This window comes from Aestuariibaculum marinum (genome assembly GCF_014596975.1).
GTDB classification, from domain to species: Bacteria; Bacteroidota; Bacteroidia; order Flavobacteriales; family Flavobacteriaceae; genus Aestuariibaculum; species Aestuariibaculum marinum.
Map to the genome: position 1 here is coordinate 230,686 of NZ_JACVXD010000003.1, position 57,671 is coordinate 288,356.

The 57,671-nt window shown below is 34.8% G+C and carries 48 protein-coding genes (2 of these 48 only partly in view); 23 read left to right on the plus strand and 25 right to left on the minus strand.

Features of this window, described 5'->3' with window-relative positions; translation table 11 throughout:
- The 3 genes from prfA to ICJ85_RS08260 form a co-directional block, all read left to right on the plus strand.
- Positions 1-398 carry the end of a peptide chain release factor 1 gene (gene prfA / locus ICJ85_RS08250; RefSeq protein WP_188223318.1) on the plus strand. Its footprint begins 679 nt before the window's first position, so only the last 398 of its 1,077 coding nucleotides appear in the window; its start codon lies off the left edge, out of view; its stop codon occupies positions 396-398.
- A gap of 34 nt (positions 399-432) precedes the next feature.
- Positions 433-1,248 (plus strand): orotidine-5'-phosphate decarboxylase, encoded by an 816-nt coding sequence (pyrF, locus tag ICJ85_RS08255; RefSeq protein ID WP_188223319.1) that lies wholly within the window; start codon positions 433-435, stop codon positions 1,246-1,248.
- Positions 1,249-1,317: 69 nt separating this feature from the next.
- Positions 1,318-2,091 (plus strand): ABC transporter substrate-binding protein, encoded by a 774-nt coding sequence (locus ICJ85_RS08260; RefSeq protein ID WP_241739515.1) that lies wholly within the window; start codon positions 1,318-1,320, stop codon positions 2,089-2,091.
- Positions 2,092-2,269: 178 nt separating this feature from the next.
- On the opposite strand, the gene ICJ85_RS08265 is transcribed toward ICJ85_RS08260, so the two are convergent.
- From ICJ85_RS08265 to purU, 3 genes are all read right to left on the minus strand, one after another.
- Positions 2,270-2,467, minus strand: coding sequence for a Lacal_2735 family protein (locus ICJ85_RS08265; RefSeq protein WP_188223321.1), 198 nt, complete (start codon positions 2,465-2,467; stop codon positions 2,270-2,272).
- A gap of 109 nt (positions 2,468-2,576) precedes the next feature.
- Positions 2,577-3,284: a DUF4197 domain-containing protein gene (locus tag ICJ85_RS08270; RefSeq protein WP_188223322.1), complete on the minus strand. Its 708-nt coding sequence runs from the start codon at positions 3,282-3,284 to the stop codon at positions 2,577-2,579.
- Between the two features lie 77 nt (positions 3,285-3,361).
- Positions 3,362-4,216 carry a formyltetrahydrofolate deformylase gene (purU, locus tag ICJ85_RS08275; protein WP_188223323.1) on the minus strand — a complete coding sequence of 285 codons (855 nt, stop codon included), beginning with the start codon at positions 4,214-4,216 and terminating at the stop codon, positions 3,362-3,364.
- 154 nt (positions 4,217-4,370) lie between these two features.
- Here purU and ICJ85_RS08280 point away from each other — a divergent pair, with 154 nt between their 5' ends.
- Both ICJ85_RS08280 and ICJ85_RS16650 read left to right on the plus strand, forming a co-directional pair.
- Positions 4,371-7,793, plus strand: a complete 3,423-nt coding sequence (locus ICJ85_RS08280; protein WP_188223324.1) for a methylmalonyl-CoA mutase family protein — start codon at positions 4,371-4,373, stop codon at positions 7,791-7,793.
- A 230-nt stretch (positions 7,794-8,023) separates the two neighbouring features.
- Positions 8,024-8,155 (plus strand): hypothetical protein, encoded by a 132-nt coding sequence (locus tag ICJ85_RS16650; RefSeq protein WP_262891400.1) that lies wholly within the window; start codon positions 8,024-8,026, stop codon positions 8,153-8,155.
- Between the two features lie 242 nt (positions 8,156-8,397).
- Here ICJ85_RS16650 and ICJ85_RS08285 read toward each other — a convergent pair whose 3' ends face one another.
- Positions 8,398-8,793, minus strand: coding sequence for a hypothetical protein (locus ICJ85_RS08285; protein WP_188223325.1), 396 nt, complete (start codon positions 8,791-8,793; stop codon positions 8,398-8,400).
- Positions 8,794-8,917: 124 nt separating this feature from the next.
- On the opposite strand from ICJ85_RS08285, the gene ICJ85_RS08290 reads away from it, so the two are divergent.
- The gene (locus tag ICJ85_RS08290) at positions 8,918-9,361 is read left to right on the plus strand and encodes an Lrp/AsnC family transcriptional regulator (RefSeq protein ID WP_188223326.1); all 444 of its coding nucleotides are present in this window, start codon (positions 8,918-8,920) and stop codon (positions 9,359-9,361) included.
- A gap of 213 nt (positions 9,362-9,574) precedes the next feature.
- Here the strand turns inward: ICJ85_RS08290 and ICJ85_RS08295 are convergent, their stop codons facing one another.
- The 4 genes from ICJ85_RS08295 to ICJ85_RS08310 form a co-directional block, all read right to left on the minus strand.
- The gene (locus ICJ85_RS08295) at positions 9,575-10,591 is read right to left on the minus strand and encodes a hypothetical protein (RefSeq protein WP_188223327.1); all 1,017 of its coding nucleotides are present in this window, start codon (positions 10,589-10,591) and stop codon (positions 9,575-9,577) included.
- Between the two features lie 189 nt (positions 10,592-10,780).
- Positions 10,781-11,200, minus strand: a complete 420-nt coding sequence (locus ICJ85_RS08300; protein WP_317173065.1) for a transposase — start codon at positions 11,198-11,200, stop codon at positions 10,781-10,783.
- Between the two features lie 233 nt (positions 11,201-11,433).
- Positions 11,434-12,402: a YpdA family putative bacillithiol disulfide reductase gene (locus ICJ85_RS08305; protein WP_188223328.1), complete on the minus strand. Its 969-nt coding sequence runs from the start codon at positions 12,400-12,402 to the stop codon at positions 11,434-11,436.
- A 67-nt stretch (positions 12,403-12,469) separates the two neighbouring features.
- On the minus strand, positions 12,470-13,684 hold the full coding sequence (locus ICJ85_RS08310; protein ID WP_188223329.1) for an MDR family MFS transporter: 1,215 nt from the start codon (positions 13,682-13,684) through the stop codon (positions 12,470-12,472).
- A gap of 235 nt (positions 13,685-13,919) precedes the next feature.
- Here ICJ85_RS08310 and ICJ85_RS08315 point away from each other — a divergent pair, with 235 nt between their 5' ends.
- On the plus strand, positions 13,920-14,525 hold the full coding sequence (locus ICJ85_RS08315; protein WP_188223330.1) for a DUF1684 domain-containing protein: 606 nt from the start codon (positions 13,920-13,922) through the stop codon (positions 14,523-14,525).
- Here ICJ85_RS08315 and ICJ85_RS08320 read toward each other — a convergent pair.
- Complete coding sequence (locus ICJ85_RS08320) at positions 14,512-15,552, minus strand: SRPBCC family protein (protein ID WP_188223331.1); 1,041 nt, start codon at positions 15,550-15,552, stop codon at positions 14,512-14,514. The two genes, ICJ85_RS08315 and ICJ85_RS08320, sit on opposite strands and share 14 nt — an antisense overlap.
- Before the next feature lie 170 nt (positions 15,553-15,722).
- Between ICJ85_RS08320 and ICJ85_RS08325 the strand changes: the two genes are divergently transcribed.
- Positions 15,723-17,765, plus strand: a complete 2,043-nt coding sequence (locus tag ICJ85_RS08325; RefSeq protein WP_188223332.1) for a dipeptidyl-peptidase 3 family protein — start codon at positions 15,723-15,725, stop codon at positions 17,763-17,765.
- Between the two features lie 515 nt (positions 17,766-18,280).
- The gene (locus tag ICJ85_RS08330) at positions 18,281-18,667 is read left to right on the plus strand and encodes a pyrophosphohydrolase domain-containing protein (RefSeq protein ID WP_188223333.1); all 387 of its coding nucleotides are present in this window, start codon (positions 18,281-18,283) and stop codon (positions 18,665-18,667) included.
- Between the two features lie 53 nt (positions 18,668-18,720).
- Here the strand turns inward: ICJ85_RS08330 and ICJ85_RS08335 are convergent, their stop codons facing one another.
- On the minus strand, positions 18,721-19,788 hold the full coding sequence (locus tag ICJ85_RS08335; RefSeq protein WP_188223334.1) for a branched-chain amino acid aminotransferase: 1,068 nt from the start codon (positions 19,786-19,788) through the stop codon (positions 18,721-18,723).
- Between the two features lie 94 nt (positions 19,789-19,882).
- Between ICJ85_RS08335 and ICJ85_RS08340 the strand changes: the two genes are divergently transcribed.
- The 3 genes from ICJ85_RS08340 to ICJ85_RS08350 all read left to right on the plus strand — a co-directional run bounded on the left by ICJ85_RS08340 (position 19,883) and on the right by ICJ85_RS08350 (position 22,169).
- Positions 19,883-20,347, plus strand: coding sequence for a DUF4920 domain-containing protein (locus ICJ85_RS08340; RefSeq protein ID WP_188223335.1), 465 nt, complete (start codon positions 19,883-19,885; stop codon positions 20,345-20,347).
- 2 nt (positions 20,348-20,349) lie between these two features.
- On the plus strand, positions 20,350-21,069 hold the full coding sequence (gene mnmD / locus ICJ85_RS08345; RefSeq protein ID WP_188223336.1) for a tRNA (5-methylaminomethyl-2-thiouridine)(34)-methyltransferase MnmD: 720 nt from the start codon (positions 20,350-20,352) through the stop codon (positions 21,067-21,069).
- Positions 21,070-21,263: 194 nt separating this feature from the next.
- A complete protein-coding gene (locus ICJ85_RS08350) occupies positions 21,264-22,169 on the plus strand; it encodes a TIGR01777 family oxidoreductase (RefSeq protein ID WP_188223337.1) in 906 nt (301 codons plus the stop codon).
- A 1-nt stretch (position 22,170) separates the two neighbouring features.
- On the opposite strand, the gene ICJ85_RS08355 is transcribed toward ICJ85_RS08350, so the two are convergent.
- Both ICJ85_RS08355 and ICJ85_RS08360 read right to left on the minus strand, forming a co-directional pair.
- Complete coding sequence (locus ICJ85_RS08355; RefSeq protein ID WP_188223338.1) at positions 22,171-24,210, minus strand: amidohydrolase family protein; 2,040 nt, start codon at positions 24,208-24,210, stop codon at positions 22,171-22,173.
- Positions 24,211-24,458: 248 nt separating this feature from the next.
- Complete coding sequence (locus tag ICJ85_RS08360; RefSeq protein WP_188223339.1) at positions 24,459-25,094, minus strand: YceI family protein; 636 nt, start codon at positions 25,092-25,094, stop codon at positions 24,459-24,461.
- 172 nt (positions 25,095-25,266) lie between these two features.
- Between ICJ85_RS08360 and ICJ85_RS08365 the strand changes: the two genes are divergently transcribed.
- The 6 genes from ICJ85_RS08365 (at position 25,267) to ICJ85_RS08390 (ending at position 31,627) form a co-directional block, all read left to right on the plus strand.
- Positions 25,267-25,806 carry a nucleotide exchange factor GrpE gene (locus ICJ85_RS08365; protein ID WP_188223340.1) on the plus strand — a complete coding sequence of 180 codons (540 nt, stop codon included), beginning with the start codon at positions 25,267-25,269 and terminating at the stop codon, positions 25,804-25,806.
- A 9-nt stretch (positions 25,807-25,815) separates the two neighbouring features.
- Positions 25,816-26,931, plus strand: a complete 1,116-nt coding sequence (gene dnaJ, locus ICJ85_RS08370; protein WP_188223341.1) for a molecular chaperone DnaJ — start codon at positions 25,816-25,818, stop codon at positions 26,929-26,931.
- A 320-nt stretch (positions 26,932-27,251) separates the two neighbouring features.
- Positions 27,252-28,181, plus strand: a complete 930-nt coding sequence (locus ICJ85_RS08375) for an ABC transporter ATP-binding protein (protein ID WP_188223342.1) — start codon at positions 27,252-27,254, stop codon at positions 28,179-28,181.
- A gap of 4 nt (positions 28,182-28,185) precedes the next feature.
- Complete coding sequence (locus ICJ85_RS08380; RefSeq protein WP_188223343.1) at positions 28,186-29,493, plus strand: ABC transporter permease; 1,308 nt, start codon at positions 28,186-28,188, stop codon at positions 29,491-29,493.
- 1 nt (position 29,494) lies between these two features.
- Positions 29,495-30,439: a mechanosensitive ion channel family protein gene (locus ICJ85_RS08385; RefSeq protein ID WP_188223344.1), complete on the plus strand. Its 945-nt coding sequence runs from the start codon at positions 29,495-29,497 to the stop codon at positions 30,437-30,439.
- Positions 30,440-30,463: 24 nt separating this feature from the next.
- The gene (locus tag ICJ85_RS08390; protein WP_188223345.1) at positions 30,464-31,627 is read left to right on the plus strand and encodes a sigma-54-dependent transcriptional regulator; all 1,164 of its coding nucleotides are present in this window, start codon (positions 30,464-30,466) and stop codon (positions 31,625-31,627) included.
- 21 nt (positions 31,628-31,648) lie between these two features.
- On the opposite strand, the gene ICJ85_RS08395 is transcribed toward ICJ85_RS08390, so the two are convergent.
- Entirely contained in the window at positions 31,649-32,416 is a 768-nt protein-coding gene (locus ICJ85_RS08395; RefSeq protein ID WP_188223346.1) for a hypothetical protein, read from the minus strand.
- Between the two features lie 148 nt (positions 32,417-32,564).
- On the opposite strand from ICJ85_RS08395, the gene ICJ85_RS08400 reads away from it, so the two are divergent.
- Both ICJ85_RS08400 and ICJ85_RS08405 read left to right on the plus strand, forming a co-directional pair.
- Positions 32,565-33,419, plus strand: coding sequence for a PPK2 family polyphosphate kinase (locus ICJ85_RS08400; RefSeq protein WP_188223347.1), 855 nt, complete (start codon positions 32,565-32,567; stop codon positions 33,417-33,419).
- 68 nt (positions 33,420-33,487) lie between these two features.
- Complete coding sequence (locus ICJ85_RS08405; protein ID WP_188223348.1) at positions 33,488-34,039, plus strand: hypothetical protein; 552 nt, start codon at positions 33,488-33,490, stop codon at positions 34,037-34,039.
- Here the strand turns inward: ICJ85_RS08405 and ICJ85_RS08410 are convergent.
- From ICJ85_RS08410 to lysA, 7 genes are all read right to left on the minus strand, one after another.
- The gene (locus ICJ85_RS08410) at positions 34,036-34,983 is read right to left on the minus strand and encodes a TolB family protein (RefSeq protein WP_188223349.1); all 948 of its coding nucleotides are present in this window, start codon (positions 34,981-34,983) and stop codon (positions 34,036-34,038) included. The two genes, ICJ85_RS08405 and ICJ85_RS08410, sit on opposite strands and share 4 nt — an antisense overlap.
- A gap of 74 nt (positions 34,984-35,057) precedes the next feature.
- Positions 35,058-36,368: an APC family permease gene (locus ICJ85_RS08415; protein ID WP_188223350.1), complete on the minus strand. Its 1,311-nt coding sequence runs from the start codon at positions 36,366-36,368 to the stop codon at positions 35,058-35,060.
- 13 nt (positions 36,369-36,381) lie between these two features.
- Positions 36,382-37,557, minus strand: a complete 1,176-nt coding sequence (locus tag ICJ85_RS08420) for a DUF1624 domain-containing protein (RefSeq protein WP_188223351.1) — start codon at positions 37,555-37,557, stop codon at positions 36,382-36,384.
- Between the two features lie 76 nt (positions 37,558-37,633).
- Positions 37,634-38,491, minus strand: coding sequence for an ester cyclase (locus ICJ85_RS08425; RefSeq protein WP_188223352.1), 858 nt, complete (start codon positions 38,489-38,491; stop codon positions 37,634-37,636).
- A gap of 22 nt (positions 38,492-38,513) precedes the next feature.
- Positions 38,514-39,848 carry an MFS transporter gene (locus tag ICJ85_RS08430; protein ID WP_188223353.1) on the minus strand — a complete coding sequence of 445 codons (1,335 nt, stop codon included), beginning with the start codon at positions 39,846-39,848 and terminating at the stop codon, positions 38,514-38,516.
- 135 nt (positions 39,849-39,983) lie between these two features.
- Positions 39,984-40,715: a hypothetical protein gene (locus ICJ85_RS08435; protein ID WP_188223354.1), complete on the minus strand. Its 732-nt coding sequence runs from the start codon at positions 40,713-40,715 to the stop codon at positions 39,984-39,986.
- A 275-nt stretch (positions 40,716-40,990) separates the two neighbouring features.
- Positions 40,991-42,226: a diaminopimelate decarboxylase gene (gene lysA, locus ICJ85_RS08440; RefSeq protein ID WP_188223355.1), complete on the minus strand. Its 1,236-nt coding sequence runs from the start codon at positions 42,224-42,226 to the stop codon at positions 40,991-40,993.
- A gap of 198 nt (positions 42,227-42,424) precedes the next feature.
- Between lysA and sucC the strand changes: the two genes are divergently transcribed.
- The gene (gene sucC / locus ICJ85_RS08445; protein ID WP_188223356.1) at positions 42,425-43,615 is read left to right on the plus strand and encodes an ADP-forming succinate--CoA ligase subunit beta; all 1,191 of its coding nucleotides are present in this window, start codon (positions 42,425-42,427) and stop codon (positions 43,613-43,615) included.
- A gap of 139 nt (positions 43,616-43,754) precedes the next feature.
- Positions 43,755-44,099 carry a hypothetical protein gene (locus ICJ85_RS08450; RefSeq protein WP_188223357.1) on the plus strand — a complete coding sequence of 115 codons (345 nt, stop codon included), beginning with the start codon at positions 43,755-43,757 and terminating at the stop codon, positions 44,097-44,099.
- 39 nt (positions 44,100-44,138) lie between these two features.
- Here the strand turns inward: ICJ85_RS08450 and ICJ85_RS08455 are convergent, their stop codons facing one another.
- Positions 44,139-44,390, minus strand: coding sequence for a DUF1456 family protein (locus ICJ85_RS08455; RefSeq protein WP_188223358.1), 252 nt, complete (start codon positions 44,388-44,390; stop codon positions 44,139-44,141).
- Between the two features lie 376 nt (positions 44,391-44,766).
- Here ICJ85_RS08455 and ICJ85_RS08460 point away from each other — a divergent pair, with 376 nt between their 5' ends.
- Positions 44,767-45,171: a TerB family tellurite resistance protein gene (locus ICJ85_RS08460; RefSeq protein ID WP_188223359.1), complete on the plus strand. Its 405-nt coding sequence runs from the start codon at positions 44,767-44,769 to the stop codon at positions 45,169-45,171.
- Between the two features lie 40 nt (positions 45,172-45,211).
- Here ICJ85_RS08460 and uvrB read toward each other — a convergent pair whose 3' ends face one another.
- The 4 genes in view from uvrB to ICJ85_RS08480 are tightly spaced (at most 55 nt apart) and all read right to left on the minus strand, a layout consistent with a single transcriptional unit that may run on beyond the window.
- The gene (gene uvrB / locus ICJ85_RS08465; protein WP_188223360.1) at positions 45,212-47,215 is read right to left on the minus strand and encodes an excinuclease ABC subunit UvrB; all 2,004 of its coding nucleotides are present in this window, start codon (positions 47,213-47,215) and stop codon (positions 45,212-45,214) included.
- A 27-nt stretch (positions 47,216-47,242) separates the two neighbouring features.
- Complete coding sequence (locus ICJ85_RS08470) at positions 47,243-50,827, minus strand: T9SS type B sorting domain-containing protein (protein ID WP_188223361.1); 3,585 nt, start codon at positions 50,825-50,827, stop codon at positions 47,243-47,245.
- A gap of 34 nt (positions 50,828-50,861) precedes the next feature.
- Positions 50,862-53,186 (minus strand): T9SS type B sorting domain-containing protein, encoded by a 2,325-nt coding sequence (locus tag ICJ85_RS08475; protein WP_188223362.1) that lies wholly within the window; start codon positions 53,184-53,186, stop codon positions 50,862-50,864.
- A 55-nt stretch (positions 53,187-53,241) separates the two neighbouring features.
- On the minus strand, positions 53,242-57,671 hold the 3' portion of the coding sequence (locus ICJ85_RS08480) for a T9SS type B sorting domain-containing protein (protein ID WP_188223363.1). Its footprint extends 439 nt past the window's final position; the window shows 4,430 of its 4,869 coding nt (coding positions 440-4,869); its start codon lies off the right edge, out of view — the gene reads right to left on this strand; it ends in the stop codon at positions 53,242-53,244.

The following is a 57,671-nucleotide window of genomic DNA, read 5'->3' on the forward strand; positions in this document are numbered from 1 at the left end:
CATCAGGTCCTGGTGGGCAGTCGGTAAACACAACCTATTCAGCGGTGCGTTTAACACACATCCCAACAGGATTAGTGGCGCAGTGTCAGGATCAAAAATCACAGCATAAGAATAAAGAAAAAGCCTTTAAAGTATTACGTTCTCGTTTATACGATTTAGAACTTGCTAAAAAGCAGGAGGAAGATGCTGCGAAACGTGGAAGTATGGTAACATCTGGTGACAGAAGTGCTAAGATTAGAACATATAACTACCCGCAGGGACGAGTAACAGATCATAGAATTGGTTTAACACTTTACGATTTAAGTAATATTGTAAATGGTGATATTCAAAAAATAATTGATGAGTTACAATTGGCCGAAAACACTGAAAAGTTAAAAGCTAACGATAACGTAATTTAAAAATGAATAGCCTCTTTAAGAGGCTTTTTTATATATGACAACAGCACAACTTGTAGAACAGATTAAGAAGAAGCAATCCTTTCTTTGTATTGGATTAGATGTCGATTTAAACAAAATTCCGGAACATCTTTTAAAAGAAGAAGATCCTATCTTTGCTTTTAATAAAGCGATTATCGATGCAACGCATCATTTATGTGTAGCTTACAAGCCGAATACAGCATTTTATGAAGCCTATGGTTTAAAAGGCTGGAAGGCACTAGAAAAAACCATTAATTATTTAAATGAAAATCACCCGGAGATTTTCACAATTGCAGATGCCAAACGTGGTGATATAGGAAATACAAGTACGATGTATGCTAAAGCTTTTTTCGAGGATTTAGCGTTTGATTCTGTTACCGTGGCGCCTTACATGGGTAAAGATTCTGTAGAGCCATTTTTAGCATTTCAGGATAAGCATACCATTATGTTAGGATTAACATCGAATGCTGGAGCATTTGATTTTCAAACGAAATTAGTTGACGGTAAAGAGCTTTACAAAAAGGTTTTAGAAACCTCTAAGACTTGGAAAAATTCACAGAATTTAATGTATGTGGTTGGAGCCACTAAAGCAGAGTATTTAGCTGATATTCGTCAAATTATTCCAGACAGTTTCTTGTTAGTTCCTGGAGTAGGAGCGCAAGGTGGAAATTTACAAGACGTTTGTAAATACGGAATGAATGATTCGGTAGGTTTGCTTATTAATTCTTCAAGAGGGATTATTTACGCATCTAAGGATGAAGATTATGCCCAAGTAGCTGCTGAAAAAGCTAAAGAACTGCAAGCTGAAATGGCTGAGATTCTTTCAGTTTAAATTTCAAAATAATATAAAATACGATAATTCGTTTTGGAGGTTTTAGATCAATTACAAAGAACAATTGAATTGAAAAGCACTCCAAAGCGAATTATTTCTTTAGTGCCCAGCCAAACCGAATTGTTATGCGATTTAGGTTTAGAAGAATCCCTTGTTGGGGTGACTAAGTTTTGTGTGCATCCACATCATATAACAACTAATGTGGCGGTAGTTGGAGGTACTAAGCAGGTTCATATCGATAGGATAAAAGCCTTAGAGCCCGATATCATTCTGTGCAATAAGGAAGAAAATACCAAGGAAATTGTAGAGTCTTGTGAAACCATTTGTCCGGTTCACGTTTCTGATATTTACACGATAGCTGATAGTATCGAACTTATAAAGCAATATGGTAATTTGTTTGATAAGCAAACTCAAGCTGAAGCTATATCTTCAAAAATAGCTGCTGAGGTTAGAGATTTTAAAGTCTTTTTAAAAGATAAGCAAGAATTGAAAGTGGCTTATTTTATCTGGAAATCACCTTGGATGGTGGCTGCAAATCATACTTTTATAAATCATCTTCTGGAATTAAATAAATTCACTAATGCTTTCCTTGAGCTAGAGCGTTATCCAGAAGTGTTTTTAGAAGCGTCGGGAGGATATGACGCTGTTGATTTGGTCTTGTTATCAAGTGAACCCTTTCCGTTTAAGGAAAAGCATAAAGATGAGGTGCAAGCATATTTTCCAAAAGCTAAAATTGTTTTAGCTGATGGAGAACTATTTTCCTGGTACGGTTCTAGGTTACTAAAAGCATTTAAGTATTTTAAAATGCTCCGTTTAAATCTTGAGAATAATCTAGCTTGCTAGTATCATCTACAAAATTTTCAACTTTACGCTCTAATTCTTTTAAGCTGATTAACTTGTTTAGGTTTGGCTTAATTCTTCCGACTTTACAAAATTGTGTACTCATAACTTGTTTTTTTATAAAGTACGTGATTTTGTGTGGTTTAGATGTAAGGTAATCGTTAAATAAATGATAAATACGTTAAACTAAAGTTTTTTGATGCTCTCTAGCTAAATATTTTAAACGATTTAATTTATTAAGAAGTTTGATGGCCATATATTCAGAAATATCACTTTGTGCAGAATCTGTCTGGCGTAAGTTATACGCTTGTTCCATTAAAAGCTTATACTTATTTTTAAGCTTCTCCTGATCGATTCGTATGCGGTCAAGTCTATCCATTGATAACTGAATTTCAGATAGTTAAATATACATTTTTTATCTAATAAAAAAAAAAATCCGATAATTATTTTATTAACCATCGGATTTGTATTGAAAACATTGGTGTTTTTTAATCTTGAAGGGCAAAAACTTGTTTAAGTAAAGTGGTTGTTCTCGAAGAGATGTCGGTACGAATTTCTTTTTCTTCAACTGCAATCATTGTGTATACACCTTCAAGAGCTTCACTGGTTACATAATCGGTTAAATCTGGATTAACATTATTCGTAAAAGGAATACTATTGTATTTGTTAATTAGATTGGTCCAGATTTTATCGGCACCTACTTTGGTAAACGAACTATTAATTACTGGGTGAAATTTGTCGTATAAAGCCGTTTGTGTTTTTCCTGTTAAGTATTGGGTGGCAGCATCATCGTTACCTAATAAAATGTTTTTAGCATCGGTAAACGTGATTTGCTTAACAGCATCCACGAAAATAGGGGTGGCTTCTTTTACAGCATCTTCGGCAGCACGATTTAAAGCTTTTAAGCCTTCGTCTGCTAAACTTCCTAAGCCAATACTTCTAAGACTTTTATCAACCTGTTGTAATTCTTCCGGAAGTAAGATCTTAACTAAATCGTTTTTATAAAACCCATCAGTTTGGGTTAGCTTCGATACTTGTTTCTCTATTCCTAAATTTAAGGCTTCTCTTAATCCTGCGGCTATCTGGTCGTTTCCTATAGTTGTTCCTGTTTGTGGAATCTGATTAATAACTTGTTGTAGGTCGCCACAGGCAGTTAATGCGAAAACCATTAATACTGCGAATATCTTTTTAATCATATTTGGGTGTTTTATATCTTAAGCAAATATAGGTTTTAAGATTTACAATTATAGTCGTAGGTATCATTTCAATTATATCAAGAGAATATTACCGTTTTGTTATTATAAACCATAACTTTTCTATCGGCGTGTAATTTTATAGCATTAGCCAATACAATTTTCTCCAAATCACGTCCTTTTGCAATTAAATCTGGAATAGAATGGGCATGAGTTACACGAGTTACATCCTGTTCTATAATTGGTCCGGCGTCCAATTCTTCGGTAACGTAATGACTAGTGGCTCCAATAATTTTCACACCACGCTTAAATGCAGAATGATAGGGTTTGGCGCCAATAAAAGCCGGTAAAAAGGAATGGTGAATATTAATGATTTTATTTGGGTATTTATCGATAAGCGATTTAGGTATAATTTGCATATAACGCGCTAAAACTATAAAGTTAATATCGTGTTCTTCAAGAATGGCTAATTGCTTATTGGCGGCTTCTTCTTTATTGTCTTTCGTTACCGGAATGTGATGAAACGGAATTTTAAAACTATCGGCAATGGGTTTTAAATCCTTATGATTGCTTATGATAAAAGGAATTTCAAGATTAAGTTCACCCGAATTATAACGCCCTAATAAATCGTAAAGACAGTGATCGTATTTAGAAATGAATAAAGCCATTTTTGGTTTACTTTCCGAGGAGTAAATTCGCCATTTCATTTTAAAAACATCGGCCATTTCTTTTTTAAACGAGGCTTTAAGGTTTTCTGTAGAAAAAGTATCGTTAATAAATTCACTTTCCAGTCGCATGAAAAATTCATTTTGTTCACGATCTACAAACTGATCGATATAAACAATATTTCCTTCGTTATTGGCGATAAAATTGGTTACTGAAGCAATAATATTCGGGCGGTCTTTACAGTGTATAAGTATGGTAATTTTATTCATAATCATATATAAGTCTCTCAAAATTAATCTAAAAATCACTTAAGAAGAAAGTGAGAATATGAAATTTAGATAATCGCTTGTAAATAGTTGAATTTTTTGAATATTTCGTAAATTTGACGCATATATAATAGTTTTATTTAATTATACTGAAAAGATGCGTACAGCTCCTTATAAACCAAAACATAAAGTTAGAATTGTTACAGCGGCCTCGTTATTCGATGGTCATGATGCTGCGATAAATATCATGCGCCGAATTATTCAATCTACCGGTGTTGAAGTCATTCATCTTGGACACGACAGAAGTGTTGAAGAGGTTGTAAATACAGCCATTCAGGAAGATGCCAATGCTATTGCGATGACGTCTTATCAAGGCGGGCATAACGAATATTTTAAGTACATGTACGATTTGTTAAAGGAAAAAGGCGCGTCACACATCAAGATTTTTGGTGGCGGAGGTGGTGTAATCCTTCCTGAGGAAATCAAAGAACTGATGGATTATGGGATTACTCGTATTTATTCGCCGGATGATGGAAGGGAACTTGGGCTGCAAGGTATGATTAACGATTTAGTCGAACAATCCGATTTTGCGGTTGGCGATTCGCTAAATGGAGAAGTGAATGATTTGGAAGCAAAAAATCCAAAATCGATTGCTCGTGTAATCTCGTCGGCTGAAAATTTTCCGGAAGTAGCCAAAGAGACTTTAGAAATTATACATGGTAAAAATAAAACCTGTAATACACCGGTTTTAGGAATTACAGGAACAGGAGGAGCAGGAAAATCCTCTTTGGTTGATGAGTTAGTTCGTCGTTTTTTAATCGATTTTCCAGAGAAAACCATTGGAATTATTTCTGTCGATCCTTCAAAACGTAAAACAGGAGGTGCACTTTTAGGCGATCGTATTCGTATGAATGCCATTAATAATTCCAGAGTGTATATGCGTAGTTTGGCAACGCGCCAATCGAATCTTGCTTTATCGCAGCATGTGAATGAAGCGATTGAAGTGCTAAAGGCAGCCAATTACGATTTAATAGTTTTAGAAACTTCTGGTATTGGGCAATCCGACACCGAAATTATCGAGCACAGTAATGTGTCTTTATATGTCATGACTCCTGAATTTGGTGCTGCTACACAATTAGAGAAAATCGATATGCTTGATTTCGCCGATTTAGTGGCGATAAATAAGTTTGATAAGCGTGGCGCTTTAGATGCCTTGCGCGATGTGAAAAAACAATACATGCGTAATCATGAATTATGGGAAGTGAATCAGGATGACTTGCCAGTATTTGGAACCATTGCTTCACAGTTTAACGATCCGGGTATGAATTCACTCTACAAAGCGGTGATGGATAAGATTGCTGAAAAATCCGGAGTCGATTTACAGTCTACGTTCGAAATTTCGAAAGAAATGAGTGAAAAGGTTTTTGTCATTCCACCAAGCCGAACACGTTATTTGTCGGAAATTGCAGAAACCAATCGCTCTTATGATAAAAAGGTTGTTGAACAGGTTGAAGTGGCTCAAAGGTTATACGGAATCTATAAAACGATTGAATCGGTAGTCGGAGAAGTTCCTGAGTTAGATAAGTCTGGAATTGATAATGAAGCGTTAACAATCACTGAAGATAATTCAGCTTTTGTAAAGTTATTGATAGCGGAATTCGACCGTGTAAAAATGAACCTTGATCCTTATAACTGGGAAGTCATTACTGGGTGGAGTGAGAAAGTTGACAAGTATAAAAATCCGATTTATTCGTTTAAAGTTCGTGATAAGGAAATTAAGATTGAAACACATACTGAATCCTTATCGCATACGCAAATACCAAAAGTGGCTTTGCCAAAGTATCAGGCTTGGGGAGATATTCTTCGTTGGACTTTACAAGAAAATGTACCGGGAGAATTTCCGTATACCTCAGGGTTGTATCCGTTTAAACGTACAGGGGAAGACCCAACACGCATGTTTGCCGGAGAAGGTGGGCCAGAGCGTACAAACCGCCGTTTTCATTATGTGAGTTTAGGTATGCCAGCCAAGCGTTTATCTACGGCTTTTGATAGTGTAACCTTGTATGGTAACGACCCGGATTACCGTCCGGATATTTATGGGAAAATAGGGAATGCAGGGGTGAGTATCTGTTGTTTAGATGATGCTAAAAAGCTGTATTCCGGATTTAATCTTGCTGATGCCATGACTTCAGTGAGTATGACGATTAATGGCCCTGCACCTATGTTACTGGGCTTCTTTATGAATGCAGCTATCGATCAGCAATGTGAATTATATATTAAGGAGCAAGGTCTTGAAAAAGAGGTAGAAGACAAAATTGAAGCGATTTATAAAGAAAAAGGTGTCGAGCGTCCTAAATATAATGGTGAATTGCCTGAAGGTAACGACGGTTTAGGGTTAATGCTGCTGGGTGTTACCGGAGATCAAGTGTTGCCAGGAGCCGTTTATAATGAGATTAAAACTAAAACCATTGCTCAGGTTAGAGGAACGGTACAGGCAGATATTTTAAAAGAAGATCAAGCGCAAAATACCTGTATATTTTCAACGGAATTTGCGTTAAGATTAATGGGAGACGTTCAGGAGTATTTTATTGAAAATAACGTGCGTAATTTTTATTCGGTATCTATTTCTGGATATCATATTGCGGAAGCCGGAGCAAATCCTATTACACAGTTAGCGTTGACCTTATCTAACGGATTTACTTACGTAGAATACTATTTGTCCAGGGGTATGGATATTAATAAGTTTGGGCCAAATTTATCATTTTTCTTTTCTAATGGTATCGATCCAGAATATGCGGTTATAGGTCGCGTGGCTCGAAGAATCTGGGCTAAAGCTTTAAAACAAAAGTATGGTGCTAATCCGCGAGCGCAAATGTTGAAATACCACATTCAAACTTCAGGTAGAAGTTTACATGCTCAGGAAATCGATTTTAACGATATCCGTACTACGCTTCAGGCGTTATATGCTATTTATGATAACTGCAACTCGTTACACACAAATGCTTACGATGAAGCCATTACTACGCCAACTGAAGAATCTGTGCGTCGTGCTATGGCCATTCAATTAATAATTAATAAAGAGTTAGGTTTAGCAAGAAATGAAAACCCTATTCAAGGCTCATTCATAATAGAAGAATTAACCGATTTAGTGGAAGAAGCTGTATTGGCAGAATTCGATCGCATTACGGAACGTGGCGGTGTTTTAGGGGCTATGGAAACCATGTATCAGCGTAGTAAAATTCAAGAAGAAAGCTTGTATTACGAGACGTTGAAACATAATGGTGAATTCCCGATTATTGGTGTGAATACTTTCTTGAGTAGTAAAGGATCGCCAACAATTCAACCAAAAGAAGTGATTCGCGCTACCGAAGATGAAAAGCAATTCCAGATAAAAACATTGGAGAATCTTCATAAAACATATGAAGGTCGTATAGAAAGCATTTTATCTGAAGTGCAGGAAGCAGCTATTCAAAACCAAAATGTATTTGAAGTATTAATGGAAGCTACTAAAGTATGTTCTTTGGGGCAAATTACAGAAGCTTTATTTGAAGTAGGAGGGCAGTATCGTAGAAATATGTAAACGCTAGTTTTTTCCTAATAGATTATGAAATCCTGAACCTGAGTTCGGGATTTTTTTATGCTATATAGTTGAGAAATAGGTGTGTAGTTTATCGTGATTTTTTGTAAAATGTTGCAAATTAAAGATTTAAATGAACTGATTAACTAGAAATTTATGTTTCAGTGTGTTTCTTAGGTATCTTAAATGTTCTCTAAAAGTCAATAATATGTTCAATTTAAAAATACATTATTATGGAAGCAACTTTAAATTACAATTTTAACAGAAGGTCTGAGAATCACATCGACTGGTTATTAAACGTTATTAAATCGGAGAAATACTATGAAATTGATAGTTACATAGTTAAGTTAGATAAAGCAAGTTAAATTTATTTAATACCGGAGATTTATACGTAGAACATTACTTTTATTTTTAACGGGCTAATATTCAAAAGACTTAGAATCTTAGGAATAAGTTATAGCTAAAAAAGACGAACTTTTAAAGCGGTTTAAATAACTGTTTAGAAGGCAGAATTAATCTTAGCAAGTGTTGCTAGTATTAATTCTGCTTTTTTATTTTTTATGAATTGGGATGTTATTAGAAAGAAAAGAGAAAATGACACCTTGGGTTATAATGTTAATAACCAAGTACGCTGTAATTGTTTGAATTTTTTCAATTCACTACGTAAAATAGGTAAAAAGTCTTTACCGTTGCTGTTCGATTTTTCTAAACGATACGAATTTCTGTATAACTTGTTTGTTAAGCGTTTTAAGGCAGCAATATGTTTGTGTCTTTTTTCGGTGTAACGTTCTAATTCTACATTAGCAATTTCTGGAGCTAATGAGATAGATTGCTGAACAATATCCCCTGAAAAATAGATGTTACTATCTTCAGAACCATCTGGTTTAAGGTCTGATAAATCGTGGTTTAAGTACGATGAAATGCTTTGTGATAGTGCGAAAATTTCTATCGCTTTTTTATAAATCGGTAATTCCGATAGGTTTTGTGGGGTATTGCGTGACATAATCTTTTTCTCTTTAGCGTTTTTATCAAAATTACAGACAAGTGTTCATATTCTTCTTTAAGATTTAAAGTAAAATTGTATATTTACTTTAATATTTAATTTTTTAACGTAATTTATCTTTTGAATGGTTTTAGATGCGCTTAACTGGAAGATTTTGAAGTGTTTACAGCAGAATGCAAGACTCTCAAATGCCGAAATAGGACGACAAGTTGGGATAAGTTCGCCTGCAGTTTCCGAACGTATTAAGAAAATGGAAGATGCTGGAATTATTTTAGGATATAAAACTGTAGTTTCACCCTTAGATATGGGATATCAATTAAAAGCAATAATTACTTTGCGCGCTTTTATAGGTAAGTTAAAACCTTTTTTAGAAAAGGTAAAAACTTATGATGAGGTTTTGAATTGTTACCGAATTACAGGAAACGAAAACATTGTTATGGAAGTCGTGCTTAAAAATCAAAAGCATCTAGAAATGTTTATCGATCAGTTGATTATTTATGGGGAAACAAAAACGCAAATTGTATTGTCTCACGTCACAAGATTTAAAGAAATAAAACCGTTAAAGTAGAGTAAGGAATCCTCTACAGACGCTAGATTGCATTAGGTTGTTAAGGGTTGAATTATTCGTAATAATACACTCTTGTGGTTATTCTGTTTTGCTTCTTACTTTTGCTGCCACGATCCTTATGCTCTTACTGGCGGGGTAAATCATGAGTTTTTCTCAAGATCTTTATTATTAAAATTTATTGTTTTAATCAAAGAGAATGATTTATAGAAATAATTAAGCGTATTTATTTTTTTCATATATATGGAGAGTACCATCTATATCATGAACAAACATTTTATCTTCATGAAAGGCAATGCTATTGATATCATAAACACCTATAGGGTGTATCCAAACCCTTTTCCCAGTATTTGGATCAATGGCTCCAACGCAGTGTAGCCCCCCTTCCAACCTAACCGCATGAAATACCAAGCCCTCATGATAAACCGGGTGGTTCATAATGGCAAAATGCGGCTTGTTTTTATGTTCCTCATATTCCATACGTTGAAAGTTAATAACCTCCAGAGTGTCTAAATTTATTTCTATAAAGTGAAAGCCATAGCAACTATAAGCCCTATTTTTATGGATGGACAAGGCCATAAAACCCCATGGTAATTTTTGTTGGGAAATAATTCCCCCCGTTAGAATATCAATCTTAAAAACATATAGTTGGGTTAGCACTGCAATGGTGTCTTTATAGTTATAAACTTCTCTAATTTCTCCAGTTTCTATTGATCCATCTATTTCCTGGTATTCTGCAATTTTAGAGAAATCTTTCTGCCATAAAAGGGAGAATTCTGTTTTGTTATATACAAACAATTGACCTGAATATATACGTACAATGTAATCTTGAATCAATTCAATTAACCCTTCAATTTTTTTTTCTCTGTATATTGTTTTCACTTTACCTTTTAGTAAGTCAAATTTGATAAACCCTAACCTTTTGTTGTTTCCATAAAAGTATCTATCATCACAATTTTTTTTAAAAATTATTAGAGGGTGTTCTAATACATAATTCAAAGAAAAATCAGTTATTTTTCTTGAAATTGTTTTTTCATTGTATACAGTGTATATTACATCGTTTCCTTTTAGTATAAAATTATTTATTTTGTCTTCAAAAGAATCCCATACAGTATTAAACTGGCTATCATACTCAACAAGTTTAAGATACTTTTCTTTTTTCTTTAACCCCATAATTTTATCACGATAAAATTCAGGAACTCCTCCATTTAATTTTAATACCTCTTTATACATTATTCTACAATTTCAAAAATTTTATTAAATATTATGTCATTGGATAAGGCGTCTATCAAATCGTCTGCATCCTCAATTGTTCTTCCAAAGGTTTTAGTTAGCCTTTCAGAAATAATAGGGTTATTAATAAACAAGTTTTCCAACCCTCGCTGCCGCACGATTGTATCGTGTGGTTTTGTTTTATAACTTTTAACCATAGTACTCAAATATCAAAATATTTTTAATCAAACCTTCTTCTCCTGCATAATCAGTAGTACTACTATATACATAATCTTCAGCTTTGTAAACTAAACCAGCCTTAACAGGGTTATTGTGTATATAATCTATCTTTTCTTTGATAACCTTATTGCTTCGTAACTTTTTACTATATGGGGTTATTATTATGTCGCCAGAACAGATAATCCTTGACGTTTGATGATTGGTTTGATACATTTTAAATTTTTCCAATAAAAATTCTTTTCGACTTTCTTTATAGTTTTCTTGTATGGCTTTTACGATGGTTTTACTCGTAAACCTTTTAAAATCCCCTAATAATAGTTCAGGCTTCACGACCTTAATACTCCTAAAAATTAAGTGCATATGGTTACTCATAATACACCAAGCTATAATTTACATCTCCTTGTTGGCTTGGCAAAATGATAGACTGTCTAAAATTATATCTTTGTATTGATTTCTAGTATAAACATCAAACCATGCAACAACAGCAAAGCTTACAAAGTATAGCCCTTCTGGATTATGGAATTTATAGTTTCTACTCATTTTATCTTTAAATCTTGGACCACAAGATACAATCGTGCGGTAACTCGGCAGATGGCTTATGTTGTAAATCCATTTTCCTGATTTTAATTTAAACTTTCAATATGTTCGGCGATAAGCTTGGCGTGAATCCTGGAGTTTTCAATAAACCATTTATGGGTTTCATTGCCGCCACATATCACACCGGCTAAATATAAACCTTCAATATTCGATTCCATGGTTTCGGGATTGTAGCTCGGAATGTTTCTTCCGTCTTCTGATAATTCTATTTGACTTTGTTTTAAAAAATCGAAATCAGGAACATAACCTGTAAGCGCAACCACATAGTCATTTTCTAAAGTAAGATTGCCTTTAGGGGTTTTAATTTCTACGCTTTCTTCATTGATTTTGGTAATTTCAGAATTGAAATATGCTTTTATGCTACCTTCATTAATACGGTTAATAATGTCTGGACGCACCCAGTATTTTACACGTTCGCCAATGGTTTCACCACGCACCACCATAGTTACCTCCCCGCCTTTACGCCAAATTTCTAAAGCCGCATCAACCGATGAGTTACTGGCTCCAACAACAATGACTTTTTGTAGTGAATAGTTATGCGCTTCTTTATAATAGTGCGTGACTTTAGGCAAATCTTCTCCAGGCACACCAATAAGTTTCGGGATGTCGTAAAACCCAGTGGAGATAATTACTTTTTTTGCTAAATACTCAGTTTTAGAAGAAGACACTTTAAAAATATCTTCCATCTTTTCAATATGCTTTACGGTTTCATACAAGTGAATATTTAGTTTGTTTGAAGTCACTACACGTCGATAATATTCTAAAGCTTCATCTCGATTTGGTTTTGGGTTATTACTAATAAACGGAATTTCGTCAATCTCTAATTTTTCAGATGTTGAAAAGAAGGTCATGTTTTTAGGGTAATTGAAAAGGGAGTTGGTTAACGCTCCCTTTTCAACCACTACATAATTCCAGTTTCGTTTTTTACATTCCAAGGCACAGTTAATACCAATTGGGCCTGCACCAATAATTAAAACATCTAATATATTTTTCATTTAAATTTTTATGTCGTTAACCTGCTGTTATTTATTAAAATTATTAGGTCTTTATTTTTGCTTCAACTTACAGCTGTATTTTTTTTAAATTATTCAATCGTCGATTTAAACTAAATAAAAGTACCGCACATATAAAGGCTAAACCGGTAATAATGTACCAAGTGTTTTCGAAGCCTATGCCTGCAGATAGCTGTAAACCTGCATTGTGCCCAAAAATATGAGCTACTGAAAACGAAATGGAATACAAGGCCATATATTCGCCTTGATTCCCTTTTTTAGCACGCTCTATAGCAAAAGCATTCGAGAACGGAAAGGCAACCATCTCACCAAAAGTTACCAGTAGCATACCAATAATCAGAATGCCAGACCAGGATGTAAAGTTTAAAATTAAAAAACTAATTCCTGTTAGTACGGCCCCAAAAAACACTAGCCATAGTTTGGTAAAAGCTGTTCTTTCTAACCATTTAATTAATGGCATTTCAAAGATAAAAATTACAAAACCATTCATGCCTAAAATTAAACCAATTTCAAATTCACTTAACAAATGCACATCTTTATAGTAAATGGTGATTGATGAAAAATATTGTAGAAAAACAATGCCAAATAATACCATGGCTATAAAAAACACCAAAAAAGCGTGGTCTTTATAAACTGAAACTGGATTGTCGTTTTTTAATTCATCTAGTACTTTAGCTTTTTTAGGATTTAAAACTTTAATCATAACCAGTGCAGCAAGGACGCATGTAATACCATCTACCCAAAAAAGACCTGCATAGCCAAGACCAGTAATAATCATACCACCAATAGCGGGACCCGCCGAAAAGCCAAGATTAATAGCTAAACGAATTAAGGTTAATGAACGGATTTTATTTTCAGGTTTACTATAGGTATTAAGCGCCACAAATATGGCAGGACGAAAGGCATCGGCAACCATCATAACAATAAAGATTCCAATACATAGCGAAACGAAAGTGTTTAGAAATTGCAACGCAATGAACAGCACTCCTGTAGCTAATAAACTTCTAACCATAACCTTGTAATAGCCTATTTTATCGGTAAGCTTACCGCCAATCCATGATCCTACAACCGAACCTAAACCAAAGGCACTCATAATCCACCCTACTTGACTAACACTAAAATTTAAATCTTCTTTTAAATAAAGTGATAAAAAGGGAATTACCATGGTTCCGGCACGATTTATAAACGTAATGAGTGCTAGCCACCAGATTTCATCCGACAGCCCCTTAAAGGTGTTTATGTAGTTTTTATAAAGTGTTTTCATTGTTGGTTAGGCGTTAAAAATAAAAAAGTCCGACGTTTAAGTCGGACTTTTAATACATTGTAATATAATTTTATAATAATATCACCACAATATATAGCAAGCCCGACCTCGTTCTCTCACAGAGGTATATTGCTTTTTACAAATTGTGATCATATAGCGCATTGTCTAAATTTTTGAAATACAAACTTATAGAAAATAATTGGAAGTTGTATTTTTGAAATTAAAATTTATTTGAATGAAGTATGTTTTAATGTTATTAGTACTTGTTTTCGGCACTGTAGGTTGTCAAGTTAAAAAGCAGTACCACTTAGGAGAAACTGAATTTCAGCGTGAGTTGAATGCAGAATATAAGGATGCGACAACGTCGCCCTTAAAAGATGAAGATCGAAAGACTTTTGAAGGTTTGGAATTCTTTAAAAATGACTCAACATATGTTGTTAAGGCGACTTTAGAGTTGAAGCCTGATTCAAAATTTGTGCCTATGAAAACCACGACAAGTCGTATTTCAGAAAAACGAGTTTACGGGATTTTACATTTTCACTTAAAAGGACAATCATTCAAATTGAACATTTATCAGGATAAAGAATTAATGACTAAAGAAGGTTATGAAGATTATTTGTTTTTACCTTTTTTTGATGAAACCAGTGGTGAAGACAGTTATGGTGGCGGACGTTACATTGATGCTCGAATTCCTTCAGGAAATACCATGATTATTGATTTCAATAAAGCTTATAATCCATATTGTGCTTATAACGATAAATATTCTTGCCCAATCGTTCCCAGAGAAAACTATATACAAACGCGTATTGAAGCGGGAGTGAAGGCTTTTAAAAAGCATTAACAGGGTCTTCTTTAATGGCAATATAAATTTCCGTAATCCAGTCGGCAGGGTTGGGATTATTGTCGGGGTTTGTAATGTAAACTTCCAACATTGGTCCATCTTCAGCAAATTCTAATCCAGTATCAGGAATATATTTTAAAGCGGTTTCCCAGGCTTCTTTTAAATTACGGTAATCGCCTTTTAAAGTTGTTTTTAAGGCCCTAAAAGGTTCAATGTTGCCAATTAAAATATTACTATTTTTAGGTGTTAGTTCTTCGGTTATGGGCACACAACAAGAGAATTCGGCCGTATTATTCACCTCGTCCCATTGGGAGTAGTTTACAAATGGAGCTCCAGACATAGATATATTATGTTCTTTAGTATAAGACATAATTTGGTTAAACATGTCCTGCATTTTGTCTTCAAACTCACTTATTTCGCAGGTGGTGGAATTATATAAAAAGTGTTCCCCTGCATAACTTGTTATGCCATTAATTTTTATACTATATACTTCCATGCTTGCTAAAACAATGCTGTCTAATTTTTCAAGACTACGTTCGTAATGTGGACCTAATTGCTCTTCCATACTTCCTGTAAAGGCAGTGTAAGCTTTAAACCCGAAAGGTAGGTCGCTGCCATAAATACTCCAGGTTACATTGGTAGAGCCGTCTTTATTTGGATTAAATACCCAGTTTATTTTTGACGCAGGAAAATCTGCAATTTGCATTTCTTGGTTTATGGTAGCGTTTGGTAAAGTTTCAAGCGTGGTTATACTACCTTGACCGCTGTCGTCTTCCCAGGAGTACGAACTATTAATTCCAGAGGTTTGCTCGGGGTAAATAAGCTTCATTTCTGGATTGGCTTCAACCCAAGACGACCAGTCTTTCCAGTTTTTAAAGTCAATCACGTTGTTGTAAATAACCGATGCCGGGGCTTGAATGGTTCGTGTTCTACTAACTTCAAAGGTGTTAGGTTGAATAGCTACATAAATAGACGTGCCAATAACAGCAATTAACAATAAGAATAATATGTATTTAAAAGATTTCATATTGTTCTGTTTTTTAGAGAAGTATTTACACTATCAAAGATAAGGAATTAATATTTCTTGTTGAGAAATTATTACATTTGTAGACTTTAAAATAAAAATTTAATAACGAGAATGAGGTAATTGTCTTTAATTGTTAAATAGCCTCCTTTTCGAACTAAAACTCCAAACAAATGAATTTCAAACAAATACTGGGTGTTGCTTTCGTTTCTGCTACATTGTTTTCTTGTGGTAATGATAAAGCTAAAACAACAGAAGAGGTTACAGAAGTTAAGATTGCAGAAACCCCATTTAATTATAATGTCGAGCAATTTGCAGACATTAAGGTATTGCGATACCAGATTCCGGGATGGGAGAATTTATCGCTTAAAGAACAAAAGTTAGTATATTATTTAACGCAGGCAGGACTTTCTGGACGAGACATTATCTGGGATCAGAATTACAAGCATAATCTTAAAATCCGTGAGGCTCTAGAGCAGGTCTATAACAATTATGAAGGTGATAAAACGACTGACGACTGGAATGCTTTTGTGGTGTATTTGAAACGTGTGTGGTTTAGTAATGGTATCCATCACCATTATTCAAACGATAAATTGAAGCCAGAGTTTTCATCGGAGTATTTAAAGATGCTTTTAGCTGAAACCGATACTGAGTTGGAAGGCGAGGCATTCGACGTTATTTTTAACGATAAAGATGCTAAAAAAGTAAATTTAGCTAAGGGCATAGATAATGTATCTGCATCTGCTGTTAATTTTTATGGCGAGGGTGTTACTAATGCAGATGTTGAAAATTTTTATAAAGCAATGCAATCACCAGACCCGACAAAGCCATTATCATATGGTTTAAACTCGAAGTTGGTAAAAGAAGATGGTGTTTTAAAGGAATTGAAATATAAATCTGGCGGTTTATACGGTAAGGCTATAGATGAAATCATCAAGTGGTTAGAACTAGCTAAAGGTGTTGCAGAAAATGAAGCTCAGGCCAATGCTCTAGGATTATTGATTGAATACTATACTACAGGTGATTTACAAACTTGGGATGATTACAATGTGGCTTGGACAGCGGCCACTGAAGGTAATGTAGATTATATTAATAGTTTTATTGAAGTGTATAATGATCCGTTAGGTTACAGAGGTTCTTACGAAAGTATTATTCAGATTAAAGACTTCGATATGTCTAAAAAAATGGCTGTACTTTCTGAAAACGCGCAGTGGTTTGAAGATAACTCACCGCTTATGGAAGAACACAAAAAGAAAAATGTTGTGGGGGTAACATACAAAGTGGTAAATGTTGCTGGAGAAGCAGGAGACGCATCTCCAAGTACACCTATTGGGGTAAATTTACCAAACGCTAACTGGATTCGTGCAGCTGTAGGAAGTAAATCTGTGTCTTTAGGTAATATTGTACAATCGTACAATAATGCAGGAGGTTCAGAGCGCTTAAAAGAGTTTGTTAATGACGAAGAAGAGTTAGAGTTAGAAGAGGCTTACGGCCAGTTAGGTGATAAATTGCATACGGCTTTACATGAAGTTGTAGGGCATGCTTCAGGACAATTAAATCCAGGAGTAGGAGAAACAAAAGAAACACTTAAAAATTATGCGTCTACTTTAGAAGAAGGACGAGCAGATTTGGTAGCACTTTATTATTTGTATGATCCTAAATTACAGGAGTTAGGTTTAGTTGAAGATTGGCAAAAAGTAGGAAAAGCAACTTACGATGGATATATTAGAAATGGCTTAATGACCCAGTTAATTCGTTTGAATTTAGGTGATGATGTTGAAGAAGCACATATGCGTAACAGACAGTGGGTATCTGCATGGGTTTTCGAAAAAGGTCAAGCCGATAACGTGATTGAAAAAATAACACGAGACGGTAAAACATATTTCAATATTACCGATTATGAAAAACTACATAAGCTTTTCGGTGAATTATTACGTGAAACACAACGCATAAAATCTGAAGGTGATTTTCAGGCTGTTGAAGCTTTAGTTGAAGGTTATGGAGTAAAGGTAGATCAGACACTTCACGCTGAAGTTTTAGAGCGTAACGCTCAGTTTAAATCTGCACCTTATAGTGGGTTTGTAAATCCAGTATTGGTTCCGGTAACCGATAACAATGGAGAAATCACAGCAATTGAGGTAACTCAGCCAGAAACATTTGATGAGCAAATGTTAGATTATAGTAATCGTTACAACTTCTTACCAGAGGTAAACTAGAATATTTCTAGGACTATAAATTAGGAAACAGAATCCTTAAATCAAGACGTTAGTTTTTTAAAGGCTACGTTAAAAAATAAGTAGGTTAAGCTTATGGAAGATTTTAGGGTTCTGTTTTTGTTTTTTTATTGACACTAAAAATTAATAAAAAAACATTGACTAAAAGTAGACAACCAATTATAATTAGTACATCCATAAGTGTTTAGTTTTTGTGTTAGTTACCTATATGATGCATTAAACGCAAAAAGGTTGCGTCTTATTTTAAAAAAAATTTAATCGCCACAATAAAAAGGATAAATCCGATGAAAGCAAATAGCATCCAAATGCTGCCTTTGTAGAATTTTCGGTGTAGTTTTAAATCTTTTCGGTACATGAATCCTATAATGATGGAGAAGACAATAAAAAATATAATTCCGAAAATGATTTGACCTTTACTAAACATATAATTAATTTTAGGCAAAAATAAGTAAAAGTCTAGCTTTTCAATAGACTGGTGATAAATAATATTTGAATATATGAAGAATAAAATTGAAGCTGTAAAGGCATTTCATACAGCATTTAAAATAGGGCATAAAGAAACTCCAACCGCCGATTTAGGTTCAGACAAAAACACCTTGCGTTTTAACTTAATGAAGGAGGAAAACGAAGAGTATTTAGAAGCCGCCAATAATAATGATTTGGTTGAGGTTGCTGATGCCTTAGGTGATATGCTGTATATTTTATGTGGTACTATTATAGAGCATGGCATGCAGTATAAAATAGAAGAGGTTTTTGAGGAAATTCAGCGTAGTAATATGAGTAAATTGGGGGATAATGGTGAGCCTATTTACCGAGAAGATGGTAAAGTGCTAAAAGGTCCAAATTATTTTAAACCAAACATTGCCTCAATTCTAGATAAATAAAAAAAGAGAAGCTACTTTAGCTTCTCTTTTTTTATCAATATTATCAAAAGTAATTAGTCTACTTTGTATCTCCATCCAAATGGGTCTTCAACTTTATTCGTTTGAATATCTGTGATACGTTTCTTTAAGAAGCTAGCAAAAGTGTCCTCTAATTCTGGTAATTCGAAATCTTCGTCTTTATAACCAAATCCGGAAATAGGAGAGATTACAGCAGCTGTTCCAGCTCCAAACATTTCTTTTAATGTTCCGTTTTTAGCAGCATCAACCACTTCGTGAACAGAAAGTTTTCTAACTTCAACATTAATGCCTTCCGCTTTAGCTAATTCAACTATACTTTTACGAGTAATACCATCTAAAATTCTATCACTTGTAGGGGCAGTAATTAGGGTGTCGTTAATGCGAACAAAAATGTTCATAGCTCCAGCTTCCTCAATGTATTCGTGACTAGTGTCGTCAGTCCAGATTACTTGTTGGTAGCCTTTCTCAACAGCTAATTGCGTTGGGTAGAATTGCCCGGCATAGTTACCCCCAGCTTTAGCATAACCAACACCACCATTGGCAGAACGCGAATAGGTTTGTTCGATTAATACTTTTACTTTTCCTGAGAAATAAGAACCAGAAGGTGCCGTACAAATTAAGAATTTATATTCGTTGGCAGGCGATGCGTGAAATCCGCTTCCTGAAGCAAAAATAAAAGGACGTATATATAATGAACTACCGTCTTGCTTAGGGATCCAGTCTTTATCAACTTCCAATAAAGCTTTTAAACCATCCATAAAATAGTTTTCTGGTAATTCAGGCATTGCTAAACGCTTTGCTGAAATATTTAAACGCTTAAAGTTGTCTAACGGACGGAATAAATACACATCTTCATTGGCATCTTTATAAGCTTTCATACCTTCGAAAACCGATTGTCCGTAATGGAAAATCTTTGCAGAAGGATCTAAACTTATTGATTGGTAAGGAACTACCTTTGGCGCTTCCCATTTTTCATCTTTATAATTACACTCTAGCATATGGTCTGAAAAAACACTTCCAAAAGCCAGATTGTTAAAATCTACATCGTTTATTTTTGTAGTTTCTGATTTTATAATCTCTATGTCGTTGATTATTGAGTTCATAAATAGCGTTATTTTTATGCTACAAATTTAAGTAAAAACGTTTTTAAAAAAGCAGTATATTTACAACAAATCAATAAAAATTGAATTTTAGCGTATGAAAAATATATTATTTTCATGGATTTGCCTTTTTATGCTATTTTCTTGCAAAGAAAAGGTGGCTTACGAATCGTTTGGAAAGGAAATTACAGCCATAAATGCAAACAATGTAAAATCGATGACTAAGGCCTATAACGGAATGCAACTAGGAGATAGTACAAATTATAAATTAATAGCTGAGGTTAAAGACGTTTGCAAAGCTAAAGGTTGCTGGATGACTTTAAATTTGGAAGATGGTAAAGAGGTGATGGTGAAATTTAAAGAATATGCTTTTTTTGTGCCAAAGGATATTGAAGGAAAAGAAGTTGTAATTGAAGGTAAAGCGTTTGTAAATGAAGTGCCTGTTGATGAATTGCAGCATTATGCTCAGGATGCTGGTAAATCTGAGGAAGAAATAGCAAAAATTACAGAACCCAAAAGAACACTATCCTTTGAAGCCGAAGGTGTATTAATTAAACAGTAAAATTGGAAAGAGAAGTCGTTATAACTGGAGACGGGTCGTCTACTATACATTTACCGCAATGGAATGAGCAGTACCATTCGAAGCATGGTGCTATTCAGGAAGCATATCATGTGTTTATTAAATATGGACTTCATCATTATTGTTATTCTGAGCTTGATTCAGAATCTCAATTAAAGGTCGTGTCGAATGGAATACAAACAGCTCGCATCAGTATATTAGAAATTGGTTTTGGAACAGGACTGAATGCATTTATTACTTTATTGGAGGCTGAAAAACTGAAATGTTCAATTGATTATTATGGAGTAGAGGGGTATCCCGTTCAAAAGGAGGAAGTAGTCCAGTTAAATTATCCTGAAAAATTAGATGCTGCTAATAAAGAAAACCTCTTTATTAATTTGCACGATGTCTCTTGGGAAGACCGGCATAGTATTACATCAAATTTTTCACTTACAAAACAAAATCGATTCTTCTCAGAAATAAAAGAGAAGGAACAATTTAATATTATTTATTTTGATGCTTTTGGTGCTCGGGTTCAACCAGAATTATGGACAGAAGATATCTTTCAAAAAATGTACGAAGCACTTCAATACAACGGTGTTTTGGTTACCTACGCAGCAAAAGGTAGTGTGCGTAGAGCCATGCAAACTGTAGGATTTAGTGTTGAAAAATTACCTGGTCCACCAGGAAAGCGTGAAATGCTAAGGGCTACAAAAAAGTCCTGAGTATTCGAATTTTTTCAAATGTTGAGAGCAACGAAACATTCAGTGTAAGCTAAATGCTCAGATTACTAAAACAATCCAAAAGTTAATAATCGTTTGTTTGCTTGTTTCTTAATCTTCTATTATGTTAAACCTAACATAAATCTGTAGTTTGTAGTATTTGCATTTCGTAATTTTAGGACAAAGTACTATATAACATGAGGGTTTTAATTACCGGAGCTACAGGGATGATTGGGAGTGAGATAGTAAAGCACTGTTTCAAGAAAGGCATTTATGTAAACTATTTAACGACCAGTAAATCTAAAATAGAACAGAATGAGGATTATCAGGGGTTCTATTGGAATCCTAAAACTCAGGAAATAGATACGCAATGTTTCGAAGGAGTTGATGCTATAATTCACCTTGCCGGAGCCAGCATTTCAAAACGCTGGACACCTTGTTATAAAAAAGAAATCTTATCAAGTAGAAGAGATTCTACACGTTTGTTGGTTAATAGTCTCAAGGGCGAAATGCACTCCATTAAACAGGTTATCTCCGCTAGTGCAATTGGTATTTACCCGGACTCTCTTACCAATTATTACGAAGAAAATTATAAAGTAGAAGATACTTCTTTTTTGAGTAAAGTTACTCAAATTTGGGAGTCAGAAGTCGATGCGTTTTCAGAGCTAGATATCATAGTTTCTAAAATTCGAATAGGGTTGGTATTGTCTGATAAAGGCGGAGCCTTAAAAGAAATGCTTAAACCTGTGAAAATGGGAGTTGGAGCGGCTTTTGGTAAGGGAACGCAATGGCAGTCATGGATTCATATTCATGATTTAGCCGAATTGTTTTTATATGTTTTAAAACATCAATTACCAGGAGTTTACAATGCTGTAGCCCCTAATCCAGTTACCAATAATGAGCTTATTAAAATTATAGCTAACACGGTTGATGCGCCTTTAATAATGCCTAACATACCTAAAGTCTTCATGAAAATGATTTTAGGTGAAATGCATACTATTTTGTTTGACAGTCAGCGCGTAAGTTGTAAAAAAATAGAAGATAAAGGTTTTTATTTTAAATATCATCATTTACAACCTGCATTGGCCGATTTATTGGAATGATTTACTCATTGATTTCTGGTTTTTCAGTGAAGGGTTTAATGCCAAATTCAGGATAAATTTCAGTTGGATAATAAAATGTACCACCTTTGGAAACCAAAGAAATGTTTTTAATGGCTTTTATATCTTTGGTAGGGTCACCAGGTACTAAGAAGAAATCAGCAAGGTTGCCTTCTTCTATACTTCCAAGGTTTTCATCATCAAGATATTTGGCCATATCGTAGGATGCCAGTTTTAATAATTCGGCAGGGCTATAACCTAATTGTTCATAAAGTTCTAATTCTCGATGGTAGAAAAATGATCCTCCCAAATCAGTTCCCGGAACGATAAATATTCCTTTATCTTTCATCATTTTTAAGGTCTCAATAATTTTTGTAAAAGCTTCACGATAGGCAATGTCGTCCTCTGGATTAGAAATGTCGGCCATAGCAACTTTAAGGGAACGCTGAACACTAGGAGGCATATGGTCAATAATATCTTTTGTTCCTGGCCAAATTTCACCATTCCTGGCTAATAATAGCGCTTCGTGTATTGCTAAGGTAGGATCCATAGCTGTTTTGTTTTTTATAAACAATGCCATGGTTTCTTGAACTTTGTCACTGTTTAAATCAACTGAGGGAAGGCGTTTTAATGCGGTTAATCTTAATAGTGTTCGGGTATCTTCTTCAGGTTCTAAAACCCAGCCTAACATGGTTTGATTAATATGTGTCATTTCGTTGAAACCTGCTTTTAGCATATCGTCAGCATTTGAGAATGCTGGTACATGGCCACAAACAAACATACCATAATTATGGGCATGTTTTACAATGGCAGGAGCCCAGTCACCATTCATACTATTATAAAGTTTGATGCCGTAATAACCCATATCGTGATACTTATCAACAGCAGCCAGAGCTTCAGTTTTATTAGAAACGATGACACCGATATTGGCACTGTATGGGCTTTTACCTTCAATAAAACCTAATCTATGAATACTAGGTCCGGCAATGGTTCCGGAATCAATTTTGGTCATTAGTTCGGTTAAAACATCATTGTCATTACCCATATCTCTAAACGAAGTAACTCCGGCTAAAATATTAACCAACGCTTCCTCAACACCAGTATGGGCATGCATATCATACATTCCAGCAATTAAAGAACCGTTATTACCATCAATAATAACTTCATTATCTTTCGTTTCAGTAGGGGAATCTATTGAAATAATTCGATCGTTTTGAACGACAACAGAAGAGAGGTTAGAAAGCGATAAAGTTGTTGGGTTAAAAATATGAACATTGGTAATTCTAACATTTTTATTATAATTATGGGCATAAGTTTCCTGAAGTTTTTCGAAGCGATCTTTAGAATATTTTTCAGATAATGCTCTTAGTTTTTTTTCTTCACTTTCAAATCCTTCACGAACTATAATAAATCTTGGGTTAATAAAGGCAAAAAGGCGTTGTTCATCATCTAAAATAAAATAAGAGGGATTTGTGTCTGCGCCAGATAAGGCATAAGAGGTAACCTGAACATTGGTAGAGTCGTTTGAAACATTTAAAGATTCTATTTCAGTAAGCTTTAAAGTGCCTGCTGGAAGTATTTCTAATGAATAATTAGGTGCTTTTAATAAACTCCTGGCTGTTAATATAGTAGAATAAGGACTGCCCGACTGGTTAATATACCACATTGGTGAATCAACCATAGTGCTATCCGTACCTGTAGCATCTGTCCACATAGCTTTTAAGTTGTTTAAATTATAATGTTCGTCCACAGGATTGCCAAAAGTGCTATTGCCTTTAATATTCCAATTTATAGGAAACCCTTCATCATTGAGTACGATAGTTTCTTTAATTGTAGGGCCTCGACCGTTGTTTTTATAATCATAATCAATGAAAATACTGTCTTGAGAAATATGAGATTTAAGCTCGCCAACTTTCGTACCTGTAAAAATAACACTATAGGTTTCATTACCTTGGTAGGGTGCTAATGAAGATTGTTTTTGTTCTTTTTTACAGGCAGTTAGTGTAATAATTAAAAAAAGAATTACAGAATGAGGAAATTTCATAAAACAGGCTTTTTTAGTGATTAAATGCGCTAAAAAAATGAAAAGGGAGAATAATGACTAATATAGTAATAAAATGTATTTGTTTGATATTAAGTTGGTTAAAATTTAAAATATAAACTAGTAGATAAAGGTTTCTATTTTAAATATCATCATTTACAACCTGCATTAAATGATTTGTTGACCTAAATTCATAAAAAAAAGCTGCTCTTTTGTATAGAACAGCTTTCCTAAAAAAAATATTCTAAAAACTAAGACTTAGTTGCTTTTACTGTAACTTTTAACTCAATATCGTCGTTTATAAATTTGTCTCCTAAATCATCAAAAAATGATTTTGATCCATATTTTACATTCCATTTAGAGCGGTCTATAGTAAACATATCACTTACTAAAGTAAGGGTTTCACCTTCGTGGGTAACCGATACTGGAAAGGTTACATTATTTGTGGTACCTTTTAAGGTTAAATTCCCTGAAAGCATGGTTTTGCCGTTTTCATTTTTTAAACTGGTTATTTCAAACGTTGAGGTAGGGTAGGTTTCCACTTCAAAAAAATCAGCACTTTTTAAATGACCTTCAAGTTTAGCACTACCTTCAGCATCTTTTAAGGACGTCATGTCTATGACAAAACTGCCTCCTGAAATTTTAGAGTCGACTAAACTCAAATCACCTTCCTTAATATCGATGGTGCCATAATGACTTCCTGTAGGTTTATAGCCTTTCCATTCGATAGTCGAAGCTGATAAATTGGTGGTGTAACTTACACCTGAAGGGGTTTCAATTACTTGCTCAGCTTCGGTTGTTGCCGCTTCTTTAGCTTTTTCTTTACATGAAAAAAAGGAGATTGATAAGGTAGAAAGAAATAATACGGTAAATAAATTTTTCTTCATTTTTAAATCTGTTTTGGGTTATAAACTCATAAAGTTAATAATTACAAAATAACTTTAAACTTAGTTTAATGAAATTCATACTAATTTTTTTGTGACATTATGACATTTTTAGAATAATGGCAGTACTTTTGCCAATCAGTTTTAGTATTTGTATAAAAATTTAGATACAGCGATGAGTAAAAAAGAACACGATATAGAAAAGGAGCAAGTAGAAGCCGTAGAAAACGAAACAGTTGAGGTTGAAGAACAAGTTGAAGAAAAGACTGTAGAAGAAAAGCTTCAAGATGAGTTAAAACAAGAGAAAGATAAGTTTTTACGCTTATTTGCCGAGTTTGAAAATTATAAAAAAAGAACTTCTAAAGAGCGTGTCGATTTGTTTAAAACGGCAAGTCAGGACGTGATGGTGGCTTTATTACCTATTTTAGATGATTTTGACAGAGCCTATGTTGAAATTTCTAAAACCGAAGAAAAGGAATTATTAAAAGGTGTTGAACTTATTAGTAATAAATTAAAATCTACCCTTCAACAAAAAGGTTTAGAAGTTATAGAGGCCGCTCAAGGTGATGCTTTTAATGCAGACAACCACGAGGCGATTACGCAAATACCTGCGCCTTCAGAAGATTTAAAAGGAAAAATTATCGATGTTATCGAAAAAGGATATAAACTTGGCGATAAGATAATTCGTTTCCCAAAAGTAGTAATAGGACAATAAAAAAGGAACATGGCTAAAAGAGATTATTACGAAGTATTAGGAGTAAGCAAAGGTGCCAGTGCAGCCGAAATAAAAAAGGCGTACCGCAAAAAGGCAATCGAGTTTCACCCTGATAAAAATCCGGATAATAAAGAAGCAGAGACAAAGTTTAAAGAAGCAGCAGAGGCTTATGAAGTACTAAGCGACGCCGACAAAAAAGCACGTTACGATCAGTTTGGTCATCAAGCATTCGAGAACGGTGGCGGCTTTGGCGGCGGAGGTATGAATATGGATGACATATTCAGCCAGTTTGGAGATATCTTCGGCGGAGGCTTTGGTGGCGGCTTTGGCGGTTTCGGCGGAGGCGGTGGTCCACGTCGTACTAAAGGAAGCAATCTGCGTATTCGTGTGAAGTTAACTTTAGAAGAAGTTGCTAACGGCGTTGATAAAAAGATAAAAGTAAAACGTAAAGTTCAAGCTCCAGGAACAACCTATAAAACCTGTACAACATGTAATGGTTCTGGTCAGGTAACGCGTATTGCCAATACCATTTTAGGTAGAATGCAAACGTCTGCACCTTGTAATGCCTGTGGTGGTTCTGGTCAAACTATCGATCAAAAACCAGCCGATGCAGATGCGCAAGGGTTAAAAGTAGCAGAAGAAACAGTTTCTATTAAAATTCCTGCAGGGGTTGTAGATGGTATGCAACTTAAAGTGTCAGGAAAAGGAAACGAAGCACCAGGAAACGGTATTCCAGGTGATATTATAGTAGTGATTGAAGAAGAACAACACGAAAAATTACAACGTGAAGGCGACAATCTGCACTATGATTTGTATGTAAGTTTCCCTGATGCTGTATTAGGAACGTCGAAAGAAATAGATACCGTAACAGGTAAAGTACGTATTAAAATTGAGCCTGGTGTACAATCGGGTAAGATTTTACGTTTACGCGGCAAAGGTATTCCAAGTATAAATGGTTACGGAAAGGGAGATTTATTAGTTCATGTAAATGTATGGACTCCTAAAACATTAAATAAACAACAACGTGAATTTTTCGAATCTATGCAGGAAGATGAGCATTTCTCACCAAAACCGGAAAGTTCAGATAAATCATTTTTTGAAAAAGTAAAAGATATGTTTTCATAGAAAGTAGCAGTTTTTAGTATTCTAAAACTAACCTGCTGTTTTTTAAAAAGTTCTTAATTCTTTTTATTTGGAATTAAGAATAAAAAAACTATATTTGATTCATCACTAAATTTATTTTAGTGATAATTTTTCTTTTTCATAGCAATTTTTTCCCATCCTTAATCCTTTTTAAGGGTGGGTTTTGTTTTTATAAAAACACCAAAAAGCTATTGGCTTTACAATTAATAAATTAGGCTTTTAAGATTAAATTGTTGAAACCGTTTAGAGGTCTCTTAACATTTAATATCTTTACCAATCATTAGTCAATATAAATTATACCAATGAGCAACTTATTAGAAGTTAATCAGGTTTCTAAACATTTTGGAGACTTCAGGGCGCTTAACAATGTGTCTATATCTATTCCAAAGGGCAGTATATTCGGGCTATTAGGTCCTAACGGTGCCGGAAAAACTACATTAATACGTATTATAAATCAAATTACTATGCCAGATTCTGGTACGGTACGTATAGATAACGAGTTACTTAACGAAAACCATATTAAAGATATTGGGTATCTGCCTGAAGAACGTGGTTTGTACAAATCGATGAAAGTGGGCGACCAGGCTCTATACTTAGCACAATTAAAAGGGTTAAGTAAAGCAGAGGCTAAAGAGCGATTAAAATACTGGTTCGACCGTTTAGAAATTGGCGACTGGTGGAACAAAAAAATTCAGGAACTCTCAAAAGGAATGGCGCAAAAAATTCAGTTTGTGGTTACTGTTTTACATGAACCGAAATTATTAATTTTCGATGAACCGTTTTCAGGGTTCGATCCTATTAATGCGAATTTAATAAAGGATGAAATTTTACGCCTTCGTGAAAATGGTGCAACGGTTATTTTTTCAACCCACCGTATGGAATCGGTTGAAGAGTTATGTGATGATATTGCATTAATAAATAAGTCGAATAAAATCCTTGACGGAAAATTAATTGATATTAAGCGACAATATAAAATTAATACCTTTGAAGTAGGTGTTAAAACAGCTGATAATCTTGCGCTGCAAAATAAATTATCAGATAAATTTACGGTGTCTCCGGCTAGTTTTAAGACTTTAGATGATGAGCTTAAGCTTAACATCAAGCTATCAAACGGAGAAAGTCCTAACGATTTATTGAACTATTTAACTGGACAAGGTGAGGTGTCTCACTTTGTGGAATTAATTCCGAGTGTTAATGATATTTTTATTCAAACCGTAAAGAATAATCAATAGAAAAATGAACCATTTACCACTAATAATAAAGCGAGAGTATTTAACAAAAGTTAGAAACAAATCGTTTATAGTCATGACGTTTTTAAGTCCGCTGGTTATGATTATTCTTGTTTCTGTTGTTGCCTATTTAACACAGTTGAACAATGAAAAAGTTAGAACGATCTCAGTATTGGATGAGTCTGGGGTAGTACAGGACATTTTTAAAAGTAACGACAAAACCACCTACAACATATTAAACGAGATGTCTCTAGGAGACGCAAAAGTGTTCGCTAAAGAGACAGAAGCTTACGGTTTACTTTATATCGGTGATTTTAAAAATGTGAATGAAGCTGAAAATCACATTCAATTTTATTCAGAAGAGTCTCCGTCTTTAACACTTATTTCAGATCTTGAAGGTCAGTTAGAAAAGAAACTTACCAATCTAAAGCTTTTAGATAATGGGGTAGATGTCGATATGATTAACGCTTCAAAAATCAATATAAATATTGCTCAGGAAAGTTTTGAAGGAGAGAAAACTTCAAAAACCGATAGTGTTGTAAAACTTATTTTTGGAGGCGCAGCGGGATATTTACTTTTCATGTTTATCATTATTTATGGAAACATGATTATGCGTAGCGTTATTGAAGAAAAAACCAGCAGAATTATCGAGGTTATAATTTCTTCGGTTAAGCCAGTGCAATTAATGTTTGGTAAGATTGTTGGAACATCATTGGCCGGAATTACACAATTTATTATTTGGTTAATTATTGGTAGTATTCTGTTGACAGTTATTTCTGTATTCTTTGGTATAAATGTTATGGAAACGCAGCAGCAAGAGATGATGAATCAGGCTATGGCAAACCCTGAAATAAATGCGCAGGTTCAAAATTTTGTGACCTCATTCTATAATTTACCATTAACGAATTTAATTTTCGCATTTATTTTATTCTTTATCGGTGGTTACTTATTATATAGTTCATTGTATGCAGCTATTGGTGCAGCCGTCGATAATGAAACAGATACGCAGCAATTTATGTTGCCCATTATAACACCATTAATGTTAGCGGTTTATATTGGGCTTTTTACGGTAATAGAAGATCCGCACGGAACGGTGTCTACCGTGTTTTCATTTATACCATTAACATCGCCGGTAGTTATGCTTATGCGTATTCCTTTTGGTGTTCCACTTTGGCAGCAAATAGTATCTTTTGTAATTTTAATTGGTACTTTTATGTTTACGGTATGGTTTGCAGCCAAAATTTATAGGGTAGGTATTTTAATGTATGGTAAAAAGCCAAGCTATAAAGAACTGATTAAATGGATTAAATATTAACATGACTCAGGAATTAGAAAAAATAGAAAAGGCAGTAACGGAGAGTTCCGTTTGGAGTAAAATTAAAGATTTTTTAAATCTACATGTCGAAATAACCGAGAAGATTCATATTTCGGTTCTCGATGTTATAGCCATTATCACTGCCATTTTTGTTACTACTTTGGTATTGCGAGTGATTTTAAAGCTTATTACCAAAAAGTTACCCGAAGAAGAAAAAGGGAAATTCAATGTGGTTTTCGGGTATTTTAGATGGCTCGTTTATCTCATTATCCTTTTAATTACATTAAATGCTGTAGGGGTCAATGTTACAGCTGTTTTTGCGGCTTCCGCAGCCTTAATGATTGGTATTGGTTTAGCCTTGCAAACGTTGTTTCAGGATATTATTTCTGGAATATTTATATTGGTAGATCAAACGGTTCATGTTGGAGATATTATTGAGTTAGAGGGGAAAATTGGTCGTGTTGAAGAAATAAAATTGCGCACAACAAGAGCTGTAACTATTGATAATAAAGTGCTAATCATTCCAAACCATTTGTATTTAGAAAACAGTTTGTATAACTGGACGCAAAACGGAAGTACTACACGAGAAAGTGTTACGGTTGGCGTGGCCTATGGTAGCGATGTACAGTTGGTAAAAGAACTTTTAATACAAGCGGCTAATTCACATCCGGACGTAATGGCAACTTCAGAAACAGTAGTCCGTTTTGAAGATTTTGGCGATAGTTCGTTAAATTTCAGAGTGATTTTTACATTAAGTGATAGCTTTAATGCCAATATGCCTAAAAGTGATATTCGTTTTGAGATCGATCGGTTATTTAGAGAACACAATATTAGTATTCCGTTCCCACAACGCGATATTCACATTATTCAAAACCCAAATCAAAGTGTCAATCTAAACTTAAAATCTTCTGGTAATACACCGAAGTTAGAAGACCAAAACCAATAAACAGAATTTTAAAAGGAAAATATTATGCCCAAAATTTTAATTATAGAAGATGAAGCTGCTATTCGTCGTGTACTTGTTAAAATTCTTTCAGAAGAAAACGATACTTATGTTGTAGAAGAAGCCGAAGATGGATTGGTGGGTATCGATAAAATTAAAAATGACGATTACGACTTAATTCTTTGCGATATTAAGATGCCTAAAATGGATGGTGTTGAAGTATTGGAGGCTACCAAAAAAATTAAACCCGAAATTCCAATTGTTATGATTTCTGGTCATGGCGATTTAGATACAGCTGTAAACACCATGCGTCTTGGAGCTTTCGATTATATTTCAAAACCGCCGGATTTAAACCGTTTGCTAAACACCGTTCGAAATGCTTTAGATCGTAAAGAACTTGTTGTAGAAAACAAGCTACTAAAGAAGAAAGTCGGTAAAAATTTCCAGATGGTCGGTGAGAGTGATGCGATTTCTCATATTAAAGATATGATTGAAAAAGTGGCACCAACCGATGCTCGTGTTTTGGTAACAGGACCGAATGGAACAGGAAAGGAGTTGGTGGCTCATTGGCTACATCAAAAAAGCGAGCGCAGTAAAGGCCCTATGATTGAGGTGAACTGTGCTGCCATTCCAAGCGAATTGATAGAAAGCGAATTGTTTGGTCACGTTAAAGGCGCTTTTACAAGTGCTGTTAAAGACCGCGCAGGTAAGTTTGAAGCTGCTAATGGCGGAACGATTTTTCTTGATGAGATAGGAGATATGAGTTTGCCAGCACAAGCAAAAGTGTTAAGAGCTCTACAGGAAAGTCGCATTCAGCGTGTAGGGAGCGATAAAGATATTAAAGTGAATGTTCGTGTGGTTGCGGCAACAAATAAAGATTTGAAAAAGGAAATTGCCGATGGTAAATTCCGAGAGGATTTGTATCACCGATTGGCAGTTATTTTAATCCAGGTACCGCCATTAAACGACCGTAGGGATGATATTCCATTATTGGTGAATCACTTTTCAGAAAAAATTGCGAGCGAGCATGGTACTGCTAAAAAAGAGTTTTCAGATAAAGCTTTGGGTTTACTTAAAGATTACGACTGGACCGGAAATATTCGTGAACTTCGAAATGTAGTAGAACGTCTAATAATTTTAGGCGGTAAGCAGGTAAGTGAAGAAGACGTCAAGTTATTTGCAAGTAAATAACCTGACGTTTCTAAATAGATATTATAGATTACACGAATCTAACTCAGCCAAATATTTTGAAGCTAAGCTTTTCAATTGATTGGTGTAATGGGTTTTTAATGCTTCAGTAGACATGTCTGAAGTGTTTACTGAGTTGCTTGATTTAACGATGGTTTGATATCCGCAATTACAGCTTTTTAAAGTTTCGTTGTAGGTCTTAATATTTAAATCAATCATCTTTTCGTAAGATAGCACAAGCTGTTGCTTTTCAAGTAGCAGCTTTTTTTCTTTTTGTTCAGCTAACTGTCTTTTTATTTCAGCTTCTTTACGCTTCAAGGCTTCTTGTTGTGCAAGCAAAACAGCTTGTTCATTTTTCAGACTTGCTAAATCGTTTGTGTCCGTTGCATCAGCTACATATTCTTCTTCAATGTTTTGCATACTATATGAAGACGTGGCGCATTTATCCATTTCAATCACGCTTTGCTTACAGAATTCTTTAGCGCGTTTTACAAAATATCTGCCGTCTTCGTAAGTAGGCTGGTCATCAACTTTAGCTAAAACTTCTAGAGCTTTGTTCGCTTGTTCTAAAGCTTTGCTGCAGTTACAATCTTCTAAGGTTTTCTTTGCGAGATTGATGGATTCTAACGAACGATGGGCAGAGTATTTTAAGTGACTAATATTATTAGCATCATAAGATGATTTTACATGTGAATAAGCACTTACTAAGTAGGCATTGGCATTATCGCATTTGCTTTGTGCATGCATACTTAAAGCGCCAATTAAACAAAATAGATAGTAGAAATTTTTCATATAATTTGGGGTTATAACATAAATAGGTATAACGAAAATACCAAAAACATTGTATTTATTGGTGTTTTTCGTCGAAATTGTAGAAATTACTATCTTTAAAAGATATAATGAAACCCTCGAAACTTAAAACTAAGGTGCCCACTTATTTATGGAAAAATATAAAGTAACTTCAAACATTTCACTAAAGGAATTAGAAACTAAAGTCGTTATAGACGATGCTAAAAAGGAATTAAAAAAGGTTAGAAAGAAGCTTGGTAAAATTCAAGATACAATGTATGCTCATGGGAAATATGCTGTTTTGGTGTGTTTACAGGGGATGGATACCGCCGGAAAGGATAGTTTGATTCGTGAGGTGTTTAAAGATTTTAATACACGAGGTATTATTGTGCATAGTTTTAAGGTACCAACCGACTTAGAATTGAAGCACGATTATTTATGGCGACATTACATTGCATTACCTGCTCGTGGTAAATTCGGGATTTTTAATCGCACACATTACGAAAATGTATTGGTTACAAGGGTACATCCCGAGTATATTTTAGGCGAGAATCTTCCAACGGTCACCAAAGTAGAAGATGTTAATGATGCGTTTTGGGATAAACGTTTCCAGCAGATTAATGAGTTTGAACAGCATATAGCAGAAAACGGAACCATTATTTTTAAGTTCTTTTTAAATCTTTCCAAAAAGGAACAAAAAGAACGATTATTGAGACGTCTTGAAAAACAGGAGAAAAACTGGAAATTCTCTCCGGGAGATTTAAAAGAGCGTAAGGAATGGGACGATTATCAAGTTTGTTATGAAGATGCTATAAACAGAACATCGATGCCACATGCCCCTTGGTATACAATTCCTGCCGATGATAAAGAATCGGCGCGTTATATTGTAGCCAAGATTATGTACGATACTTTAAAAGAGTATAAAGATATTGAAGAACCAGAATTGGATGAGGATATTTTAGAAAATCTACACCTTTATAAAGCCCAATTAGAAAGTGAGGATTAATTTATTTTAGGATTTCTTTTAGAGAATTACCTATGGGAAACATTACTTTTGGTTTAAATTTTTAACTCATGCGATATTTAATAATACTTCTTTTTACTATTCAAAGTTTTGCTCAAGTGTCTAATAAATTACCATATTACGAAATTCCTGAAAGCCCTGAATTCTATACGCCAGCAACGACAGCGGCAAGAATGATTGATGGGTTGGGGTTTAGATATTACTGGGCAACCCAAGGCTTACGAGCAGAAGATTTAGCTTATAAAATAGGAGCGGACTCGAGAACATCCGGAGAAACAGTTGAACATATTTATGGATTAAGTAAGTTTATTAGAAACAGTGTTCTTACAGATAATAAAGATGAAAACAAAGGTGAATTGTCTTTCGAAGCAAAACGAAAACAAACCTTATTGAATTTAAAATTAGTTTCCGAAGCTTTAAAAGCTAATAATGGTAATTTTGGTTTAGCAAGTACCGAAGTACCCTTTTGGAATATCATTAATGGACCCGTTGAAGATGCCGTATGGCACTGCGGTCAGGTAGTCATGTTGAGACGCGCATCAGGAAATCCATTCACATCTAATGTGAGTTTGTTTTCGGGAACAGTGAAAGACAAAAACTAATCCAAAGGTTTTTGGTCTGGGTTTAACGGTTCTTTTAAAAGCACTTTACATATTTGGTAATTTCCTTGTCTAAAACCAGAAATTAATAAATTAATATCGTTTGGTGACCAGCAAGGTAAAATGTCTTCAACGTCGTTATAGGTAATTTGTATTTTGTGTGTGCCATCGTCTCGCATGATAAAAATTTCAGAATGCTGCATGTCATCCACTTTAGCCGAATAAACTATACGTCTACTACTGTTCGTATTAGACCAGTCGGGGTAGGTACTTTCATCTTTTAAATAGGTTAAACGGTTTTTATCCTTGGTAAACAAATGCTGGCTGTAAATAATATTGCTTTCGCCTTGCGTGTTTTTATTTGAAAAATAGATCAAGACATCTCCTCTGGAGGTTAAATTTGGGTAGACATTTTTAAATTTATTACTAACTACTTTTTTTAGGCGTTTCCCTTTTATTGAACAAGCGTAAATATCAAAAATATCGGCTCTTTCGGAGTATGAAAACATAAGCTCTCCGCCATTAGGAGCGAAACTACCGAAGTATTTATTACCGCTAAGCTTAATAGGTAGTTGATTGACTTTACCTGAGTCGAAATCGAAGGTGTAAATTTCATTGGTTCCTGTTCTGTCCGATTCAAAAAGAATCATATTTTTTGAAGGATGCCATTTCGGGCGTCTATCGTTAGAGGTTGTTGTCATCACTCTTTTTTGCGCGCTTCCATCGATATTCATCACATAAATTTGCCAAACCCCATCACGATTAGATTCGAAAATAATCTTTGTTCCTTCTTTGTTATAACTGGCGTATCGGCTATCGCCATTAGAAAAGGTAAGTTGCTCTTCTTTAAAACCGTCTTTAATTTCTTCGTCTTGAGCAAAGCTTGATGCGACGCAAAGCATTGAAAATATAAAAAGGGTTGATTTTAAAATGAGAGATAAACGCATAGTAATGGATTAGTGTTCAGCTAATTTAAAAAAATATACCAAACGAGTAAACTTAGTTTCTACTAAGCCGTTTTTTAATTAATTCGTGTTTTTTTATTCTGAAAAAATTTGATGACTACATAAATAATACTGAGTGAAATGATGATAAGAATGGTACCAATGATTTCGAAAGAAGCCAAGTTGGATAGAAAATAAAAGATAATAAGTATTGATAGAATAGGAACAGTTAAACCTCCTGGGATTTTAAATTCTTGGGCTTTGGTTGTTTTGGTTTGCCTGAGTTTAATAACAGATAGAGCAACCCCGAGGTAAAGCAAAAGCATAGAGCTGGTAGCAATAATTACAGATTGTTTAAAACTTCCGAAAACCGTTAATGTAAAACTAATGGCGACATAAACTAGTATAGCAGTATACGGTGTTGTATAGGATTTGTGAATTTTTGAAAGGAATTTTATGGGTATAACATTATCTCTTGAAAGTGCATAGACGATTCTAGGACTATTAAGAATAGAGCCTGTCATATTTCCAAACATGGAAATTACAGCGCCTACGGTTAAAAGTAAAAAACCGAAAGATCCTAACACAATTTTCGCGGTTTCAGCCAATGGAGCTGCTTCATAGTTCTGGAAGTCATTTCCAAGAATGCCTTGACCAACAGTTTGCAATAATACATAAACAACAAGTACAGTGCTAATGCTTACCAAAACAGCTTTGGGTATGGTACGTTTAGGGTTTACAACCTCACCGCCTACAATAATGCCTGTTTCACACCCTTGAAAGGCAAAAAACAGAATTAAAGACGCTTGACCTAAGGTGTTTAAATCAGGAAGGCTGTCAATAGTTAAATTACTGAGAGTGATATTCGGTAATCCGACAATAATTAAAATAGATAAAGGCAAAAGTTTTAAAATGGTATTTAGTTTTACAAGGCCGATGCCTTGCTTTATGCCAAGAATGTTTATCAATGCAAGTCCCCAAAATAAAATAATTAAAAAGATTAACCGGAAGTAAGTTGCTTCTAAAGCAGGGTAGGCCGCAGTAATAATGTTTACTAACGCATTGGACACGGCGGCATCTGCAAACAGGTTACTGCTTACCGCAAAGCATCCGGCTATGAACCCGGCATAATCGCCGAAGGCGGTTTCAATATAGGTATAAGGTCCACCTGTATTATTCACTTTGCTACCGGCTTCGGCAAAACATAACATCACCAAAGCCATTAATAGTCCGCAAAACAAATAAGCAATAATACTTGCAGACCCCATAAGTACAGCAATGGTCGCCGGTAAGACAAAAATGCCGGAACCAATTATAATGTTTACTATATTGGCAGAAAGCCCTAAAACCCCAACTTCACGTTTTAAATGTTCATTATTTTTTATCATATGTTTAGAGGTTTTACAGGTAGCTTAACCACCATTTATCTTTGTTTTTAGCTTTATAAATCATGTAGGTTTTACAAGGGAAATAGAGAAGGGTAATAATTGAAATCCAAACGAGATAAACTATAAATAAAGAATAGCCGTAATCTTTTAGTGTTGGATTGTTAAATCCAGCTTGTGTTATAATCATGTTTTTCCAATCTCCACCGAAAATTAGTATACCGACTATTGCTAAAACATGGATGACAAAAATGTGAAGGAAATAATAGAACAGAGGTACCCGACCAAAAACAATCATAAAATCGGTTACTTTATTTTTTACAGATTCAATAGCGTATAGAAATAATAATGAAGGTCCTAAGGTGATTAAAAGATAAGATAAGGAAGGCGGGTATTTGGTGACTTTAAAGAAAGACAATATGGTTTTAGTAGTAGTGTCTTGTAAGGTCCAAGGAACAAGATCACCATAAACATTTATACCACGAATGATGAAAAACAGGGCTGTAGTGGATAAACCAATTTTCAATAGCCATTTTTTTCTTAAATCAGTTTTGTAATCAGAAAGATAAAGTTGCCCAAGGCAATAACCGAGAATCATCACCCCGAGCCAAGGTAAAATAGGATATGCAAAAACGACCAATTGTCCTCCTATAGCCGTTCCGTTTTGTTGATGTAAGGCATACCAAAGCAAGGAAGAAAAACTATTACCTTGCATGGTTATTCCGTCTAAGCTATTGTGACCGGCAATTAATATTATTCCAATGATTAATAGAAGTTTGGTATTTAAAAATATTAAAAAGGATAGGATAAGCATAGTTACACCTATAGCCCAGATTACCTGAAGGATGATAACAGAATAAGTGATATCGAATTTCCATAACAGGTTGTTCAAAAATATTTCGAGAAAAATAAGCCAAATGCCGCGACTAAACAGGAATTTAAAAAGTTCATGTTTTGTTTTCTTGCTGCCATATAAAAAAGCGGAAGTCCCGGCTAGTAAAATAAAAACAGGAGCGCAATAATGCGTAATAAATCGGGTGAAAAACAAGATTGGAGTGGTCGTTTCTAAATCGGTTGGATTACTAAAAAAAGCACCGTAATGAAAGTAATCTCTTGTGTGATCTAAAGCCATAATAATCATGACTAACCCTCTTAAAACATCTATAGATTCAATTCGATTGGATTTTATCATAGGCCATGTCTAAATTATAAGGTTTAATTTAGTAATAAAATGTTTATGTTGTTTATTGTGTGTTTCTTATGTTTGGTTATTGTTTACCTAAACCTATGTATTGTTGAAAAGCGGTTACTTTTTCTTCCTTTAATGTCCATAAATGTACTACTGTGGTTTGGTAAGTTTCGCCGGTTTTTTTCAATTTACCATCGTAGTTGAGAGTGGCTAATACTTGGTCATTCCCTAAAGCAGATAATTTTATATTTTCCAATTTGAAATAGTCGTTATCTTCTCCTAATCTTTTGAAAACGCCGTTTAATACGGCATCAGGACTACTGTAAGGGTTACCGTCGGAATAGGAACTTGAACTTGATTCATTCCATATAATGTCTGATGTCATCATGCCTAAAACAGTTGGGATGTCACCTTTTCCAAAAGCTTCGTATATACCATCTATAATAGCTATGTTTTCTTGGTTAGGTAAAAGCCCCAATTGTTGCATAAAAACCATATTGTCCATAAAGTCTTCTTCCTGAGCAATTTTTCCATCTTTCATTTTTACTAGGGTAACACCATTAATATCAACAGATTTCCCTGTGGCGGGTATTCCAAAAAAGTCTCCGGTATGGTTGCCTTTAAAATTCCAGTGCTTTACAATATTGTCGTCTTGACCGAAGACCTGAATGACTGTAAATTTTATGTCTGAAAATCCGGTTATAAAATTTTGATAATAGGCCTTGAAATTATCTATTCCCACTATGTTTTCAGGGCTTGTAACCAAGGTGATATCATCTATAAAGTTAGAAGCGTTGATGAGATGAATATCACCATTGTTTATAATTTCATTCCATGTTTTTTCATACATAGAGATGTTTTTTTCAAGTTTCCCATCGTTACAGGAAACCAGGCTTAAACTTGCTGTTAACAGAAATAATGTGATTAAAGTTTTCATGAGGATTATATTTAGTTGGTTGTTATTCAGTTAAATTTTCTAATGTGGTTAAGTGTTTTTTTATGTTAATGGTTTTGTAAATGAAAAAAGCGAAAAATGGAATGGCTGCACCGCAAAAAAAGACTTGATTCCATTGTAATTTTTCTTGAATCAAACCAAACAGCCATGGGCCTATTATAATTCCCAGATTATTACAAGTCATATATAGAGTGAATTGAGAAGCTGATATTTTGTGCCATGAGATTTTCATCGCCATGGCTAAAAGTGCTACGGTAAGTAGAGTGTTTAATAAATTAAAGAGTATGATAAATCCATAAACAGTAGAGATGTTTTGCCAACTATTTGAAATTAAACCGAATGATAAAATAACAAGAGCTAATAAGGATATAAGAATAAGTGCCATTTTCTTTGTGCCAATAAAATCTATAATAACCCCACCGGCAACCATACTAAAGCCACCACCAACAACCGAAGCTATGGAGTAAACTTGAGAATAATCCGTATTAGTCCAATTTAATTCCTGAACCGTAAAAATAGGAAATAAGACTTCAATAAATCCAGTTGAAGCACCAGTAAAAATCATGCCCAGACTCAGAATTAGACTGGTTGGCAGTATGAGGACTTTTCCCAGGTTTTTAAACAAGCTTTTCCATTCTGTAAGCTGTGCCTTTTTTGAAACTTCAGAGGCTTTACCTTTTGTCCAAGGCATAAGTTTTTCACCTCTGTGTTCTCTAAAGTAAATAGGAACAAGTATAAGAAAAGCTATAATTAAAGATAATGATGTAATAGCATTTGTAAATCCTACAATATTTATAAGAGTTGTTCCTAAAAGTAATGATAAGGACTGACCTATAATTCTAGATCCCCACATAATACCATTAGCCCTTGCTTGTTGGTGTATGGGAATTATATCAACCGCCATGCCATCAATGGCAATATCCTGAGTCGAGCCAAAAAGACTTATTAAAAAACCACAAATCATTAAACCCTGAATATTACCTAAAGGTTCGCTTACAAAACCAAAAGACAGAAAGCTAATGATTAGTCCTATTTGAGCAACAATAATCCAGGGGCGTTTTCTACCCATGGCTATTGGGGTGTATCGATCGATAATAGGGGCTATAAAGAATTTAAAACTCCATGGAATTGAGATGATAGAAACATAAGCAGCAATAGAAACTGCGGAAACCTCATTCATGGCCAACCAAGCTGGGATAGCATAAAAAGTAATACCAATGGGAATACCTTCGCAAACATATAGAGCAGCAAAAACAAGATATCGCAATGTTGCGTTTTCAGATAAATAAACTTTTTGCTTTAAATCGGCCAGTTCATAGCGTATTGCTTTTTGATTCATTGTTTTGGTTTTAGGTTAAAACAAAATGCTATTAATTAATTTGGGTAATATTCTCTAAATGTCAAAAAGGGATAAAAAGCACAATTTTAAATTGTGCTTTTTTTTGTAAGTTGAATAGTTTTTTGAAACTATATTTTAATAAGACAGGTCGTCTATTAAGCTATACATGTAAGACCAATCTTTAGAAACGGCAGTTCTGAATTTTTCTTTAAGGTCTTCGGTTTTGGATTTTCCTTTTTCTTTTTCATAAACTTTCCAAACGCCATCGCGGTCTTCATCAAGCGCGGCAAAATTTTTAAAAGGAACAGTCACAAAGAAATCAGATACATGTGGACCTCCACCTATTACACTATACCAGGTGCCCCTTACGTCGCCTTCAGCTTTTTTAATGGCTGATTCTACTTCTTTAACGGTTTCCATGAAACTATCGTAATTGTCCACTTTTACATTGTACACCCATACGAGTTTGGTGTCTTCAGGTAAGCTAGAACTTGATTTACTGATATCAGGCATACGACGGGCAATATTGTACTCCACACTTTCAACATGAGGAATAATTAAATCAACAACTTTCATTCTACATTTTTTTCCAGCTTCATCATTGCTTTCATCCATTTCAGCCCAATTAGCCATACGACTAGTCATAGTATAGACTGTTCCTTTTCCTTGAACTCGTCTCCACATACTCCATTTGAATTCTCCTTCATTGTCTTTGTAGCATTTTTTCCAGGACATAACCCCTTCTTTAAATTGCGAATTGTGTCCTGGTTTCACAGTGATTTCAGACATGTTTAGTAAATAATTGTCGTTTCCTTGAGATACTCCTAAGAGAGGTAGTACCAATAATAAATACAATAGTGTTCTCATAATTTTGATTTTGGTTAGAATTAATAATGGTTATATAGTTTGGTGGTGTTAAATGTTATTTTAACACGATTAATATTCTAAATAAAATCAACTTGGGACTCTAATATTAGAGGTTAATTATGGAGAGAGGGGTGGGTAATTTATTGGTTTATAAGTAATAGCGTACTTAAATATAGGGAAATTAATTAATAAATCTAATTTTAGTTTATGAAATAAAAAAAAGCCCAACCAAAGGTTGAGCTTTTATAACTAAGATGTATAATTATCGGAATTGGTTATTTTGCCAACTCTTTTTCTTTTTTTTCTGAAAAATCGACTTCTATTTGATTTTTAATGATATCATCAAACGTTTCTCTTTTTCTGATTAAATGCGCTTCATTGTTATACCATAAAACTTCGGCAGGGCGGAATCTTGAGTTGTAATTGCTTGCCATAGAGAAACAGTAAGCCCCTGCATTCTTAAAGCATAACACATCGCCTTCAGAGATTTCTTTAATGCGCCTGTTACTACCAAAAGTATCCGTTTCACAAATGTAACCTACAACGGTGTAGAAACGCTCACTGCCATTAGGATTAGAGATATTAATGATGTCGTGGTGCGATCCGTAGAACATCGGACGGATTAAGTGGTTGAAACCAGAATCTACCTGAGCAAAAACTGTTGAAGTGGTTTGTTTAACTGCATTTACTTTAGTTAAAAAGTAGCCAGACTCACTTACTAAAAACTTACCAGGTTCGAACGCTAAGGTTAAGTCTTTACCATATTCTTTACAGAACGCATTAAACTTAGCCGTTAATTTTTTACCTAATTCTTCAATATTGGTTTCAATATCACCTTCTTTATAAGGTACTTTAAATCCAGAACCGAAATCGATGAAATCTAAGTTTTTGAATTGTTTTGCAGTATCGAATAAAATTTCACTTGCATACAAGAACACCTCAATATCTAAAATATCACTACCGGTATGCATGTGAATACCGTTAATAGTCATTCCTGTATTTTCAACAATACGTAAAATATGAGGAATCTGGTGAATAGAAATTCCGAATTTAGAATCGATGTGACCAACAGAAATATTAGCATTACCTCCAGCCATAATGTGCGGATTAATACGAATACAAACCGGAATATTTGGGTGTTTTGTACCAAACTGTTCTAAAATAGACAGGTTATCGATGTTAATTTCAACACCAAGTTTAGCTGCTTCTTCAATTTCAGCTAAAGACACACCATTAGGAGTGAAAATAATTTGTTGAGGTTTGAATCCTGCTTTTAAACCCAGTTCGATTTCTTGTAAAGACACCGTATCAATACCAGAACCAAGCTTGTTGAATAATTTTAGGATCGATATATTTGATAATGCTTTGACAGCATAATTAAGTTTTAACTTTTTTACACCACTAAAGGCATTAGTTAGTCTGTTGTACTGTGCCTCAATTTTCTCGGCGTCGTAAACATAAACAGGGCTTCCAAAATCTTCTGCAATTTTAAGCAATTGATTCTCCAACATAATTTTCAAATTTTTGGCAAAGATATTTCTTTAAAGACAATAAAAAATAAATAAATAAAAAATTATACAAGTTGAACAGAATGTTAATTATTTAACACAAGGTTATTAGTTTATTATTTATAAAGTTTTCACATTGAAATATTAGGGTAAGTTATTGCGATTATTTACATTTGTGCCTCTTAAACTATTTAGCGAATTATGAATTTACACGAATATCAAGGTAAAGAAATATTAAGCAGTTTTGGTGTACGTATCCAACGTGGTATTGTAGCGCAAAATGCAAAGGAAGCTGTTGCAGCAGCAAAACAATTAACTGAAGAAACAGGAACCGGTTGGCATGTTATTAAAGCACAAGTACATGCAGGTGGTCGTGGAAAAGGTGGTGGAGTAAAGCTTGCCAAAAATTTAGAGCAGGTTGAAGAGATTGCTGGACAAATCATCGGCATGAACTTAGTAACACCTCAAACATCAGCTGAAGGTAAAAAAGTACACCAAGTATTAGTTGCAGAAGATGTTTACTATCCTGGAGATAGTGAAACGAGTGAGTTTTATGTATCTGTTTTATTGAACAGAAGTACAGGACGTAACATGGTTATGTATTCTACCGAAGGAGGTATGGATATTGAAACTGTTGCAGAAGAAACTCCACATTTAATTTTTACTGAAGAAATCGATCCTGCTGTTGGTTTAACGCCATTCCAAGCAAGACGTATTGCTTTCAATTTAGGATTATCAGGAACAGCATTTAAAGAAATGACAAAGTTTGTTACTAATCTTTATACGGCTTATGTAAAATCTGATTCTTCATTATTTGAAATCAACCCGGTATTAAAAACAAGTGATGATAAAATTTTAGCTGTAGATGCTAAAGTAACTATAGATGATAACGCACTTTACAGACATAAAGATTACGTAGATTTACGTGATATTCGCGAAGAAAGTGCTATTGAAGTAGAAGCAGGAGAAAAAGGATTAAACTATGTAGACCTTGATGGTAACGTTGGATGTATGGTTAACGGTGCTGGTTTAGCCATGGCGACTATGGATTTAATCAAGCAAGCAGGTGGTGAGCCAGCTAACTTCTTAGATGTTGGTGGTACTGCTGATGCTGCTCGTGTAGAAGCTGCTTTTAAGATCATTTTAAAAGATCCTGCTGTAAAAGCCATCTTAATTAACATTTTTGGTGGTATTGTTCGTTGTGATCGTGTAGCACAAGGAGTTATTGATGCTTACAAAAACATGGGTAACATTAACGTGCCAATTATTGTACGTTTACAAGGAACCAATGCAGACATTGCTAAAGAATTAATTGACAACTCTGGTTTAGACGTGTTAAGTGCGACTGAATTCCAGGAAGCTGCAGATAAAGTACAAGAAGTATTAGCATAGGCTTAACATAGCCGCAGTATTTGTTAATATTACCATATAGTTTTAATAAGAGTAGTGTAAATCACTACTCTTTTTTTATGTCTAATTTTGACTCGTAAAACAAAAACAGTCAATATTAAAAGCTGTAAAAACTAAAACTATGAAAACAATTAAAGTATTATTAGTATTAGCAATTTTATTATGTTCAAACACCATTTTTGCTAACAATAGCAAAAAGAATGACCTTCCGAAATCGGAAACCATTACTGTAGAAATACAGAAGATCTTAAAAAGTTCTAATTTGGAATTTACAGAAGAAGTTTCTGCTAATGTTTATTTTACTATTAACAATAAAAGCGAAATTGTCGTATTGTCAATTGATTCCGATTCAGATGAATTAGAACAATTTTTAAAGTACAAACTTAATTATTGTAAAATTCAAGCCGATGGTATGGTTCCTGGAAGAAAGTATTTAATACCGGTTAAGCTGGTATCATCTATGTAACACAATTTTTAACCGTATTAAAAAAGCTCTTAATGTAGATTAAGAGCTTTTTTTGTTGTCTTGTTTTTTGGGAGGCATGGGGCCTCGCATATGAATTACCAGACCGTTTAAAAAGTTTCTTAAAATCTGGTCGCCACATTCCATGTATTTCGGGTGGTCTTCTTTTCTAAAAAAAGCACCGAGTTCGCTTTTTGAAATTCTAAAGTCTACCAAAGCTAAAATTTTGACAATATCATCGTCTCTAAGCTTTAAAGCCACTCTTAATTTTTTTAAAATATCATTATTTGTCATGTCTGTAATTTAAGTTTCAAAAGTACTATTCCTTTTTGTGAATTAGATAGTATTAAGAAGTGTTTTCTAGCGTTTTTGCAATTTTTACAAAGATAAATCAAAAGATGGAGATATAATTTTTAGTAATTTATTATTAAGGATTGTTTGTAATGTGTTGGTATTTAACGTGTTGGTGTTTGGTGAAAGCGTATGTGATTTCTATTTAAAGTGTTGAAAATCAGGTGAAAAATGATGTGGTTTTTTTGCGAATTGAGATGAAATAATTAAAATAAACGACCAAATACACCACGGTTTTCGATAACCTACAAATTATCTACGATTATAAAATTAAGGTTGTTCGTATCTTTATAGTGTAATTAATTAATCCCTTAACTATATGATTAATAGAGTCGAAAAATTAAGTCTCTTATCTGAAATGATTGCCTTTGCAAAGCACGATAAAGATATCAAAGATTTAGAATACAATTTTTTGTTAGGTGTTGCAAAACAGCTTGAAATTTCTCGAGAGGATTTCGACTACCTGATAGAACATCCTATTAACTATATTCATTTAAAATCACATAGTGAACGCATTGTACAATTTCATCGTTTGGTATTATTAATGAATATAGATAACGAACAGAGTGATTCTAAAAAAATTGTAAAGCTACATAACTTTGGGCTACGCATGGGGTTAAGCCATGAATCCATTTCTAAGGTGCTGTATTTAATGGAAAGTTTTCCGAATAAAATAGTACCACCAGATGTGTTGATTGATATTTTTAAAACACAGTATAACTAGAAAACAAACTAGATATTTTTGGGAAGAAAAGCTAAGAGGGTTACACTTTTAGCTTTTCTAGTTTTTCCTGGTATCCTTTTATCTCATCTCTAAGTTTTGCAGCTACAATAAAGTCTAATGCTTTAGCTGCTTCCTCCATTAGTTTACGCTTATCTTTTATTTTCTTTTCTAATTCAGGTTTTGTTAGGTACTGACTTTCTGGTTCTGCAGCTTTAGCTGCTTCCAATTCATAACTATAAGTACTAACTGAATTTTTAGCCAAGGCATTATTTAAATTTTTATTTAATGCTTTCGGCGTAATATTGAATTTTGTATTGTAATTGATTTGTTTTTCTCTGCGGTACGTCGTTTCATCAATGGTTTGCTGCATGCTATTCGTAATTTTATCAGCATACATTATAGCCTTACCATTAAGGTTTCTGGCGGCTCTACCGACCGTTTGAGTCAATGAACGTGCCGAACGTAAGAACCCTTCTTTATCGGCGTCTAAAATGGCTACCAGAGATACTTCAGGTAAATCTAATCCCTCACGAAGTAAATTCACCCCAACAAGTACATCAAACAAGCCTTTTCGTAAATCCTGCATGATTTCTACGCGTTCTAAAGTATCGACATCACTGTGAATATAACGACAGCGAATTTGAATGCGATCGAGATATTTGGTTAACTCTTCGGCCATTCGTTTAGTTAAGGTGGTCACCAGAGTGCGTTCATCTTTTTCAACACGCTGCTGAATTTCTTCAATCAAGTCGTCAATTTGATTTAAACTTGGACGCACTTCAATAATCGGATCTAATAATCCGGTTGGTCTGATGATTTGTTCTACGTAAACCCCGTCTGATTTTTTCAATTCGTAATCTGCAGGTGTAGCACTCACATAAATCACCTGATTTTGAATAGCTTCGAATTCTTCAAATTTTAACGGACGGTTATCCATGGCGGCAGGTAAACGGAAACCGTATTCTACTAAGTTTTCTTTTCTACTGCGGTCGCCACCATACATGGCGTGTACTTGCGAAATGGTCACGTGACTTTCATCGACTACCATTAAATAATCATCCGGGAAGTAATCCAGTAAACAGAACGGCCGAGTGCCCGGTTGTCTACCATCGAGATAGCGTGAGTAATTCTCAATACCTGAACAGTAACCTAATTCACGAATCATTTCTAAATCGAATTCTGTACGTTCTTTAAGGCGCTTGGCTTCTAAATGTTTCCCAATATCTTTAAAGTAATCGTGTTGCTTTACTAAATCGTCCTGAATGTCTTTGATTGCATTTTGAAGTACATCAGGCGACGTTACGAACATATTCGCTGGGTAGATATTCAGTCGGTCGTATTTTTCAATCACCTGATTGCTTTGAATATCAAACGCTTCAATTTCTTCAATTTCATCGCCGAAAAAGTGAATCCTAAATGCGTAATCTGCATAACTCGGGAACACATCAACGGTGTCTCCTTTTATTCTGAAATTACCATGGTTAAATTCTGCTTCGGTTCTGGAATATAAACTTTGCACCAGACGGTGAAGCAATTTAGTTCGGGAAATCTCCTGATCGCGTTCTAAAGAAATTACGTTTTTTTGAAATTCGACAGGGTTTCCAATACCATATAAACACGACACGGAAGCCACAACTAGCACGTCTCGTCTGCCTGAAAGGAGTGACGATGTTGCGCTTAAACGCATCTTTTCGATTTCATCGTTAATCGATAAATCTTTTTCTATATAAACACCAGAAACCGGGATATAGGCTTCAGGTTGATAATAGTCGTAGTACGACACGAAATATTCAACCGCATTATTTGGGAAAAACTGTTTGAACTCAGAATATAACTGAGCAGCCAAGGTTTTGTTATGGGCCAGCACCAGAGTAGGACGCTGCACTTCCTGTATAACATTGGCAACCGTAAAAGTCTTTCCTGACCCCGTAACACCAAGTAAGGTTTGATATTTTTCGTCAGCATTAATGCCTGCTACTAATTGTTTAATAGCTTGAGGTTGATCTCCCGTAGGACCGAATTCAGATTCAATTTTAAAACGCATGATGCAAAATTACACAAATTATAACTCTTATCGCTTTAAAGTAAAGTGCCCGGTAAACGATCTGCCATCGGTTAGCTGAACCGTAAACCAATAGTCATCGGTTGCTAATAGTTCACCATTTAAAGTGCCATCCCAGCCATTCCCCAGCGGATTTAGTTGTTTGATTAATTTTCCGTAGCGGTTGTAGATGTATACCAAGCTTGAAGCCTGAGAATCATTTATGCCCTGAATTTTCCATAAATCATTTTGACCATCTCCGTTTGGTGTAAAGAATTTTCTGTAGCCAATAACAAACACATCAATTTCTGCGGTTCCACAAATATCATCTTTTACAAACAGGGTGTAATCGCCGGCTCTCACATTGTTAAATACCGGACTGTCCTGATAAGAAAAAGTGACAGCCCCATCTTTAGATTCTAAAGCAAATTGATAGGTTCCAGAACCTAAACTTTCAGGGTTATTTATAGTGACACTATTATTGTCCGATATGTCTACGATGGTAATGTCGTCTTGGGTTATGCTTGCTAATTCTGAAGCTTTAACAGAAACTGTTTTAGTAGAAGAACAAAGTGTTATAGGGTTAGTTAATGTTACCGAATAGTTTCCTGGAGTGGATACATCTAAAGTTGTGTTGTTTGAAATTTCGGTACCGTTCTCAAATGTCCAGGAATAGTCGAATATTTCTGAAGGATTGGCTTGTATTGGTGTTAAGGTTACAGTAAAAGAAGGATCGGATGTACAGACAATTTCTTCTTCATTTATGGTGAATTCAGGTATGGGATTGACAATTAATTCGATATTAGTTGAAGCCACACAATTTGTATTTAGAGGATTAATAACATCTACAGTTATCGTTTGTGTTCCTGAAATTAATGGATTAGGTAGTGTGGTTGCGTTGATTATTGCAGTACCATTGCTATCGATATAGGAAAAATAGATGTCCATATTGGCTTGATTGCCTAAAATCACATTTGAAAAAGTAGATGTGTCAAAATTATGGAGGCCATCATTTATATCTGTGCCATCAATACCATCATCACAAAATGCTTGTAAGGCAACAGCATTTGCAATAGGTTGCTCGTGAATAATAAATTTAAGTGTCGTTTCATCAAAACAAGCCCCGTCAGGATCTTGTGTAATGTTATTGGTAACTCGAATGGTAATGGTTTGGTTTTCGGTTAAAAACGGATTAGGTAACGGACTTGGTAAAGTATTTCCTTGTTCGTCAAAATAGGAAACAGTAACATTAGCCGGGTTTTGGTTTCCTAAAACAGTAGCTTCAATTTGTGATGTGTCAAAAGGAAAGTTTAAAATAGTGTCAGTCGTATCGTAATCACATTCAGGATTAAGAGAAACAGAATTTGCGATTGGAAGGCTTTCCACAATTAGCAGATTTTGAAATTCTTTTAATCCTAAACAATCATTAGCCAAGCTACTTTTTATGCGCACCCATATATTTTGGCTGTTGGGTGAATTGGTATTTTGATGGGTGTCGACATTTATAATTTCATTGATTTCTAATTCCGCATCGGTTTGATTTTCGTAAAGATGTACCGTAGCAGGAATAGACGAAAATAAGTTGTTTGCAATATAATTTTTAATATTACTCAAGTCGAAAGTTGAAATCCCGTCTCTTTCATCTAAACCATCATCACATTGATGTAAAGCTACAGGGTTATAAGCATCCAGAGCACTGCCAGAAGGGTTGACTTGTAATTCTAACGAAACTACCCGGTAACAGCCATTAGGGTTTTCAACACGAATCCAAATGGTTTCGTTAGTGAAAGCAAGTTGGTTTGTGTAGCTTTCAGGTGAAGTTATATTTGAACCTTTATTTTCGGCTTCATTTTGATTATTATAGTACGTAAATGTTAAGCTCTCAGTTATATAATTAGGATTTATTTCTTCTTTAATATCATTCAGGGTAAAATTGAAAAGTGCCAAGCCATCATTCGAAACATCGTCACATTGTGCGTAAAGACCAGGAGTGTTAACTTCCGGTAATTTGAAGATTTCAATTTGAAAACTAGTGTCTGAATAACAATTAGTAAAATTGTTATTGGTCATTCTAACATAAATAGTTTGTCCTCCGGAGACCGTATTAGTAAATGTTGTGGGATTAAGTATTTCGTCCACATACAAGGCATTTGTAAAGTAAGTAAGCGTAAATTCAGAATCTGATTGACCATTGAGAATTTCGGTTGTTCTTTGGGTGATATCTATAATTTTAAAGCCATCTGTATCTGTTCCTACGGAAGTGTCATCGCATTCTTCAATAGGGTAGATGTTTGCAGCATCTAAAGGAAAGGCTGTATTATAGACTTCTAAATTAAAATTAGAAATGGCATAGCAATCGGGGTTAAAGATGTTTTCTACTCTGGCGTAAATGGTTTTATTACTACTATTATAGTTGGCCGGGTTTAAAATAAAGGATGTTCCGTTTTGAGCTTCCGCTAAACTTTCATAATAGGTAATACTGACACCTGCAGAACTATTTATGTTGTTGATTTGTTGGGTTAAGTCAAAAGTGGTGTTGCCATTATTATCGTTATCGCATAACTGTAAATTTGGTGCCACATTAGCATCGGTAAAGTAATAATTTACAGGGTCGGTAAAGAAATTACAACTACTATTTATAAGATTATTGGCATTATGCGCAAACTTTAGCCTAAAATGATGAAAGCTATTTGAATTTGCAGGAATAGTATAGTTTAATGTCGGGTTGGTTTCATTAGGTATATCTGTCCAAATGCCAGCTGAAGTTGATTCCTGCCAGATCATAACAAAATTGCTTGGTATGTCAGCAGATAAATTTACAGTCGTATCTGTTGTTCCACTCAGGCAATATGCTTCATTGTTAACTATACTATTTGTTGCATCGTTAATTTCAATTTGAGGTCCACACGGGCGTACTTCAATATCATCTATAACTAAATCGTTACCTGCTTGTCCGGATACATTATTTTTAAGCATAAAATAAATGTTTTCTGTACCAGAAGGAACTGTAAAAACCAGTGTTTTTTGATGCCAGCGGTTGGCACCTACTCCTGTGATGGAACCAGTGTCGGTGTCAATTATATTTCCTAAAGGGATATCATTAGCGTCAGTAAAACCAACAATTAACTTAATGTTGGGATCTATAAAGTAACCAGGTTCGTTAGATTTTGCGAACCAGGCCGATAGTTCGTATTCAATATCATTACAAAGGCCATCTATTTTTTGAGCATAAAACACGTTTAAATCTGTTCCCGCATCGCAATAATAAAGATAACCGTTTGTGTTTCCTGTGTGGTCTGTAAAACTATTATTCCATCCAGCTCCACCGGGGGCAGCATCGTATGGGTTTTTCATTAATCCATATTGGTCATAACCAACTGTACCGTTTCCGCCAACATAGTTGTATAATTGCGCCGGTCTGAAATCGGGATGTACATCTGCATTCGGGTCTTGATTTAAAGAGGGACCCAGTCGTGCAGTTCCAGACCCAAAGTTTTCTGTAAAAACGGGATTCCCTAATGAGCAGGTTTGAGCCCCCCCCTTTAAAACAAGGCCTAAAAAGCAAATGGTAAAAAGGGTTATGTATTTAGATTTGTTAGTTTGCGTTTTTGTCATAACTAACAAATATATAAATATTTAGAATTGATTTTTAACGCTTTAAAGAAAAGTGTCCGGTATATTTTGAGCCGTCTTTTAAAACTACCCGATACCAGTAGTCGTCGTTGGGTAAAGGTTGTCCCTGAAGTGTTCCATTCCAGCCAGATTGTGACGGCTTTATTTGTTTAATGAGTTTGCCGTAGCGGTTAAATATTTTAATGTCTATATCGCTGTAAAATTCAGAAGTTACGCCATAAGGTTTCCAGAAGTCGTTGATGCCATCACCATTTGGTGTAAAATATTTAGGAAAACCCAAAACCGAAATCTGCTGTTGTACCATTCCACATCCGTTAAGGTCATTCACAAAAACGGTATGAATACCGGCTGATACATTGCTGAAAGTATTACTGTCTTGAAATATTGAATTATCTATAGCAAATTCATAAATCCCTTCTCCAGAAACATTAATGGTTATAGTACTGTTTTCTGATGCTTGAAGAATATCTATATTTTCAATTGTCGCTACATTTGAAGGCACAACTTCTATAGTGTTACTTTCTGAACAGCCATTGTTAAATGTAACGGTTACGGTATAAGTTCCGGTTTCATTAATATTAATAGAAGAGGAGTTTTCTGGAATTATACTGTTGTTTAAATACCATTGATAGGTTGGATTGTTATTTGACGCATTTAAAAGTCCAGAATCAATGGTTATGGTTTCTGGATAGCTATTTAAACAATAACCAATATTTTTTATGGATGAAAATTGTGGTGATTCCAATACGACAAGATCAACAGAAGCAACTGCATAACAGTCGATTCCATTTTCTATTTTAACCCAAATGGTTTCAGTATATGCATCAACATTTTCATAGGCATCAGGCAGTGCATTGGTTTCAGAAAATAAATCATCTGTGGTTTTATAAAAAGTTATTACAGAATTCACAGGAACATTAGGTTCAATGCGATTTCTTAAATCGTCGAGATTGAAGAGTGTGAATCCGTCAGGAGTGTTATCATCGCAGGTTTCAAAAGGAGCAATTGCCATGTTATTGATTGATATATCTAAAGTGATTTCAGCTATAGAAAAACATTGACTTTGGTTTTCAACGCGAGCGTAAACAATTTGTTGTGGTATGGTGTTTTCAAATGTTGAAGGGTTTGATATTTCATTCAGTTGATTCTCTGCATCAGATGGTATTCTGTAGAAATTAGTTATTTGTAATGTGTTATCGCTATTGGTAATCGTTTGTTCTGCGTCAAAAAGATTATAAGTTGTTAATCCATCCTGATTTTCGTCGCAGGCAATTAATGTCGTGTTTGAAACTATTGGGTTTTCAATATATTCAATTGTAATTTCTCCATAAGATGTACAATTATTACCTAAATCAATTTCTACGTTATAGGTGCCTGTTTCGGTAGCCGTATAGGTACTATTTGTTTCATTAATAAGAGCGATATTATCTTTAAACCATTTATAGGAATTACCATTGGAAGCACTGGCGTCAAAAGTGATTGTTTCATTTTTACAAAGTGGATTGTTGGTTGCAATAAGACGATGTTCTCCTAAATCGGTATTGAGGATAAAACTTCCAGCTTCTAAAAACACAGCCGAATCATATCGGTAATTTTGTTCGTCTGCAATTACCAGTTTAACATGATAAGTTTCATTAGGAACCGTGTTAGCGGTGGCAGTCAACACAGTTGTTTGGCCGTTAAAATTAATAGGAGCAGAGGTATTATTCCAACTCCCAAAATAAGCTTCGTTTTGAGCAGCACATCCATTTGGAATTTCGGGATGGACAGTAGTTACTTTTACGGGGGTTTGCGTATTAGGGATAAGTGCAATATTATCGCATTGCACGTCATTTACATTTCGAATTAAAAAGCCAAACAAATCGGAATATTGACAGGTGTTCGCATTATTTTCCTGATATTCTTCGGAAGCAAAAAGGTAGCGAAAACTAATTTGTGAAGCTATAGAAGTGAATTCGAATTCTATGATAGTTGCATTGGTGGTGTTATTTTCGTTTAAAATATTTTCCAGATCATTGTCGCCATTCCAGTTATTGGCATCATCATCACTTAATGTAGTGTTGGGACCAGGAACATTTGAGAGTTTACCGGTACTTAAAACCACACCACTTTGAAACGGAAAGGAGGTTCCTGAAGCGTCAAAATAACCATAGCTTTGGTCGGTGCCGTTAAAGTTTCCTCCACTAACATTGGTTACTACAACATTAGAAATGCAGTTACTGCCTATTAGAATATCTTCAATAAGTTGCTGCGCGGTATAAGATTGACTGTCTACCTGAACATTTTGCGTAAAACCAAGTTTATAAATTAAAAGAAAGCTTATAATTACGAGGTGCTTCATTATGAATGAACTATACCTGTAAAGATAAAAACTTCATTAGAAACCTATTGGACTTTTAACGTTTTAATGCGAAATGTCCTTTCACTTCAAAAGGGGTGCCATTTTGAATGATTTTGGCAACAAACCAATAGTCGTTTGAAGGCATTGGGTGTCCGTTAAAAGTGCCATCCCAACCTATAGAATTATGTGTTAAGGTTTTTAATAGTTTCCCATAGCGATCATAAATATAAACCAAAGTCCCTGGAAGCTGGTTGATACCTATAACGTGCCAGGTATCGAAAGTGCCGTCGTTATTCGGGGTGAAGAATTTAGGAATATCAAACACAAATACCTCGGTAATAACATCTTCACAGCCATTTAAATCTCTAATAGTAACCTGATGAAGCCCGAAGGTAATATTGTTAAATACGTTTGATGTTTGAGGCTCGCCGTTATCTAAAATATAAACATAATTACCAATACCGCTTACATCTACGGTGATACTGTTTGGGTCGGCAAAATCAACTTTAGTCGTGAAGTTGATATCGGCTATTTCAGATTCAATAAGGTTAAAATCCTTTCTAAGCGAACAGCCATTAGGGGTTGTGACTTCTACCCAATGTGCTCCAATATCGGCAATGTCTAATTCAATTTCAGGGGTTGTTTCTCCTGTATCCCAAAGATAAGTGTCTCCTGCATTTCCGGTTTCGGCACTCACGGTTTGCGGTAGATCGTCAAGGCAAAGTGGCAGGACATCTTCAATTGGGATGATTGGTAATGGATTTACATAAATAGTAAACTGGGTGACGTCGTAACATTCGGTTGCATTATTTTCAATTCGTGCATATACAATTTCACCATCAACAGCGGCGTGTAAGTCACCTAAAGGACTTATTCCATCCATAGCATTGTTAATATCGTTGTGATAGGTAATTGTATATTCGGCAGCATTTTGATTGCCTAAAATAGTAGTGTTGTTATTCGTTAAATTGAATTCTAAAAAACCATCAAAATCATCGTCACAATCCTCAAAATCCTGTGGCGCGTTAGCAATAGGATTTGGGTTGATTTGTAGTTCAAAAGCTTGAGTTACAAAACACCCAGTAGAGCTATTTGCTACTCTTGCGTAGATAGTAGGATTGTTATTAGTATATGTGTAATTTGTACTAAGGGCAGACGTACCATTTTCAGCATCTAATTGGGAATCATGGTAGGTAATCGTAATATTATTAGTATTATCGACGAGCAAATTATCCACCTGAGATAAGTCGTAACTATTGCTGGCGTTATCACAAAAAGGAATCGGGGCAATGGTATTTACGGCAGGAGGTAAATTGACTTGTAAATCCATAGCGATATAATCATAACACGTAGTCGCTTCAATTTCAGCTTTAACATAAATGGTTTTGCTGGTCGTTATTGGGTACGCATTTATGGTAGAAGAAGGGATTTCATTAATCAAATCTTCGTCTTCAAAGTATGTAATGGCGACATCACTGAATCTTACATTTTCAATATCGTAAACCGTTGTTGTTAGGTCTATGGTTGTTGTGCCGTCGTAATCTGTATCACAAACAGGGGCTATAGTTGCCGATAAAATATGTGGTGTTGGAAAGGTAATATATCTTACAACTTCAACTAAGGCACAGGCATTTCCTGCATTTTCGATACGCGCATAAAATTGGCCTTGTCGGTTTTGAGCGTTAAAGGTATAGGTGAACTGGTCAGGCAACGGTGTTCCTGTATTGTTTATGGCATCATTTTCATCTAAGAAAAATTGAATGTTTAAATTATCGGTGCTCCCTTGAGCGATCTCCTGACGTTTTTCTTCAAAATTGAAAGTGTAATCGTTGGCAATACTTTGGCATACCGGAGGGAAATCGTTAAAGTTTTCATTGTAAACAGGTAAGGTATCGACGGCTAAATCAAATGAACCAGTAGCGTTACAACTCGGATCTGAAATATTTTCAACACGCACATAAATGGTTTGCGATCCCGAGCTATTATAAGAGGAGTTTTTGTTTATTAAGGTTGTGAAACTGCTATCTTCAAAATAAAATACTTCTTTACCGGTTTGGCCATTTAAAATTTCAGCATCTTTATTCGAAAATATAAATTCAGCCGCAGTAGTACCTTGTGGAACACAAATTTGATAGGTTGAAATGGTGGGGACTACTGGAAGGGTGTTAATGATAATATAGAATGACTGAATAGAAGGGCAGGCCGTTGTAGCAGATGCATCGGTAACACGAGCATATATACGCTGTGAATTGGCATCGTAAGTAGAAGAATTCGTTATAGGTGCTATGTTTGCTTCGGCATTGGCAAGTGATGTGTGAAAACTAATGTTTAAACCACTAGGGTTCGCAACTAATTCATCGATGGTATCATCTAAATTCACAATGGAAAATCCATCTTGATCGTTATCGCAAATAATAATATCATTGGGTTGAGTTGTTTCAGGAGCAACCGATATTGCAATATCGAAAGGGTTTTCGGTGTGGCATCCTGTAGTGTTATTGGTAATGCGTGCCCAAACTGTGGTTTGCTGATCTACAAAATAGGGAGTAGGCAATTGGTTTGCTGGTAAATTTTGTATAGCATCATTTTCAGTGGCAAAGTAAGTAACACTAAAATCGGTATTACCATTAAGAATCTGGGCATCAAATTCATTTAAATATACATCCGCCTGTCCATCATTATCGGTATCACAGTAAGGTAAGGGGTCGGGAGTTGTAAATAATAAAATAGGGTTGACGCGTAAAATAATATCTTCTTCTTCGGTACAACCAGTATCGGTATTTACGATTTTAATTAATAGAGTTGAAGGTTGCGTAGCGCTAACATCGTAAAGCTCATCTTTATCAATAGCATTATCGTTATCTAAATCGGTTTGTGTTTCGTAAAAGGAAACTTCAATAGGGAAATATATGGTTGGAATTTCACCTATAATGTAGCCTTCAACCGTGTACAAATCGAAACCAATAACCCCGTTACTGCCGGCTTCATCACATAAGGCGAACTCATTAGTATCTGTTCCTGTAAGTAATAAGTTGCTGTGAATTTCTAAAGGAATAATGGCATAACATCCCGTTGAACTGTCTTCTAAACGAATAAAAATAGTCTGTTCGTTAGCAATAGTATTTTGAAAATTTGTAGGATCTGCAATGGGGTTGCTACCGGATTCGGCATCTTCCTGAGAGGTGTGGTATGTTGGACTGTTGAATCCGTTTTCACCATTTAAAATACGACTAATAACTTGTGTTAAATCGAAAGTATCAAAGCCATCATGATCTGGATCGCAGGCATCAAGATACTGGCGGTCTCTTACAATTTGTGTATTACCATTAGTTACATTTAGTGTTAATATAACCGATGTATTTGTACAGCCTGTTTGTGTGTCTTCAACTCGAACATATAGGGTTTCATTAGGGTTTGTGTTGGTGTAAGGATTAACAACAACATCATAGTCATTAATTGCTCCATCCTGCGAAAAGTGGTAACTCACAGATAGGTTTGTTTGTCCGTTAGTAATAATGTCGTCTTGTTCTCTTAAATCTATTTCAGTTTGGCCGTTAGGTACGTTGTCGTTATCACAGATATCCCAAACAGTAGGTTGGGTTACGTTGGGTAAAGCGTTAACAATTAGATCTATAGTGCCAAAAAACAAACAACCAGCATCAGTGTCCTCAACTCGAACATAAATGGTTGTCGATCCTGTTGTAATTGAAGTGATATTGTTACCAGGGTTATTTCGGGCATCGGCATCAGAAGTATAATAGGCGATGGTGTAATTAGCAGGAAGCGCCGGAATAGCATTTACAACATCATTGTTTTTAGTTGATAAATTAAAAGTTTCTTGATTATCTCCGTTGGTATCACATAATGCATAAGGCGAAATGGGATTGGTAGTTAATTCGGTGTCAATAGTAACATTAACTTCGTCGGTGATAACACAACTAACACCACTTATAGTAACTTCAACTCGATATAAGCCACTTGTAGAGGTTGTTAAAATGGGATTTGTTTCTCCTGATAAAAGAACATCGTTTCTATACCAGGCATAAGTAGCTAACGGATTTTGTATTTCACCGTTAAGGGTAACACTACTTGAGCAGGTATTAATATCATCACCAAGGTCTAGGTCATTAAATGTAGTAGATTCTATAAATACCGCAGAATCGTAACCTGGATCGCCAGCCTGGTCGGCAACAATAAGTTTTACATGGTATTGTACATTGGGAGTGACATTGCTAACTGCCGTTAAAACCGTCGTGCTTCCATTGAAATTGGTGTTTGCAAGATTATAACCAGCAAAGTAATTTTCATTAGAAGCATCACAAATACCTAAAATTTCACTGTGAATATTGTTAACAGTAACAGGAGTGTTTGTTCCGGGTACAACAGCTATATTCTGATAAGGATCTGTGCTGCCGGCTTCTCGAATTAAAAACGCAAAACCATCCGATGAATTACAAGGGTAATTAGCATAGTATTCTTCAGATG

Excerpts from the sequence above, each read along its gene's own strand:
- ICJ85_RS08430 (WP_188223353.1), bottom strand. The coding sequence starts at position 39,848 with ATGAATCAAAAAGCAATACGCTATGAACTGGCCGATTTAAAGCAAAAA.
- ICJ85_RS08380 (WP_188223343.1), top strand. The coding sequence starts at position 28,186 with ATGAACCATTTACCACTAATAATAAAGCGAGAGTATTTAACAAAAGTT.
- ICJ85_RS08405 (WP_188223348.1), top strand. The coding sequence starts at position 33,488 with ATGCGATATTTAATAATACTTCTTTTTACTATTCAAAGTTTTGCTCAA.
- lysA (WP_188223355.1), bottom strand. The coding sequence starts at position 42,226 with ATGTTGGAGAATCAATTGCTTAAAATTGCAGAAGATTTTGGAAGCCCT.
- ICJ85_RS08295 (WP_188223327.1), bottom strand. The coding sequence starts at position 10,591 with ATGTATAAAGAGGTATTAAAATTAAATGGAGGAGTTCCTGAATTTTAT.
- ICJ85_RS08335 (WP_188223334.1), bottom strand. The coding sequence starts at position 19,788 with ATGAACTCAATAATCAACGACATAGAGATTATAAAATCAGAAACTACA.
- ICJ85_RS08385 (WP_188223344.1), top strand. The coding sequence starts at position 29,495 with ATGACTCAGGAATTAGAAAAAATAGAAAAGGCAGTAACGGAGAGTTCC.
- ICJ85_RS08285 (WP_188223325.1), bottom strand. The coding sequence starts at position 8,793 with ATGTCACGCAATACCCCACAAAACCTATCGGAATTACCGATTTATAAA.
- ICJ85_RS08400 (WP_188223347.1), top strand. The coding sequence starts at position 32,565 with ATGGAAAAATATAAAGTAACTTCAAACATTTCACTAAAGGAATTAGAA.
- ICJ85_RS08265 (WP_188223321.1), bottom strand. The coding sequence starts at position 2,467 with ATGGATAGACTTGACCGCATACGAATCGATCAGGAGAAGCTTAAAAAT.
- pyrF (WP_188223319.1), top strand. The coding sequence starts at position 433 with ATGACAACAGCACAACTTGTAGAACAGATTAAGAAGAAGCAATCCTTT.
- ICJ85_RS08375 (WP_188223342.1), top strand. The coding sequence starts at position 27,252 with ATGAGCAACTTATTAGAAGTTAATCAGGTTTCTAAACATTTTGGAGAC.
- dnaJ (WP_188223341.1), top strand. The coding sequence starts at position 25,816 with ATGGCTAAAAGAGATTATTACGAAGTATTAGGAGTAAGCAAAGGTGCC.
- ICJ85_RS08470 (WP_188223361.1), bottom strand. The coding sequence starts at position 50,827 with ATGACAAAAACGCAAACTAACAAATCTAAATACATAACCCTTTTTACC.
- ICJ85_RS08410 (WP_188223349.1), bottom strand. The coding sequence starts at position 34,983 with ATGCGTTTATCTCTCATTTTAAAATCAACCCTTTTTATATTTTCAATG.
- ICJ85_RS08360 (WP_188223339.1), bottom strand. The coding sequence starts at position 25,094 with ATGAAGAAAAATTTATTTACCGTATTATTTCTTTCTACCTTATCAATC.
- ICJ85_RS08330 (WP_188223333.1), top strand. The coding sequence starts at position 18,281 with ATGAAGAATAAAATTGAAGCTGTAAAGGCATTTCATACAGCATTTAAA.
- ICJ85_RS08355 (WP_188223338.1), bottom strand. The coding sequence starts at position 24,210 with ATGAAATTTCCTCATTCTGTAATTCTTTTTTTAATTATTACACTAACT.
- ICJ85_RS08310 (WP_188223329.1), bottom strand. The coding sequence starts at position 13,684 with ATGAAAACACTTTATAAAAACTACATAAACACCTTTAAGGGGCTGTCG.
- ICJ85_RS08320 (WP_188223331.1), bottom strand. The coding sequence starts at position 15,552 with ATGAAATCTTTTAAATACATATTATTCTTATTGTTAATTGCTGTTATT.
- ICJ85_RS16650 (WP_262891400.1), top strand. The coding sequence starts at position 8,024 with ATGGAAGCAACTTTAAATTACAATTTTAACAGAAGGTCTGAGAATCAC.
- ICJ85_RS08450 (WP_188223357.1), top strand. The coding sequence starts at position 43,755 with ATGAAAACAATTAAAGTATTATTAGTATTAGCAATTTTATTATGTTCA.
- ICJ85_RS08455 (WP_188223358.1), bottom strand. The coding sequence starts at position 44,390 with ATGACAAATAATGATATTTTAAAAAAATTAAGAGTGGCTTTAAAGCTT.
- ICJ85_RS08290 (WP_188223326.1), top strand. The coding sequence starts at position 8,918 with ATGGTTTTAGATGCGCTTAACTGGAAGATTTTGAAGTGTTTACAGCAG.
- ICJ85_RS08420 (WP_188223351.1), bottom strand. The coding sequence starts at position 37,557 with ATGATAAAATCCAATCGAATTGAATCTATAGATGTTTTAAGAGGGTTA.
- ICJ85_RS08315 (WP_188223330.1), top strand. The coding sequence starts at position 13,920 with ATGAAGTATGTTTTAATGTTATTAGTACTTGTTTTCGGCACTGTAGGT.
- ICJ85_RS08425 (WP_188223352.1), bottom strand. The coding sequence starts at position 38,491 with ATGAAAACTTTAATCACATTATTTCTGTTAACAGCAAGTTTAAGCCTG.
- purU (WP_188223323.1), bottom strand. The coding sequence starts at position 4,216 with ATGAATAAAATTACCATACTTATACACTGTAAAGACCGCCCGAATATT.
- ICJ85_RS08475 (WP_188223362.1), bottom strand. The coding sequence starts at position 53,186 with ATGAAGCACCTCGTAATTATAAGCTTTCTTTTAATTTATAAACTTGGT.
- ICJ85_RS08365 (WP_188223340.1), top strand. The coding sequence starts at position 25,267 with ATGAGTAAAAAAGAACACGATATAGAAAAGGAGCAAGTAGAAGCCGTA.
- sucC (WP_188223356.1), top strand. The coding sequence starts at position 42,425 with ATGAATTTACACGAATATCAAGGTAAAGAAATATTAAGCAGTTTTGGT.
- ICJ85_RS08415 (WP_188223350.1), bottom strand. The coding sequence starts at position 36,368 with ATGATAAAAAATAATGAACATTTAAAACGTGAAGTTGGGGTTTTAGGG.
- ICJ85_RS08305 (WP_188223328.1), bottom strand. The coding sequence starts at position 12,402 with ATGAAAAATATATTAGATGTTTTAATTATTGGTGCAGGCCCAATTGGT.
- ICJ85_RS08270 (WP_188223322.1), bottom strand. The coding sequence starts at position 3,284 with ATGATTAAAAAGATATTCGCAGTATTAATGGTTTTCGCATTAACTGCC.
- ICJ85_RS08280 (WP_188223324.1), top strand. The coding sequence starts at position 4,371 with ATGCGTACAGCTCCTTATAAACCAAAACATAAAGTTAGAATTGTTACA.
- ICJ85_RS08325 (WP_188223332.1), top strand. The coding sequence starts at position 15,723 with ATGAATTTCAAACAAATACTGGGTGTTGCTTTCGTTTCTGCTACATTG.
- ICJ85_RS08350 (WP_188223337.1), top strand. The coding sequence starts at position 21,264 with ATGAGGGTTTTAATTACCGGAGCTACAGGGATGATTGGGAGTGAGATA.
- ICJ85_RS08460 (WP_188223359.1), top strand. The coding sequence starts at position 44,767 with ATGATTAATAGAGTCGAAAAATTAAGTCTCTTATCTGAAATGATTGCC.
- uvrB (WP_188223360.1), bottom strand. The coding sequence starts at position 47,215 with ATGCGTTTTAAAATTGAATCTGAATTCGGTCCTACGGGAGATCAACCT.
- ICJ85_RS08340 (WP_188223335.1), top strand. The coding sequence starts at position 19,883 with ATGAAAAATATATTATTTTCATGGATTTGCCTTTTTATGCTATTTTCT.
- ICJ85_RS08390 (WP_188223345.1), top strand. The coding sequence starts at position 30,464 with ATGCCCAAAATTTTAATTATAGAAGATGAAGCTGCTATTCGTCGTGTA.
- ICJ85_RS08435 (WP_188223354.1), bottom strand. The coding sequence starts at position 40,715 with ATGAGAACACTATTGTATTTATTATTGGTACTACCTCTCTTAGGAGTA.
- ICJ85_RS08395 (WP_188223346.1), bottom strand. The coding sequence starts at position 32,416 with ATGAAAAATTTCTACTATCTATTTTGTTTAATTGGCGCTTTAAGTATG.